Consider the following 52,457-nt stretch of genomic DNA (forward strand, 5'->3'; position numbering starts at 1 on the left):
ACTACGGGGACGGCCTCCACCGCGCTTGACGTCGAGCCAAAACACTGAGATCAGAAAATGCACCTGACGGCACCATCACACTGGTCGCGATCGATCGGAATGGGTGGTCACAATCCGTCGTAGCGGGTGGTCGCGATCGTCGGAATACGCACTTCCCATATCTGCCGGGCCGCTACTATGAGGCGCACGCCCTCTACTTCTGGCCAAGTGTTGCCCTTTTAGCCCTTGCACTATTTTTCATTTTTCATGGATTGCAGCGACTAACTCGGAAGGTGGAATAGCGCGGCGTATTCCGCATTGCGCCACGCCCCTCTTAGAGGAGAGCGAGCGCAGACGAAGTGGTAGGCAAGAAACCAACCATAATGCAGAGAAGTCGTGGAATTCGCAGTGAGTAGTCCGGATGAGCGAAGCGACATCCGGGACTACTCTCACATCTCCCCGGATTTCGCTGCGCTCATCCGGGCTACGCTCGCTGCACCCCCGGTTCTAGGAGGAACATCGAGGTTCTTATTTGATTTCCCACGTCGTGTTGTGCGGGATGTCCATCGCGAAATAGCCGCCCGGGCCGGCTGGCGCAGGCATGGTTATGCAGGCAAATGGTTCACTCCCGGTGATCCCCTTATACTTCCCGGTACCGCCGGTGATGATGTGGGTGCCACAATCCATTTTCGGCTGCGACTTATCGAGGTCGCGCGTATCGAAAGTAGAGAAAACCTTGTCACCGTCGCTGTCGGCCAGCACGCAGGCGCCGTCGATGTATTTCTTGTCGCCGGACGCCACATTCAACGCTACGCAATGGGCCGACATCTTGTCCAGCATCTTCTCTCCCTTCATGTTTTGGGTAGTCCCGACCGCCTCCAGCGTGGTGGCCGTACCGAGTCCTGAGATGTCAATGCTCAGCAACGGCTTGAAAATGAAGTGCGTCACGTAAGGCGTAGTCCCCTTCTTTTCAATCGGCTCTCCCAGGGCAACTGCGGTAGCAATGGCTACCAGTGCCCCGGCGAGGAGCGTTGCTTTCGCAAGTGCCATCGCGGCGGCGGGTATCGCGTATTTGCTCGGGTTGATGGGCCTCATTGGTTCCTCCCGGGATCAAGCGGCGGCTCACGCCTATGCCGCGAACTGCCGCGGAGTTAGAGACGACGTGCTTGCACGTAAGACGCATATCGTTGTCCTTGCTGATGTCGAACTTCGCGCAGGCGCTGAACGCCGACGCGATCATGCTCTAACGACGCTTCGCCGCAGACGGACGAAGTATGTGGGAGATTGTGGCTCCGATCGCCGGTTCATGACGTTCTCTCGTAGAACCGGACTCAGACAGGGCCGATGAACGGTTTACACACCTGCAAGAAGGCATAACCCGCACGATCCGAGCGTGCGGCATGGTAGCATCAAGTGCGCCCGACGTCAGCCATCATGGTCTGGAAAGCACGGCACGTATCGTCAACTGGCCTGACCTATCCCGCCATGCGGGATCTGACCATGTTACCGATCCTGAATTAGGTCCGTGCAGCAAGGAGCCCGGATGAGCGCAGCGACATCCGGGACCACTCTAACATCGCCCCCGGATATCGCTGCGCTCATCCGGGCTACGCTTGCTATTCGCTGTTCACCACTCACCATTCACTCACTTCGCCAGCCCGAGCGACTTCAGCGCCTTGCCGTTGTCCTCGTTGTCCGCCTTCATGAACTCCGCGAAGCCAGCCGAATCCAGATAGAAGATCGTCAGCGCAACACGTTTCGTTATTGTGCCCTACTTGTCCCCAAAAGACGCATGTCAAGAAAAAGCAAGAGCTTCCCACGCCTCCGCCGCTGGCGGCGCGGTGCACGGTGGGCGCGACGGAAGCTCGCGAGAGCACCGCGGGCGGCCCGGATCGTTGGCCTCGTGGCGATCCTGCTTGTGCTCGTCGCGCTGACGAACCTTGTCTATCACGTGATCCGCAAGCCGACTGAGCTGTTTGCCTTCGTTGGCGATGCGCTCGACAAGGAGCCGGCCGAGACGTGGCGGCAATACGGGCCGCTCTTCCGCGCCTATTCCACCAGTACGATCACGCCCGAATTGCTGGCCGCGCTGGCGCAGGTCGAGAGTTCAGGCAACCCGGTGGCGCGCACCTACTGGCGCTGGCGATTAAGCCTGAATCCTTTCGCGATTTACCAGCCCGCCTCCAGCGCCGTCGGCCTCTTCCAGATGACCGATGCGGCCTACACCGAGGCCGCGCGGTCCTGTGTCCGAGAGAATGCGGTCACAAGCACCGGCTGCGGGTTCACCAGCCTCACTATCCGCGCGATCCCGAGCCATGCCATTGAGCTCGCGTCCGTGTATCTGGCTCGCAATGTCGCGGCGGTTCTCGCCCGCGTCCCCGATGTGCCGGCAAGCCTGCAGCAGAAGCAGGATCTCGCCGCGTTTATCCATCTTTGCGGCGGCGGTCCCGCCACAGCCTTCGCGCGCCGCAACTTTCAAATGATGCCCGGCGAGCGGTGCGGCGATCATCTCGTCACAGCCTATATCGTCAGGGTCAATGCGATGAAGCGGCAGTTCAAGCGCCTGGCGGCCGATGGCGGGTTCCAGAATTAACCTGCAGAGCGCACATCAAGCTTAACGCGCGAGTTTGGTTGCTACACGACGCAAGCCGAATAGATTCCGATTGCCGGACGATTTCCCCAAGTCATCCGGGTCCACGCCAGCGAAGCCGCCAGGCGAATTGCCCTCTGCCTGGCGGCTTAGTTTGCGGCTCTCGGCGGGTGTAGCTCAATGATGGAGCGTTGGCTTCCAAGCCAAAGAGGCCGGTTCGATTTCGCGCTTCCCGCACCTCATCCCCGAATGCGTTCAATGCGATTTATTCAGTGGGAGATGCCTATGCCTATGTCGCGCAAGCCCATTAGCGAAGTCGTTCTAGAGATCACTGACATCACCTCTCGACCGGTCATGGCAGAGAAACAACAAGCCGACAGCTACGCCCTCAAAGTAAAGGCAGCGATGACACGACTGAGCGAGAGCAAACGCTAGCCCGCAAGGACGATTAGCCGAAGGCATAATCCGCCGTTCTGCGCGAACCGAGTCAGCGGGTTACGCTTGGCTAACCCGCCCTGCTCGCTATCCACTCACCTCATTCACTTACTTCGCCAGCCAAGCGACTTCAGCGCCTTGCCGTTATCCTCGTTGTCCGCCTTCATGAACTCCGAAAACTTCGCCGAATCCAGATAGATCATGTCGAAGCCGCGCCTGTTCATGAACTCCTTGAACTCCGCGCTGTCCCAGACCTTCTTGATCGCGGTTTCGTACTGCGAGGCAATTTCCTTCGCCATTACGGGAACAGTGCGCTTAACTCCTAAGCAAAGCTGAATGCACTCGTAATGCTCGTCGCCGCGACCAGCCTATGTGCGACGAATGACGTGAGCGCGTTTCAGCTTGAGGTTTTCAATGATGTCTCGTTTGACAAGCGCAAACCAGTTCTTCGGGAGAGCGCCTATGATGCAACTGTCTCGCGCGCTTGGAAGCTTCGACAGCCATTCGGCTGGTCTGAGGTCGGGGCCGGCCCAGGTGAACTCGTTCAACTGATCGGTGTAAATCCAGGACGGGTCCTCGTCCAAGCCGAGGTGTCGCTTCAACTTCCTGGGAACCTCGATCGCCTTTTCGGAAGCGTCAGGCGGTTTGTGCGACATGCCGACGGCATATGCGAGCGTCACCGACGCAATGATCTTCTTCGCGAAGATCAGCGCTACCGGATAGGCTTTTGCGCCATCTTCGCGCGTGTTTTCCTGGGAAAGCCAGAGATACTCATAGGCGACGAGGTTGCCGATCGGCGGTTCGTCCGGGATATGCATGCCTCGGCCTGACGGACCTAGCGCGACGGCGAAGGAGCGTCTTCGATGTCCGGAAGGTCCTCAAGGTCGTAGGGGGCATCGGTCTGGACCTCAGCTTGTTCGATCAACGCGACGTCGCCATCGCTCAGCGCCTCGATGGGGATGGCTCGCCGGTAGGATGACATCATGTCCTTGAATAGCCTCTCCGACACCAGGTAGGACGAGCTGCGACCAGCATGGGTGACCTCAACCGGCTCCTGGATTGCCTTTTCCTCATACTCGCTGAAATTCCTTTGAACTTCAGACGCTGGCACCGAAATCATGACTGCGTCTCCACGCTAACGATGTCTCTAACATAGGCTACGAAGCCGCCAACCGGAACCCTCGGCCACACACCCCTGCGCCACTTTGTGACCTGTCGCCGCCTCGGTGGTCGGCACATCCGGGAAGTTCGGCGCGCTGTTGGGTGAGAAGAACGGATACGCCCCGCCTTGATCAGCAGTATCGACGACAACGAAGGTTCTCCCCGGATAGCGACAGCGCCTATCGAAAATTCTTATTGAACATTGTTCATTTTTGGGTTACTCAACTTGAGCGACGCTCAATAATTCGAGAAGCCGACAATGCAACCCGCCCCCGGTATGGAAGTCTCGATCGGCCGGGGCCACCCCATGGCCCCATGGATCAAGCACGCTCCGACGATCATCACCGTCGGCATGATCGTGATCCTGGCGCTGCACGGACGCATTGCGCAGCCGGCGCATTACAACGAATTCGCCGACCAGTCGGCCGCCTTCGGCATCCCCCACGCAGCCGATGTGTTTTCCAACGCGGGGTTCGCTCTGGTTGCGATCTGGGGCTGGCTGACATTGCGGCCCCGGCGCGCCAGCGAGCATTTGCGCGCCGGATGGCCCGGCTACAGGCTGTTCCTGATCGGACTGTTCCTGACCGCTTTCGGGTCCGCGTTCTATCATCTCGCCCCCGACAATATCCGCCTGATCTGGGACAGGCTGCCGATCGCGCTGGTTTGCGCCGGCCTGCTCGCCGGCGTCCGCGGAGACATTTTTGGCGGATCCAGGACCGGGTTCGACGCAATCGTTCTCGGCCTCTACGCCGTCGCCAGCGTCGCATGGTGGGCTATCACCGACAGGAACGGCGCGGATGACCTGCGACCGTATCTCCTGTTGCAAGGGCTTGCTCTCATCCTCATCCCGCTATGGCAAGCGATCCATCGCGCCCCGCGCACCGATCGCATCGCCTTCGCCACGGCGATGGTGCTGTACATCCTGGCCAAGTTGGCCGAGGTGCTCGACCACGAGATCGCGAACGCTTTCGGTTTCGTCAGCGGACACACCTTGAAACATCTGATCGCGACGGCAGCCACGGCCGCCGTTGTCTGGGGATTGAACCGACGATTTTCGCATGACGGTCACGCTGCGCATCGGGCGGATCCATCGAATCTGCTATAAGCGGCGAATGCATCCCGATGCAGCCAGCCCCCTCCTGCCACTCGTCACCTTGGCCGCGGGCGTGTTTCTGCTGATCGCGCCCCGCATCGTCAGCGTTGCGGTGGCGCTCTATCTGATCGTCACCGGCCTTCTCGGCCTGAACGCGATCTACCACTTCTTCAGATAGGTCCGGAAAGCGCGGGACCGCTGCCCCGCGCTTCGCGCTGCTGTCGTTAGCCGTGCGGGGATGGCGTGGTCGCCGGAGCACTCAGGACTGCGCCTCCGACCGAAACGGGTCCGACAAAGTTCGGCTGCCGGGCCATCTTGTTGCGCATGACCCGGGACAGCCGGTGGCGCGCGCGCTTTGTTGGAATGGACGAAGTGACATCCGAGGTCATTGCATTTTTCAACGAGTCGACCTTCGCGATCAGCGTGGAGAGCTGAGCCGACATCTTCTTCACGTCTTCATGTTCATCCGTGATCTGCGCGGATATTTTCTTCACGACGACCTGCTCGTCTGCGACGCTCTGTCTTAGCGAAGCAAGCGCAATCGAATCCTGCTGAAGACGGGCTGCGTTTTGCTGCAACAGCGAGCTATTCTCCTGCAGGGCGGCAGCGTGTTGCTGCTGGGCCGACGGAACATCCTTTGATGCCGGGCCGGCCAAATCGGCCATCAGATCGGAAATTTTCTGGTGCGGAATCAGCTCCGCCAACATGCTGACATTCGGCAGGGCAAAATCGGCAGGCGTCATGGTGTAGACGGCCGCCGCACTGTTTATTCCAAGCGCGATCACCGACAGCGCCAGGATCGATTTCCGGCTCGATGGCTTGGTCGGCGCCGGGGCTGCCGCCGTGGATGCGGGTTGCTTGCTTTGGCTCTGCTCTTCCGATGTCTTGGTCACGTGCAATAACCTCAAAAAGAAGCCGTCGCCGGATCGTCCTCGCGACGGCTCCTTTTACGCGGCACTCAACTAGAACTGCCTCGGACTTTAGACTGATCAGATTAATTCGGCGTTAGCGCTCAGTCGCGCAGGCGCTTGATGACGTCGATCCGTGCTTGCCGCACGTCGAGATCGCACGAAGCGACAGCAAGTAGCCCGGATGAGCGGAGCGACGTCCAGGACAACTCTAGTACCGCCCCGGATTTCGCTGCGCTCCATCCGGGCTACGCTCGCTCGCTACTTTGCATGGGGTTGTTTTCGCGATTTTTTGTCTGAGCCCTGCGGTTCATCACTTTGCCAGCCCGAGCGACTTCAGCGCCTTGCCGTTGTCCTCGTTGTCCGCCTTCATGAACTCCGCGAAGCCAGCCGAATCCAGATAGATCATGTCGAAGCCGCGCCGGTTCATGAACTCCTTGAACTCCGCGCTGTCCCAGATCTTCTTGATCGCGGTCTCGTACTGCGTGGCAATCTCCTTCGGCAGGCCCTTGGGCGCCGCAAAGCCGCGCCACACACCTTTGTGCCACTTGTGACCCGTCGCCTCCTCGGTGGTCGGCACATCAGGGAAGTTCGGCGCGCGGTTGGGTGAGAAGAACACGAGGCTGCGGATGCGCCCCGCCTTGATCAGCGCCTCGGCCTCCGGCATCGAGCACGCGGCGAAGTCGATGCCGCCGGCCGCGAGATCGGTCAGCGCGGTCGCAGCGCCCGTAGACGGCACCCAACGGATCGAGCCGGGCGAAACGCCGTCGGCCTGCATCAGGCCGGCGAGCGCGACATGCCAGCTTCCGCCCTGCCCCGTGCCTGAGGCCACCACCTTGTTCGGGTTCGCCTTGATATGCGCGAACAGCTCCTTGACGGACTTGTAGGGCGAGTCCGCCTTGACGTGGATCGCGGCGGGGTCCTGGTTGACCAGCGCGATCGGCGTATACTTCTCCCAGGTGAGATCGGTGAGCCCCACCCAGTGCATCAGGTTGATCTCGAGCGTGATGAGACCGAACGTGTATCCGTCCGGCGCGGCGGTGGCGATCGCCTGGTGGCCGACCACGCCCGACCCGCCCGTGCGGTTGACGACGTTCACCGGCTGCTTGAGATCGCGTTCCAGCATGTGGGCGATCTGGCGCGCGACCGCGTCGGTGCCGCCGCCGGCGGCCCACGGCACGATCAGCGTGATCGGCCGCTCCGGGAAGGCCCCTTGCGCGTTTCCGGCGCCGAGCAGGCTTGCGGCCGCAAACGCTGCAAGCGCAAAGTTTCTGACATGGCGAAACATTCGCAAATCCTCCCCTTTTGTTTTTGATGCGCCAGGTGAGACACCGCGACGCCGCGCTTATGCGCTGTCAGCCATTCGGGCGGCGGAGCGCTGACATGTCAAGGGGAAGCGCCGACGCGTTGGCGCAACGGAAATTACGGTGACACTCAATTCCGGAAAGCCGGTAGCAAAGCCGCATGGTGCCCAACAGTCCCCTTTTCGCTTGATTTGCCCGGGCATGACCCTACGGTGCGGTCCGCCAAGAGGGGAACGAGATCGATTATGGACGATGCAATGAAATGCCCGGCATGCAATTCCGAGCATGCCTATCAGGATCGCGGCCTGTGGGTTTGCCCGGAATGCGCGCATGAATGGAGCGCCGAGGCGGCGGCAGCCGTGGAAGCCTCGCCCGAGCCGGGCGTCCGCGATATCAACGGCAACCTGCTGGTCGATGGCGACAGCGTCATCGTCATCAAGGATCTCAAGGTCAAGGGATCGTCATCGGTCGTCAAAGGCGGAACCAAGGTCAGGAACATCCGCCTGACCGAGGCGACCGATGGCCACAACATCGCCTGCAAGATCGACGGCATCGGCGCGATGAATCTGAAATCGGAGTTCGTGAAGAAGGCGTAGCTCGGATGAGCCAACGGGGCGCGCATTCGCGCGACCCGTTGGCTCATCCGGGTTACGCTCGCTGTTCTTGCAGGATCGGCGAACCGAGTTCATCGAAACGGAAGAGCTGAAAGATCCGCTGGCCGTTGAAGTCGAGGATCCTCAAATCATCAGTCTCGTGCAGATTGCTTTCGACGGCTTGAAAATGCCCGCCGTAGCGCTGCTTGGCGAGCGACAACGGAACCTCAAACGCGACGAACTTGCCGATGCCTTTTTGCTTGAGCACCTCAAGAAGCTTCTGATCGGTCAAGGACTCGTGCGATGTGAGAATGAGCAACGGACCGCTCGCCGTCAGCAGCAAAAGCGATTTCATCGAATTACTCCTTCGCGGTTGGACTGAACTCACCCGTCATACCAGTTTAGCGCGTAGGGCGGATTGGCGAGGTAGCCGTCAAGCCGCCAGCAGCTCGTCGAGAAAAAAAGCCCGGCTCAAGGCCGGGCTTTTCGTTCATTGGCGCTTGTCCTGACCGTGGCCTCCGCCACCACCGCCCGGGCCGCCGCCACCGCGCGGTGCGGCCTGCGGTGCGCCGCCGCCCTGCGGCGTCGCGGGCGCTGCTGCGCGCGGAGCCGCCGGGGCCGGCGTCTGCTGCGCGCGTACGTTCGGCTGGCCACCGCCGCCGCGCGCCGCATCGGGCTGCGTCATGCGGGGCGCGGCACGCTCGCTCCGGGGCGCCGCCGCACGCGGCTCGTCATGACCGCGGGCCATGACTGGCGGCGTCTGCGTGCGGGTACGGGCCGTCGGCTGCTCGCGCACGGCGCCTCTCTCGCGCACGGTCGCTCTTGCATCCTCACGCGTTGTCCGCGCGCTCTCGCGCGCCCTCCGCGCGTCTTCGCGCGTCATGCGGTCCTGCACCACCGCGCGTTCGCGCCCTTCGCGTGCGCCACGCGTCGCGATGTCCCGCTCCCGCGTCACGCGTTCCGTCACACCGGCGCGGCCCCGCTCCGTCACGCCGGCACGCGTCCGTTCCTCGGTACCAGCCCGCGTCCGCTCGTCGACACGGGCACGCGACCTCTCCTCGACGCCGACACGCGTTCTCGCCTCGGGCAGCGCAGCGTCGCGCGCTGCCGCCGCGCGGCCGATCCGGGCCGCCGAGCGGTCGATCGTGAGCCGCGTCGCGACATGCTCATGCGATTGCCAATAGCCGCTCCAGTGGGCGCGGCGGTGATACCAGGGACGTCCCGCATAATGGCTCGACCAGTACGTGGTCAGCGCGAACGGCACGATGGGAACGTCGATCTCGTCGACATAGTCGGGCAGATAGACGTAGCGGTTGCGGTAGAGATATTGGAGATATTTCGACGACACCCAGCCGCGATCATCCGACCAGCTTACATCGCACCAGGCCTTGCCTCTGAAGCATCCGTGGATGTTGACACGGGTGCCGCCGGGAATGCGGTCGACCGTCGGAAAGCCTTCACCGGGCCCTGCCTTGAGGCTGACCGTAGTAGTAACGATGCCCGGCGCCGCCAGTGCGGCGGTCGGCATCAGCAGCATGGCTGCTGCGATAAACAATCCTCTCAGTTTCATGGCGCGTTCCTCCTCTTAAGTGGGAACGCTGTAGCGAAAAAGGCGTTCCCTAAAGGAGTGGTCGCGTTATCAGAAGAATGCAGACGTCTCGCAGGCGCGAGACGCGGCGCTCTTGTTTGTCATTTGCGGGATGCGGCCCATGCGCTGACGCCGCCAGGACGGCATTCTCTATCGGCGTACGCCCAGCGGTTTAACTGCCCCCTTCTTCCACAGTCGAAATCCGCCCTCGAACGCGTTGGTGTTGGCGCCGAGGCGGACCTTGCGCGGCAGCTTGTCGATCTTGTCGGCGTTTCCGCCGCCCAGCATGACGTAATCCGGCTCCAGTGCAGCGAGCAGACGCTTCAGGACGTCATCGACGTCGCGTTGCCATTTCTTCCTACCAACGCGCCTGAGGGCTGCGGCGCCGACGCATTGCTCGAACGTCTTGCCGTGGCGGTACGGCAGGTGAGCGAGCTCCATCGGTTCCAGAATGCCATCCACGATCATCGCGGAGCCAAGACCCGTTCCCAGGCCCAGGAACAGCATCCGGCCGCCCTGGTAGCTGCCGACCGCCTGCATCAGCGCATCGTTGACGACCTTTGTCGGGCAGCCGAAGGCCTTTTCGAAATTGAAACCGGCCCACCCGAGACCGAGATTGTGAGGCTCCGACAAGGGCCGGTTGTTGACCACAGGTCCCGGATACCCGACCGCGATGACGTCATATGACCAGTCTTTCGTCAGCGCCTTGACCTTCCTCACCATCACTTTCGCGGAAAGGTCGGGACCGGACGCAAACGCGCGCCTGGTTCGCTCCCTGTTGGTCATGACCTTCACGCGCGAACCACCGACGTCGATCACGAGGACCGTATGCCGCGATGCCCGCTTGCCCGTTTTCTTCGCCATGAATTCGCGCCCTGCGCTGTAGCAAGCGTAGCCCGGATGGAGCGCAGCGCAATCCGGGATCACTGACACCACCCCGGATTGCGCTGCGCTCCATCCGGGCTACGCTCGCCTTGATTGTGGAACGATCGAACATGTTTTTACAGTTGCGCTGCTACCAAGACGCTTTTTCGCTGCTTTGGCGCCAGGTGTGGCAGCCGGCACACACTCCCAGTCTTAAGCGCGTCGGCGCTCGCGAAAGAGCCGCACTGTTCACAGACTTGCCGCAAATGCGTGTGGAACTTTCATGGGGACATTAGCCGAGTATCAATCCATGCGTTTGTCAGCTCTATCGACCGCCGCCGCCGAGCGCGCCGGCGTGCTGTGTTGTGTCTTGTTCATGGTGATAAGCGCTCAAGCGCTCGCGCAGACGTCGGCCACGGACAATCCGGGCCCGACCGCAGCGCAGCCCTCGGCGCCCGCGCAGGAAAAGCCTGCGGCCGCTGCCGAAGAGAAACCGCCTGCCGCGGACGACAAGCCCGCCATCGCCGAGCAGAAGCCGGCCCCCGCGGAGGAGAAACCAGTAATCGCGCAGGACAAGCCCGCGGCGGTGGAGGAGAAGTCGGCCGCCACGGACGACAAGCCTGCCATCATCGAGCAGAAGCCGGTCCCCGCCGAGGCGAAACCAACGGTTGCGCAGGACAAGCCCGCGGCTGTCGAGGAGAAGTCGGCTGCCGCGGACGACACGCCTGCCATCATCGAGCAGAAGCCGGCGCCCGTGGAGGAGAAACCAGCTGTCGCGCAAGACAAGCCGGCGGCCGCGCCGGAGAAGCCGGCCGTCGCGGACGCGAAGCCTGCGGTCGTCGAGCAGAAGCCGGATCCTGCCGTGGAAAAACCAGCGGTTGCGCACCAGAAGCCCGCCTTGAAGCAGAAGTCTGCCGCCAGGCAATCAGCAAGCGCTGTCGGCAGCGCAGTGGCAGAGCACAGTAAATCAGTGCAACCGGCCAAGGCCGCCCGCAAGCCGCGCGAGCGGACCATGGTCATGCTCTGCACCCACTTCCGCACCTACAATCCATCGTCCGGGACTTACCGGGGCTACGACGGCCAGACGCATTCCTGCCGATAGCAAGCGTAGCCCGGATGAAGCGGAGCGAAATCCGGGGACACGGCGTCGATAGACCCCGGGTTTCGCTGCGCTTCACCCGGGCTACCAGCCAACAACTCATTCCATCATCGGCCGGCCGATCCAAAGTCTGTTGAGCCAGCGCACGGCGAGGTCCGGCTGCTTGTCGCCTTGCAGGCGCGCCAGCGCCTCCTGATAAGGGCCCACCGCGCGCAGGCGCATGGGAAGGCGGGGATAGATGCGACGGATCCACGTCAGCGCCCGGTCCATGCTGCGCGCTTCGCGTTCGCCGAACTCGAATCCGAATTCCTGGGCCAGCCGCTCCGGCAACAGATGGGCCGTCAGCGCGCGATACCATCTGGGCACGCGCAGTCCTGTGGCGGAGCCTGAAAAGATCTGCTCTGCGATGTCGCGGGCGGCGGGACTGACCGCAAGAATATCCGAGTGCGACATCGCCTCCGTGTAGGCGGCGAACGACGTCCAGTCCGCAGGCAAGTCGGCCGCTCGAATGCCGAACAACGCCGCGTACAGCTTTGCCTCGGCCCAGTATTGTTCGCGCTCGCTGTTGGTGAGTGCAGGCAGGACGAGATCATGCGTCTGCAAAGCGGTCTCCACCAGCGTGGCATGAACCCACCGCAGCGCCGAGACTTCATTGGCGTGGTACGCCGAACCGGCTTCGAAGCGGCCTGTCGCCTCTGGCAATGTTCCGGTTATCGCAGCGTGACGCCGATGCAGCCGGCGGCTTGCGGCCAGCGCCTGATCGAGCGTGCCGAATACCATCGTGAACGTGATGTTGAATGTCCGGTGAAACCGGCCGACCGGATCGGCAAAGGTTTTGGAATGCTCCGATATCGCGGCGGCGACCCAAGGGTGCGCCAACTGCAGCAACAGCGCCCGCCCCGCGCCAAGGAAAATCGCCGCCTCGCGGTCGACCCGCCACGTCAGGGAATCCGGGCCAAAGATTCCCTTGATGGGTCCGGCCGCCGCCTCGCGCACGGCGTCGAGGCTGTTTTCAAAATCATCCGCGGACAACAGCAACGGCATGTCCTCAAGCGGGCCCGCCTGCCCTCACCCACCCTCCGGCTTGATCCCGGCCGCCTTCATGATCGGCAGCAGCCGCGCTTCCTCGCTGTCGCGATAGGCTGATATCTCCTGCGGCGTGGTCGGCCAGGTGGTGGCGCCGAGGTCGGCGTAGCGCTGTTGCACCCAGGGGTCCTTCAAGGCCTTTGCGGTGAGTGCGTTGATCTGCGCGACGAGGTCGGGCGGCATGTTGGCGGGGCCGATGAGTGCGGTCCATGAGGTGATCTCGTAGCCGGGCAACAATTCGGCCATCGCGGGCACGTCGGGAAGCTCCGGCAGCCGCGTCTTGGCGGTGACCGCGACCGGCCTGATCGCGCCGGAACGCACGCTCGGCAGCGAGCCCGGCAGATTGTCGAACAGCAGATCGACATTGCCGCCGAGCAGGTCGTTCAGCGCCGGCGCGGCGCCGCGATAGGGCACGTGCCTGACCTGGACGCCCGCCATGCTGTTCATCATCTCGCCGGAGAGATGCAGCGTGGTGCCGAAGCCGGCGGACGCGTAGGTGTATTTGCCCGGCTCCTTCCTGAACGCCGCGAGCAATTCCTTGATATCAGCGGAAAACAGGCCCTTTTTCGCTGTCAGGATGTTCGGCAACTGCCACATGCCGGAGATGAAGGTGAAATCCTCGCGCGGATGATACGGCAGCTTGGCGTAGCTGCCGATCGCGAGCACGTTGGAGGCGATGCCGCCAAGCCCGACCGTGTAGCCGTCCGCCGCAGCTTTCGCGATCGCATCCGCGCCCAGCACGCCGCCGGCGCCGGCCTTGTTCTCGACCACGAAGGTTTGCCCGGACAATTCGCTCATCTTCTGGCAGAGCAGGCGCGACAGCGTGTCGGTAGCGCCGCCGGCCGGAAAGCCGTTGACGTAGCGCACCTGGCGGATCGGCCAATTCTCTCCGGCGCGGCCGACCCGCGGCGCCAGCCACGGCGCGGCAACGAAAGAGCCAAGGGTCGCAAGCACGTGACGGCGGTTCACAGACGACGGCATTGGTTCCTCCCTTACAAGGCGTGTGCGTTGCGTCGGCAGCTTGTCGCTGTTCTTTTCTGGCGTTCTGGGCGCCTGTTCGGTTGCCACCAGCTTACGGGCTGCGCGCGATGCTGGAAAGCCCGCTCATCGGGACAAAAGCCGGCGACGATGTCTTCGCCCACTCTTTCGCGAGCCTCCCCCGGATGACGCCACCCGCACCTGCTGCTCGTTTGGCTGCTGCAAGCAAGTAGCGGCCCGGAGTTCTGGTCATCCGATAGACACCACAACTTTGTTCTTCGTCCGACTCCATTTTGTTCTCAAAGAACGAATCGGAATCGCGCAAATCAGCGCGAGCCAATTCTTAACAACGCGTTCGCTCCGCGCTCACGCCCTGATGTCATTCGGCCAGGGATCATCAACCTGCTGCCTGCGGCAACGTTCCAACCGTAAAGCAACTGCGATAAGAGACCTCGTGACGCTTCATTCGACTATTGCCTTAAATCCAGCCTTGCCAACCGAGCCCGACGACATGCCCCCGCTAAAATCCCAGGCCACCTACGACGATTTCGCCCGTCTCGATATCCGGATCGGCAGGGTCGTGGACATCAAGCCGTTTCCCCGCGCCCGCCATCCGTCCTACAAGATCGGCGTCGACGTCGGCGCTGAGCGGATCATGTGGTCGAGCGCGCAGATCACGAATTATGAGCCGGCAGCCTTGCTCGGCTCGCTCGTCGTGTGCGTCTGCAATCTGGGCGTGAAGAACATCGCGGGCTTCACGTCCGAACTGCTGATCCTCGGCGCAAAGGACGCGGCAGGCAACGTGATCGTGCTCGGCCCGCGCAGCGAGGTTGCGATCGGCGAGCCGATCTTTTGATACTCCATTGACATCGTCATGGCCGGGCAGAAGCGCGAAACGCGTCTTCGCTCTTCTGCCCGGCCATGACGAAAAGCGAATCGCATTCAGCAAACAGCCCGGATGAGCGCAGCGATATCCTGGCTACGCTCGCTACAGTTTTGTTCTCCATCCGACTCCAATTTGTTCGCAAGGAACGAATCGGAATCGCACAAATCAGCGCGGGCCAATTCTTAACAACGCGTTTGCTCCGTGCTTCCGCGCGGATACAGCGGAGAAGCTACAACGAAGCCGCGCCGCGTTGTCCTTAGCGAATGGCGCGAGCGACGGTTTCGGTCTGGCGTTGTGCGGTCGTGATCCTGTTCCGCGGCGTCAGAACGGTTAGCTGAACGGCAGTGGCCGACGTCGTGACCGGCGCCGCTTCCTCGACGCTCTCAGCGCCCAGGACCTGAAGCTGCACGGCCGACACCGGCAAGCCCGCCTTTTGATGGGTCGGCAACTCGGCAGCAAAGCTGGCGGTAGCAGCCGTCATCGCGAGCAAAGCGGCGGCAACCGCTAGAGAAATCTTCTTCACATCAATTCTCCCGGGAATAGCTTTAATACCAGCTGGTAGTCGTTTGGCGCGTTGCAATGGTTCACTGCTGCAGCGAATAATCAGGCAATAGAGAACGCGGAATCGTGCGTTAGTCGCACGACCAGCCGCGAGGATTCGCTGGAATTTTCACATGCTCCGCGGATCGAGATCACCGCGATGCGGTCAGCCGCCCAGCACGTTGCCCCAACCGTCGAACACATACTCTCTCCACGCGATGGTCCCGTCATCACGGAACACGCTGGAGCGGCGGAAGTCGTCGGCTTCTTCGCCGGTCCAGCTAATGATCTGGTCGGCCGTGAGGTCGTGCAGGACTGCCGGCTCGGACGGGTCGAAGGTCGTCATGGAATGCATGGCTGGCGCTGTCATCATGCGCATGCAACGCTTTCGCGGCAGGAAAGGTTGCGTTCCGGCGCGCACAGCCAGCATCCGCTCGCAACCTCCTCGCCGCAGGTCGGAAATGTTGTCCCGAATATCGTTGTGCCATATTTTTGATGCCCCGCGTTACGCGCGGCCTTGTTCGAAGGGACGTCAGCGGGTTACGATTCCGCCTTCACGCTTCGGCGCACGAAGCTCCTACGCCTATCGCAGGGTAAGGATCGCCATGAACGGAAATCGATATTACGGGGTTCGGGTCGAGGGCGCGAAATACGGCGTGGGTTTTGGCTCAGCGCTCGCCATCGCGATCTCCTATACAAACAACCACTCGATCCTCTGGGCGATCATCCATGGCATCCTGGGCTGGCTCTACGTGATCTATTTCGCGCTGTTCAAGTAAGTGTAGGGACAACTCTCACATCGCCCCGGATATCGCGGAGCCTGTCATCACTGTGCGAGCGCAATTGCGCTCGTCGCGGGGCGCGCATTCGCGCGACCCGTTGGCTCATCCGGACTACGCTCGCTCCATTGGCATCGTCATGCCCGGGGGCAAGCGAAGACGCGCTTCTGCCCGGCCATGACGAAGAGCGAATCGCATTCAGGAAAGTGCCGATCGACTCAGGCCGCCTTGGCGGTCTTCTCCGGCGGCGCGGTTTCCATCGCCCGCATGTAGAGATCGAGCAGGCTTTCGCGCTCGTCGCGCTCGTCCTGGTCCTGCTTTCGCAGCTTGATGATCTCCCTTAGGATCTTTACATCGAACCCTTCGCCCTTGGCCTCTGAAAACACTTCCTTCTTCTGCTCGTTCAGCTCCTGCAATTCGCTGTCGATATTCTCGATCCGCTCGACGAAAGAACGAATCCGGCCGCCGGGAATGGTGACGTCAGACATGGTGCCTCCCTGTTTAATGAGGTTGTGAAAATGCCCGCAAACAAATAACCAATGTGTTAACCTCGGAGGGTTCCCGCGCTTGGCCAATCAGATAATCCCCAGACCAATGTCATGAACGTGATTTCGATTCAGTCGCAGGTTGCCTATGGCCATGTCGGCAACAGCGCCGCGGTCTTTCCGATGCAGATGCATGGGATCGACGTCATAGCCGTGCCGACCACGCTGTTGAGCAACCGGCCGGGCTATCCGACCATCCGCGGCCGGGTGCTCGATAGAGAGCTCGTTGCCGATCTCCTGCGCGGGATCGAGGAGCGCGGCGCGGTCGACACCGCCACGATGATCCTGTCGGGCTATCTCGGCTCGGCCGACAACGCCGCCGTGATCGCGGATTTTGTCGCGCGCGCCAAGGCCAAAAATCCCACGCTGCTCTATTGCTGCGACCCCGTGCTGGGGGATCGCGACCGCGGCCTGTTCGTCCACGCCGACATCCCGCCGCTCGTGCGTGACCTGCTGTGTCCGCTCGCCGATATCATCACGCCCAATCATTTCGAGTTCGAATGGCTGTGCGGAACGAAGGCGGCTTCGATCGATCAGGTGCTCAAGACGGCGCGCGCATTCATGGCGCGCGGAACGGTCGTCATCACCAGCGCCGAGCTTGCCGATACGCCTAAAGGCGAGATCGAGACCTTGGCTGTCGAGCGCGGAAAAGCCTTTCGCGTCCGCACGCCAAAACTGCCGATCAGCCCGAACGGCACCGGCGATCTGTTCGCCGCGCTGCTGGTCGCCGCGCGTCTGCGCGGCGCCGACACGCCGGATGCGCTGAGCCACGCCGCGTCTGCCATCTTCGCCGTGCTGGAATGCACCGCGGCCAGCGGCAGCGAGGAGATGCGCATTGTCGAGAGCGCAGAGTTGCTCGCCCGGCCGCAACGCAAATTCGAATGTATCGCCGCCGGCCAGGTAGCAAGTAGCCCGGATGAAGCGCGGCGCAATCCGGGATCACCCTAACGCCGCCCCGGATTTCGCGGAGCCTGTCATCGGGCGCGCATTCGCGCGACCCGTTGGCTCCATCCGGGCTACTATCTGGAGAGAAAAATGAGCCGTTTCTGGAGCCGCCTGACGCACGACCTGAAACCCTATGTACCGGGCGAACAGCCCCGCATGGCGGAACTGGTCAAGCTCAACACCAATGAGAGTCCGCTTGGTCCTTCCCCACGCGCGTTGGAAGCCATTCGCGGCGAGGCGGCGGATACGCTGCGTCTGTATCCGGACCCACAGGCGTCAGCGCTGCGCGCTGCCTTGGCCACCTACCATCAGGTACGACCAGAACAAGTGTTCGTCGGCAACGGCTCGGACGAGGTGCTGGCCCACGCCTTCGCCGCGCTGCTGAAGCATGATGCGCCGTTGCTCTTTCCTGATATCACCTACAGCTTCTACCCGGTCTATTGCCGTCTGTTCGGCATCGCCTACGAAACCGTCCCGCTCGATCAGGCCATGCAGATCCGCAATTCCGACTATCGCCGGCCGGCCGGCGCGCTCATCCTGCCCAATCCGAATGCGCCGACAGGAATTGCGCTGTCGCGGGCCGAGATTGCTGCCCTGCTGGAGCAACATCCTGATGCTCCCGTTGTGATCGACGAGGCCTATGTCGATTTCGGCGCCGAGACCGCGATACCGCTGGTCGCCTCCCACCCGAACCTTCTGGTCGTTCAAACCATGTCCAAGTCCCGGGCCCTCGCCGGCTTGCGGGTTGGCTATGCGATCGGCAACGCCGAACTGATCGAGGGGCTCACCCGGGTGAAGGACAGCTTCAACTCCTATCCCCTTGGCCGGCCCGCCCAGGCCGGCGCCATCGCCTCTTTGGAGGACGAAGCCTATTTTCAACAGAGCCGCACGCGCGTGATCGAAGGCCGCGAGCGGCTGAACCGCGGTCTGGTCGGGCTTGGCTTCGACGTGCTGCCGTCCTCCGCCAACTTCGTCTTCGCGCGTCATCCGGCGCACGAGGGCGCGGCGCTGGCCGCCGCGCTGCGCCAACGCGCGGTGATCGTCCGCCATTTTTCCGCGCCTCGCATCTCCGACCATTTGCGGATAAGTGTGGGCACCGACGGGCAAATCGACCGGCTGTTATCGGCCCTGTCGGACATCCTGGGCGGCCAGTAGCCGCTTTCGCTCAGGAAATCTCGTAGACCGATACCTTGTCGGCGATGCCGCTCAACGCCACGCGTCTCGGCGTTGGCTTCAGCCCGCTGGTCTCGAGCAGGGCGCGCGCATGCGCGACCACCGATTCCGTCACCACGATCGAGCGTGAGGCCGCAAGGCCCTGGACGCGCGAGGCGATATTCACCGTCTGGCCAAAATAATCCTGCTGGCCGTTGAGCGTGACCGCGAGGCACGAGCCTTCATGGATGCCCATCTTCAGCCGCAGGCTCTGGTGCTGGCGCTCGGCGCCAAGATCGCTCATCGCCTCGCGCATGCGGATCGCAGCGGCAATGGCGCGGTCGGGCGTCTCGAAGGTCGCCATCACGGCATCGCCGATGGTCTTCACGATCGCCCCCCTTTCGGACGCGATAATCTCCTGCAGCAGCCTGAAATGCTCGTTGACGAGATCGAAGGCTGTGAGATCACCGACGCGCTCATAGAGCTCGGTGGAGTCCTTGAGATCGCTGAACAGAAAAGTCAGGCTGAGGATCTTGAGGCGCTGGCCGATGGCGAGCGTGTCGGTCCGGTAGATATCGCGAAAAGTCTGATTGGTGAGGAGACGCGTTGCCGTGAGAACCGACTTGCGCCGCTTCAAAAGGTCATCCAGCGCCGGGTTCGCCACCCATACGGCCGGCAATGCACGGCCGTCGGTGCGGTTGTCCAGGGCGAGGCGCAGCGGCCCGGGGCGCAAGGTCACGGTATCGACCGGGACTTGGACCCTGTTGAAGATCACCGACAGGTTCTGGCGCTCGCTGGTCTCTTCGCCGCTGACCTCCAGGAACTGGGCCGCATGCGTCACGGGATCGAACATGATCAACGTGCCCTGCGGCACCTGCAAGGAAAGGATGGCCCTTTCGCCCGCCGGCAAGTCGACGATTTCGAGCGTGACCTCGTCCAGCAGCTTCTCCAGATCGTCCGGAAGATCGATCGCCGAACTCCAGAAGATCTGGCGATAATATTCGGCCGCGGACAGTTCGTCGGGATTATGGGCCGCGATCTTGCGCACGCGCGGGCTTACCGTGAAGGTCACCTCGACCAGATTGTCGAGCGTCGTCTCATAGCCCGCGGCGCAGAAAGCGCAATGATAATGCGCCCGATCCAGGGTCTTCAGGCTCTTGTTGGCGGAAAGCACCCCGGCGCAGCTCGGGCACATCACGTTCCAAGTCATCTCGAACATGCCGAGCCCCACCGCATTCAGGAGGGCGGCGATGACCCGATCTTCGTCGATGCCCGCCGTGCCTGCGAGATCAAGCGCGTTCATTTTGTTCAAGGCATGATCCGGGGCATCCCGCACCATACGCTCGAGCATGTCGACAACGGCTTCGTCGGACGACTGACGCAGCGCCGCAAACAACGTCCCGGTTTCGCTCATGCGACAATGCTATCTGAAAGAAGGCCGCGCGAACACCCGCTAAGCCGTCCCGTGCGTAGCCCCGATGAGCATCACGACAAAAAGCCCGCGACGAAATCGCGGGCTTTTTGCGCAAGTGGCGATGGAGATGCCGGTCAGCGAATGGCGCGACCGGTGGTCGGAGCTGGCGCGGCCGTCTCGGCCGTCCGTGTCGTCCGCGATGTCAGGACGCTCAGCTGGTGCGCGGTGGCTGTGGAGGTCAGCGCCGGCGACTGTTCCCTGACGTCAGCGGCTCCCAGCACGCGAACCTGGACCGCCGATATCGGCAAGCCTGTCGTTTCATAGGCCGGCAACTCCGCCGCAAAGCCGGCAGTGGCGCCCGCAATCGAGATCAGGGCGGCGGCTGCTATGGATAGGTAAGTCTTCTGCACTTCAATTCTCCGGGGTAGGATTCGAGGCAGCAGCGTACACCGCTTTTGCTGCGCTGCGATATAGCGATATTGCATTGCAACAATGCAGTTCCCCGCACTCAATTAATGGTGAGAGCCCAGCCAGTTAGCATCGGGCCCTGCCGAACAGGAGAAACGCATGCAAATCGCAGTTGTCGGTGCCGGAGCGGTCGGATGCTATTATGGGGGACTGCTGCTGCGGGCCGGGCATGACGTGACCTTCATCGGCCGGCAGCCGCATGTCGACGCCATCAACGCCCACGGCCTGCTGCTCGAGACCAAGACTTTCAACGGCCGCCTGCCCGCCAAAGCCGCGACCGATGCAACCGCGCTTGCTCCGCCTGACCTCGTGCTGGTTTGCGTGAAGTCGGCCGATACCGAGCAGGCTGGCCGCTCGCTCGCCGGACGCTTGCTGCCGGAAACATCCGTCCTCAGCCTGCAGAACGGCGTGGACAATGCGCCGCGTCTTGCCACCGTCACCGGCCACGCCGTCATTCCCGTCGTCGTCTATGTCGGCAGCGAGATGGCCGGGCCCGGCCACGTCCGGCATCACGGCGGCGGCGACCTCGCCATCGGCCCCTCCGCCGCGAGCCAGGCACTGGCGCAAACGCTTGAGGCCGCCGGCGTCCGCACCACGATCGCCGACGACATCGACAAAACGCTATGGAGCAAGCTGATCATCAACTGCGCCTTCAACGCGCTTTCCGCCGTCGCCGGCATTTCCTACGGCCCGATGCTGGAAGTCGAGGGCACAAGGAATGTCGTGACAAGCGCGGTGCAGGAAGCCGTGTCCGTCGCGCGCGCCAGTGGCGTATCGATCGGCGACGATCTCCTCGCGAATATCCTGAACATCCCGGCCATCATGCCGAACCAGATGTCGTCCACCGCGCAGGATCTGGCGCGCGGCAAGCCCAGCGAGATCGACTTTCTCAACGGCTATGTGGTGCGCAAGGGCGCCGAGCTCGGCATTGCCACGCCGACCAATCATGCGCTGCAGGTGATGGTGAAGCTGGCCGAACGCGGCAAGGCGATGTCCGCACGACGGGCGTAGCGCGAAAGATTGCTAATCCACCACGTCGAGTTTGACCTTGGCAACGCCCTTCCCGACCATCCCGAGCGCATCCGCCGCGGAATAGGAGACGTCGACAACGCGCCCCCGAACGTAGGGACCGCGGTCATTGACCCGCACCGTCACCGACTGGCCGCTGGCGACGTTTGTCACCCGCAACTTGGTGCCGAACGGCAACGTCGGATGGGCCGCGGTCATATCAAGCGTGTTGAACTTTTCGCCGCTCGCGGTTTTCGTGCCCTCGGTGTAGAAGCTGGCCACCCCATGCGCGGCCGTCGTGGTGCCGCGTGCATCCTTGCGCGCGGTGAACGTTTTATGCTTTCTCACGGCCGCCACGCGCCGGATCATTGGCGATGTCGTCCGATAGCTGACCGACGCCTGCCGGCTGGCGCGCAATTCGGATTTTTGGGTGACGACCGACGACTGTGCGCAGGCCGCAAGCGATGCCGCTCCGAGAGCGACAGCCAGCAGCCGCATGACCTTCCCTGCACGCGCGGCCAAAACCGGCGGCGCTTCAAGTCGAGTACGGCCAGCTCTTGCGTCGACGGACGAAGTACGGGTGCAGCCGATGGAACACATGTTGCAATCCCCAGCTCGCGCCCCAGCCCAAGCCGAAATCCAACATGCGGCGATGCCGCAGCCCAATCCGGGCGGAAGCGTGGCCGGATGCGATATGCACTGCTGTCTCAGCGCAATTCAGTTCGAGTGTGGTGATTGTGTCACAGCCTGCAGGACGCCTGCCGCAGAGCGCACGCTCGGGTCGCGCCGCATGTGCGCGACCCACTGGCTCATCCAGGCTACGGGCGCCAGTCGCCTACGCGATCACTCGCTTCTCGAGGATCTTCCGAAAATCCGTTGCCAGGCTGCCGTAGTAGCCGGCCAGCACCTCGTAAAAGGTCTGCTCGGCCTTATCGGTTGCTGCCCGCGCCTGCTGTTCGCAGCGCGAGGCTTTCGTCTCGTACTTCTCCACCTTGGTCTTGAGCTCTGCCACCACCATCGTCGTTACTCCCCGCCACGCTCACGCCCATGATGCTAGGCCGGCAAAGGTCGAAAAGATGACAACCTTGAGGAGATTTAGCAGCGCAGCCGTGAGCAAGTCGTGGCTGATCGCGCGAGGACTACCGCGCCGGCACCGGCGCGGGCGGGCGCAATGATGTCCGCGCCGTGCTCGCAGCCTGTGGCTTCTTCGCCGCGACGCGCTTTCCGCTGTCGATGGATTCCAGATAGGACGTCAGCGCCCAGGCCGAGCTGGAGCCGCTGGAATAGTGTTTTTGCAGAAACAGATAGAGCGTGAGGTGAAAGCGGCCCTTGGCGAGCCCGCGCGGGCTGCGATGGCAGGACGCGCAACTTTCGGCAAACAGTTTTGGCGCCGGCTTGCCCTGATCGAGATTCTGCGCGACGGCCACCGATCCGCCCGTCGCGTCGATCACGGCAAGAACAAGCAGACCGCAGCGCGCTTTGTTTGGCGACATCAGTTTTTCCGGTACATGGAGCGGATGAGCCGCCTCAGGCAGCTCGGGGAAGGCGGAAGATGGCAGGCGAAGCGCAATCTGCTGTCCAGGCGTGGCGAAAAGTGGGTGCGCTTCCGCCATCATTGCGGTTCAATCGGGGCGTCAAGCAGTAGCCCGGCGCCCTCTCAATACGGCGGCTTCTTCTTTTCCCGCTGCGCCCTTGCCGCCTCCATCCACCACACGAGATCATCGGCAAAGCGCGGAAACGCGTGTGACAGCGCCTTGCCGCCCTCGCCGGCCGGCTTGCCGTCTTCGGTCAACGTTTGCGCGATCGGGCCTACCGCGATCGAACTCGAAATCACCACCATGCCCATTTCCGAAAGCGTGCCGTGCCAGACAAGCGCGGCCCGCGCGCCGGAGAAGCGGCCGGCCGAATAGCTGGCGATCGCGGCGGGGCGCCAGAACCATTCCTCGAGAAAATGATCGGTGAGGTTTTTCAGCCCCGGCTGCATGCCCCAATTATATTCGCCGGTCACGAACACAAAGCCATCAGCGGTGCGGATCTGCCCGGCCAGTTTTTCGAGCGCGTCCGGCGCGCCGCCTTTCGGATATTCCTTGTACATCCGGTCCAGCATGGGCAGGCCGATCGCCTTGGCGTCGATCAGCTCGACATCGTCGCCGCGCGCGGCAAACCCCTCGACGACGAATTGCGCGAGCCGGATGCCCATGCGGTCGGAACGGTAGGAGCCGTAAAAGACCAGGATGCGGTTGCTCATGACACCTGCCCCTCAAGACATTGGATGATGCACTCGAACCACACGGGCTATTCCCATGCAAGGCCCAGCCTGCCGACGCGCGCTGAACACTGTAGCCCGGATGGAGCGCAAGCGACATCCGATGCGGTGCTGGAGGGGTCCCGGATATCGCTGCGCTCATCCGGGCTACGCACCGAGCGCCAACAAAAAAGCGGCCGCGAGGCCGCTTTGATGAGGTGACCATCCGGCTCACCAATAGCCGGGGTCGTCGCCGTAATAGGCATAGGAATCGGCGAACGGCGCGGCTGCGATAGCGCCCGCCGTTCCGATCACGCCCGCAGCCACACCGGCAGCCAGCCCGACCGGTCCGCCAACATAGCCGGGACCATAATAGCGGGGACCGTAATGCACGCGAGGTCCGTAGTACACGCGAGGTCCGTAATAGCTGTAGTCATAGCGGCTCGGCGTGCGCACGCCATATCCGCCGAGCAGATAGTTGGAGTTCGGGTAACTAAACCCGATCATCCCGGGCTCCTGGGTCGCTTCCTGCGACATCGCAGGCGTCGCAAGCGCCGTCGCAACGACCGCGGCCGCGGCAAGCAGTGTCAGTTTCGTCATCGCTCGCTCTCCATCTCTATATGAGAGCGAACGGGCGAGATCAGATGCTGGTTCCCGAGACCGGTTTCACGGCGCCGTGAGTTTCAGAGACGATCGCCTGTCTGTCGCCGGCAAGAGAAAGTCAGCAAGAGATAAAGGCCGGCGGGCATTACGCCGCCGGCCTTCTCTTGCAACTGCCGGCTCGGGAGGTCCGGTTCCGCTGCGATTCCATGCCTAAAACTTCACCACTACAGCATTAATAAAATCTTAATGACCGACTGTGAGTTGCATCACGGATGGGCAGAACCATCTGGCGCTAGCTTCGTACCAATAAGAGTAGCTTCGCTTACAGGAGGCCAACATGGCCCAGGTTTATTTCCACTGCTCGAACTCCCGGGAAGTGCGGATCGATCGATCCGGTGAAGCGGTGAGCGACCTCGCCGAGGCGCGCGACCGCGCAGCCGGCATCGTCCGCTCGCTGATCATGGGACGCGACGCGGAAGACTGGCGCGACTGGGTCGTGCATGTCAGCGACGATTTTGACGAAGAGATCTTCGTTCTGCCATTCGCCTTCGTCCTCGGCAAACCGCACTGAGAGGTTGCCATGCTTGCCGGCACGACCGCCTTTCATGCCGCTGCTCCGCCGCCTCGATGCGATCGTGGCACGCTGCCACCGCCTGATCGAGCGCGCCCGCGACCCCTATCGTCCCGAGCGCCACTACATGCGCGGCCCCGGCCCGAAATGGCACGCCGCCAGGCATCGCGCTGACGTCGCAGGAATTGCTCTCTAGGACGCAGCCAACCCCGCGCCCGGCGCGTTCTGCGCCAGATCCAAAAATCCCCCTATTCCGTCTGCGCTTTCCATGCCATGGGTGAGCACCATTCCAAGGTGATCTCCGGCCGTCGACAGGAAACGCAGGCCGTTGGTATCGGCGAACGCCTTGCGCCGCGCGTGCGCGGGATCGTCCTGTCCCTCCCAGATCATCACCGGGAAACCGGATTCCAGCACGGCTTTGCCGGCGCCATCGAGTTGGCCGAGCGCGTCAAAGCAGGCCCGCAGGCCGGACTCCGATTCCGTCGTGACCGATCGGGTCAAATGCGGCGCGGTCAGCCGCGCGAATTTCATGAAGGCGTCGAACTGCAGCGGCCCCTGCCTGGTCGGCGGCAGACCGTTCACCACATCCCAGCCGCCGAGCACCAGCGACGACAGCCGTTCGGGATAATATTTCGCGACGCCGACGCCGAGCCACGCCCCCATCGAATGTCCGACCAGATGGGCGCGGGCGCAGTGGAGATCATCGATCACGGCAACGATATCGCCGGCCCGCTGCTCCTGACGGTAGTGATCGGTGTCCGGCGGCTTGTCGCTCCCCCCGTGGCCGAGTGAGTCCACGCATGCCACGCGGTATCTGTCGGTCAGCGCATCGACGAATCCGCCCTGCTTCCACACGCTGGCGTCCATCAGCATGCCGTGCTGCAGCACGACCAGCGGCCCCTCGCCCTCCACCGTGTAATGAATCCTCTGTCCGCGATGAACGGCAAATGGCACGTAAAATCCCCCTCGTTGGTGATACGCAGATATGTGGTCTTTGTGGTCCGGTTCCAGCGGCCGGAACCCCCGGCCGCAACCTCTCCACAAGATCGCCTTGCTTTCGTCAAACCTCGCTGGCCGTGTGGCGGCTTGGGTAAGGGGCTTTCTGGGCAGAGGGTTTTCAACGCCGCAAAGCATGCTCGCCGCCCGATGCGGGTGACATTGGACTGAGCAAGGGACCGCCAATGCAATCCACGCCAACGCTGAAAGACACCGATCCGCACGACGTCTTTGCGATCGAATCGCTGCTGCACGCGCATGCCGAAAAGGCGCCGCCGCTGGCGCACGATCCGGCCGCCCCTTCGGTGGCGCCGCAAGTTCAAGTCGCGGCAAAGCCGCAGGCCCACGTTGCACCCCCGATTTCGGTCAGCGCGCCAATTCCCCAGGTTGAACCGACGTTTCCCACTCCAGATGTTCGCGATATCCGGGTCGAGAACGTCAGGCCGGGCGAGATCAAGGTGGATGGTCTCAAGCCTCCCGGCGAACGGCCGATGGGCAAATGGGCGAAGCGCCTGACCATGGCGCTGCTCGGCCTGTGCGGCGCCATCGCTGCCGCTGCGTGGCAGCACTATGGCGATCATGCCAAGGCGATGGCCGCCGAGTGGGCACCACCCTTCGTGCTGGCTGCATTGTCCTCCGACAAGGCTGCCGTCGCCGAGCAACCAAATGCGTCTGCAGTTCAGGCTGCCGCAGCCGATCCGGCTGCTGCGCAACCGGCAGCGACGACGCCGGCCCAGCCCGAACCTGCCGCAGCTCCCGTGGCCACAGCCTCGGCGGAATCGGCCCAGTTGCAATCGATGGCGCAGGATCTCGCCACGATGGGCCAGCAGGTCGAGGAGCTGAAAACCACCATCGCGCAGCTCAAGGCGAGCCAGGCCCAGATGGCGCGGGAGTTGGCCAAGGCTTCCGAGGCCAAGGCTTCAGATACCAAGGCTTCGGAGGCCAAAGCGGCCGAAACCAGGCCTGCCGAGCAGAACCTGCGGCCCAGGGTGTCGGCGCTGACGCCGCCCCCACCGCGGCCGGCCGCCCCGCCGCCGGTGCGCAAGCCGAAGCCGGCCTATTCCTATTCGCCCGCGCCGATTGCCGCTCCCGCAGCGCCGCTCCCGCCGGCCCAAGCCGCCGCACCGTTGCCGCCTGCACCGCCCGTGCAAACGATAGCCGATGACGGCCAGCCGGTGGTGCGCCCGCCGATGCCGCTGCGGTAGCTGCGTTCCCCGGATGCTGCGCGGCGCCGACAGCGCGTTCACGCGCGTCTTCGACGCGCTATGTTGGAGGCGAGATGCGCCGCTGATTTGAAGTTCATGCTGGAGATGGGTCGCGGCTCAGCGGAGCAGCGCTACCGGACGATGCTCCGCATCGCCTGGGCCGCACCGCATCCGGGACAAGTGACCGCGCCAATCCGCTAGCTCTGATGCGGTCCCCGCATCATCTTCATGGCGTCCTCGATATGACGCCACTCCCTGGCTTCCTCGACATCGCCCTTGGTCTCGCAATCCTGTGCATTGTGCGCGGCTTGCGCGATCGCGGTGAGGCCGTGCTTCTCCATCATCTGGCGCGCAATCGTGTGGATCTGCATTTCCGACATCATGTCGCTCTCCCAGGGTTCCACCAGTCCACGCCGCAGCGTTCCGATCGTCGCGGCCTGCTCGTGAAACGGCCGAACCGAAAGTCTCGTTCCTCCCGCTGCGATGGATAATTTTCGGACAAATTCAGGGATCGCGTGGTTCCACCTGCAGTCCCCGTAATATCCCGTCCGCAATCTCCCCGAATATCAAGCCGGCCTTCCGACTGGTATTTTCGAGCGCGAATCGCAATCGCGGGAGTCGGACATGGCAAGAGTCTATTTCCACTACTCCAATTCCGAAGGCGTATGCATCGACCAGCGCGGTACCGCCGTCGGAAACCTGGCCGAGGTGCGCGACCACGCCGCCCGCGTCGTGCAGTCGCTGATAACGGCAGAGGGTCCGGAAGACTGGCGCGACTGGACGCTGCACGTCAGCGACGATCTCAACGATGAAATCTTCGAGCTGCCGTTTTCGTCCATGCTCGGCAAGCTGCATTGAGAGGCCGTCATGCTGCTCATGCAACCGCTGCTTCAACGCCTGACAGAGATCGTGATCCATTGCTGCAGGCTGGTCGATCTTGCCCGCAACCCCTACCGCCCCGAACTGCACTACATGCGCGGCCCCGGCCCGAAATGGCACGCGAAGCATCCGGGCATTCAGTAGTCCTGTAGCCCGGATGGAGCGAAGCGAAATCCGGGGCGCCATCAGATGGGCTGATCCCGGTTGCGCCGCGCTCCACCCGGGCTACAGGAGATCCCCCAACTCCGGCGGTTCGAACCAGTTCGTCAGCGACAGGCCGCCGTCGACCACGATCGCGGCGCCCGTGACATAGGCCGATATCCGGTTCGACAGCACCGCCAGCGCCAGCGGTGCCAGGTCTTTGGCCTCGCCGAGCCGGCCGAGCGGAATGTGTCTTGCGAGCGCGGGATCGGCGACGAAGCCACCGGCCGCGATCGCGCCGGGCACCAGCGCGTTGACGCGAATGCCGAAGCGGCCGAACGTCTTGGCCAATTCCTTCACCAGCATCGAAAGCCCCGCCTTCGACGTCGAGTAGTGCGGCAGGTTGCGCGGGGTGCCGGCATGCAGCGAGGTCAAGAGCAGGAACGAGCCGGGTTGTTTGTCGGCAATCAGCTTTCGCGCCAGTTCGCGCGAGAGATGGAAGCCGGCCTCAAGATTCACCGCATGCATCTGCGCCCATGTCTCCGTGGTGACGCCAAGCGCATGATCGGCTTCGCGCCGCGGCGGCGAGGCGCTGTGCACGAAATGCGTCACGCGCCCGAGGGCGGCGGCAGCGTCCGCCAGCAGCGCATCGCGCGCCGCGACATCGGCGAGATCGCCGACCCAGGGCACGGCGAGCTCCGGCCGCGGCGAAGCGTTGACGGCCGCCGTCACGGTGTCCCGGTTCACATCGGCAAACACCGTGCGCAAACCCTCGCCGACCAGGGCTTGCGCGATCGCGCGGCCGATCCCGTTGCCTGCGCCGGTGACGAGCGCGGCATCGCGTGCAAGGTCGAATGGATGGTCGAGCAGGCTCATATCGGGTACCTCCTTCGAGGGATGTCGTCATGCCCAATCAAGAGCGCGAAGCCGCGTCCTCGCGCCAGATATCCCGGGCATCCATCTCTTATCTCATCTCAGCCGCGGATTCATTAGCACGCAGCCAAAGGCGGATTGATGCGAGCTTGCTACCTCGCCAATCGCTCAAAGCGAAAGTTGCGGATCCTGGAGGTGCTGAGCAACGCACCCGAAACATGCCCCTCGGCATTACGTGTAAATCGAATGCGATTCTGCCCGCTCACGAACAGGCGCAATCGCATCGGGTCTGGCCTCGCTAATCCCTTTGAGCTTGAGACAAAGTCTACACTACGCCTTACACCTTGCGCTGTATCAATTCGGGCACCACCTGCTTCGGGAGGTTGCTTTCACCTCGTCCAAAATCGTCCTAACCTTGCTCCGTAACCGGGGGGCGCCGCCATGCAGACCCGCGTTCGAAAAGTCGCCCATGTTCTGGAACGCCTTGGGCTTGCCATGGCCGGCGCAGCGAGCGGGTTGTTTGTGGCGGCGCTGGTGGGCACGAGCCATTCCGTGCTCACCAATCAGGCCTTCCTGCTATTGATGATGATCGGCGGCGCCGTCGGCTTTTATCTCGGTATCGATACGCCGCCCCTCACTGCCTCGAGCGGCGGGCCCGCCGATGGTACCTGGGTCGGCAAAATCGATACGCCGGAACTGCTCAGCGCGATCGGCACCTTCCTCGCGGCGTTCTCGGCGTTCGCCTGCGTCGGCGTGATCGTGCTGCGCCACGATCCGCATTTGGTATGGATATCGATGATCATGGCCGGATGGGTGGTCGGCGTCTCCATGCAGATCGTCGCCGGCACGATCGCCCGCCTGCGCCGCTAATTGGCAGTAAGTAGCCCCGCATTCGCCGTCAGCTATCGTCCTCCAGCGTCAGCACCAGACCGGTCAGCGCTGCGCCGATGCCGAACATCAACCCGTAGGTCGTGACCAGCATCAGCGTGGTCTGAACAGGTGCGCCGCTTTTGGCAACGAGGTCCCTGACATGAAAGGCATCGAACAGGCCGAGCAACAGCACCAGCGACAGCCCAAGCGTCACGCCCATCAGGAAATGGGTAAGCACCGCATTGAAGAGTGACTTTTCCGGACGCATGGACGCCCTGCCTTCGGCATGATGCCATACCAACGCACGGCCGAGGGAACTGGTTCCTCGACGCGGGAACAGAATTCGTCCAGTGCCGCGATGCGTCAGCCGGTCCCCGGGGCGTTTGCAGAACGTTAAGCAAGCGCTGGCATACCCCACGGGCATTCCCAAAAATTTCCGCAATCCTTTTTAGTAAAAAGACATCTTGGGAAAAAAAGACATCGGCTTTTCGAGAATGGAGAATTTCCCATGCGGTTAGGACAAGCGATCTTCTTCGGTTCGGCGGCCGCCCTCCTCACCCTGGCAGCGCCGACGCTCGCCAGAAATTCCAGCGCGCATTCGCATACGGCGAAAGCAACCGAGGCGCCTGCGGCCTCCTCCTGCCAGGCCTATCAGCAGGCGGCCGACGGTTCGTGGACGGGACGCCCCTGTCAGGAGACGGGCCCCAAGGCGCCAGCCCAGCCTCGCTCCGCCACAAAGGGCGTGACCGAAGAAACGCAGTGATGCGGCGTAGGGGGCCAAAGGCGCGTTAGCGACGTGCCCACCATTCATCACCGATCGCGCATCTTGATGGTGGGCACGCTATCGCTCTACCCACCCAACGGACTGCGAACTGATTTGCTTTGCGCGCAAGCGCAATCTCGGCGCGCAACCGCGACAAAACAACACGACGGGCAAATCAGTCAAAACCTGTCCAGCCATTCGCGTAAAAATATTCCGCTTCCGCCGCAGGCCAAATCAGCGGCATAACTCCGCCCGTCTCACCCAATTGAGGGGCGTTGGCCATCGTCACGAACGCGCGCTGAGATGCGATGGACGCGAGAGCTGCGACTGACCGGCTGTGGTCGATCAAGCAGCGGAGCAAGTAAGATCGGGACGCGGGAAAGCCTCCAGAAAAACGATAACCTCCGCGGGCGGATCAGGCTGTATGTCGAAGCGAACTTCCATAATGCTTAAAGAAGTGATCAAGCTTCACAGGTTCGCCGGTATCTCGCCAGAAAAGTCTCTTACCGAGGCTGGCCGCCTGCGAGAGGCGATGGTGGCCGCCGATCAAAGTATGGTCATCGGTTGCTTTGGCGATGATCTCGCCGGCCTCGTCGATGATGACTTTCATGCGCTGCCTCCAGTGCAACGCCCCCTCGGCGCAGCCGCGATGCTGCGCAATTGATCTAACTTCGCACCAGCCCCGGGCGTTCCAATGCACGAAGGTCGCGGATTTCATATTGCCATGCGCCACATCGCGCGGCCCGTGACCTGCACACAAATGAGTGCTCAAGCAAGGGTTCCTTCACCTTGATCTAGGGAACACCCGAATTGGCAATAGCCGAGGCTCGCTTCGCGTTGAAAATCAGACCGCTGCTGCTGGGGGCCAAACGGAGATGTCCGATGGGTGTGGCAGGCTGGCGCTTCGCGAATGTGAAGAGAACTCTCCGCGTCCGAGCGGTCCTTGTCGGCCTGCTGGAAGAGTTGCCGTTTGTCTGCCCGGTGGTAGTCGCAATCGGCTCGACAGTCATGATCGTGATCAAGCTCTGCAAGGATTTGCCGCAGTGAGGCGGTCCGAGCGCCAAGGCGCGCTCATGTGCCGCGCCTTTGTGTACCAAGTAGCATAAAAATTAGCCGAGATTGCGCGACTGCAAATATCCTCAAAGGGGGCGGTCGCGCGGTCCCCCCGGTTCCTCACGCCCTCGGAAGGACCCTGACGACCATCTTGCGAAGGGTCCGCCATCCTTCGAGGGTGCCCGCCGTCACCACGACGACTGCGAGAGCAAATCCGAAACCGGCACACCAACGCCGCACGCCATCGGCATCAGACACGCGAGCAGATCGAACACGTCAGCATCGACCAACGTCGCCAGCGTCATCAACACGACCGCGCCAGCGTCATCGCGGCCCAAACATTTCTATATTGAACGTGAGTACGTACAATTCGGATAGTTTGAGCATCCATAGAACATTCCGAACTTCCCGTTGCGTTTTACCAAACTTCCAACACAGCCTTCCGCTGGACATTTTTCAACAGTTTTCGGTTCTTTTGCAGATAGACGACGATCAATATATTTCTGACGCTTAAAGGTCCAAGGGTGAACATTATCCTCGTACGCCCAAATTCCCCGCTTGTTCCTCTGAGCAACTTCCAAAGCTTCAAAATATATCTCATCAGGCCCATATCTTTCGAGAACCCAAGCCCAACCATTCAGCAACATCTCAATCTCAATATTTCCTGTCAGATATAACGATCGATTGCTGACCATAGAAGCTGGATATCGATCACCCAAATATGGAACAGCGACAATCCGCCCATGCCTATCAAACGATTTGCCTGTATCCATCTTGGTCAGGATATCAATCCAAACTTTTCGCCCTCCGATCAAAGCAGTGAGAAACTCTCTCGCTTCACAACCACCTCTTTGCTCAAGCTCTGGAACATCGACAAAGCCAAATCGAATTGTGGCTTCGAACTCTGTGTGGTCGTTTGGATTATCCGTCAGTTGACGAAGGGCGATCTTGGTGAGGAACCCATCACCATCAAACACTTTCAATACAGGAACCTCAATCGCAGTCGGTGAAGCTGCTTCCTCGAAAAACGTAAATTGATCAGGATCATTCATGACCGGGCTTTTGCTTCGCGAGAGCCGCGCAAGGCGCGCTGGCGACTAATTTAGAATATCCCAATCACATCGTGATTGTCAGCGCGTGCCAAACCATTGCGATTGCAAGCCATCGTCAGGCGTTCAGGCACCGCCCGCGCATGGCAGGCGGGGCGTCCATCCGGTCAGGCGCGAGGCCGTAGCGCGCCGGGGCGGCAAGGCTTACAGGACACCGGGCCCGCCCTCGCCAGCGCACAGGCGGCCACGGGCCACCGGGGGCGCAACCCGACCGGATCAAAGCCTTGCCCGGCGCAGCCCCAACTCTCGCCCAAAGGGCAGGATGTGAAACTAGGGCCTAATAGGCCCGACGCGGTTTCGCCGGCCAGCCGGCGCGCCGCGCCAATTCATAGAAACCCTTAATTGGACGGGGTTTTTCGAGTTTTCCCCAAGCGCAGGAAATCGCTAGACATCAAGTCGTGTGGTCCTGACGCCGCGGTGCTGGCGTCAAGTTCTTGAGAAGCAAGCTTCTTGGGAGCGACGGTGGCAATAGAGCCGTTCACCGGGGAGAGCTCGCTGTAAGTCGTAAAGCCATTGCGCAGGGAAGGCCGGAGTGTTCTCGCTGCCCTGTATGCTCGTGTGCACTTTTGTTTGCGCAAATCGCACGCGAGACCGCGGGTGCAGCAGGCACCCGGTCTTCCCTGCGCCCTCTGATTTTCGAGGAGGGCAAACGAAGATGCAAACCTCGGGTACATCGTACCGCGAGAAGGCGAGGCCGTATTCAGTTCGTAGCCCGGATGAGCGAAGCGACATCCGGGATCACGCTAACACCGCCCCGGATATCGCTTCGCTCATCCGGGCTACAAGCTTCACCCGCAATGACGAATGGGAATCGCTGCTGCACCAAACCCTACGCCGCCCTGCCCAGCCAATCGTCGAAACGCGTCGGCATGATCCGCACGCCGGCGTCCGGCACCAGCGTGCGCAATGCGAGCGGCGCACCGAAATACGGCACGTCAGCGCTCGACACGATCTTGCTGGTGTCGCCCTGCTTGCGCAGCCAGCGGCCGACGAAGTCCGCAAGCGGCGCCGCTTCGGGGCCTGCGACCTCGCGTATGCCGTTGGCAGGTTCGCCGAGGGTCACATCGGCGAGCGCAACGGCGACCTCGTCGGAAAGCAACGGCTGCATCAACTGGCTGGAGACATGGACCGCACCATCCCTGCGCCCGGAATCCGCGATCGCGCCGACGAATTCGAAGAACTGGGTGGCGCGCAGGATCGTGTAGGCCAGACCGGAACTCGCGATCAGCCGCTCCTGCGCCAACTTGGCACGGAAATAGCCGCTGCTTTCGAGCCGGTCGGTGCCGACGATCGACAGCGCGATGCAGTGCCGCACGCCGGCCTGCTTCGCAGCCGCGATCAGGTTGCGCGTCCCCGTCTCGAAGAAGTGCAGCACCGCCTTGTCCTCGAACGAGGGCGAATTCGAGGCGTCAACGACGACATCCGCGCCTGCAAGCGCTCCTTGCAAGCCCTCCCCGGTCACGGCGTTGACGCCCCTGCTCGGCGACGCCTGCAGCACCTCATGGCCGCGCGACCGGAGCAGAGGTGCCATTTTCGAGCCGATAAGGCCCGTACCGCCGATGATAACGATCTTCATTTCCTCGCTCCTCTCACTGAAGCCGCGGCAACCCCGCGCTGCATCAAAGACGCACGGCAAGGCGCCGGCGTGACAAGCCCCACTGTAAACCCCGGATTAATTAGCACCACCTATACTGGTGGCCCGCATGCTCTGACCCGCGCAAATGGCTTAAATCCCATGAAAATCGGCACCCTCCTGACCGCTGCCATCGTCTCGCTTTCCGCCGTCGGCGGCGGGCTCGCCGTCTATGTGGCGGTTTCGAAATACCAGACCATGGATCAGGTCTCGGTCGCGCAGAGCCGGCTGGAGCTGGTGCGCGCGGTCGGCGACATCCCGCGCTACATGAATCCCGAGCGTGGCTTTGCCACCAACATCATGTTCGGACCTCCCGCCGTGGATCCGAAGCTGCTCACTGAGCTCGACAAATATCGCAAGAACACCGATGGGGCGCGCGACAAGATGAACCGGGTCAAAGCGACCCTGCCCGGCGCGATCGATGACAGTGCCGCCGTCGGCAGCAGCATCGATGCCCTGAATACCCAGTTCGCCGGGCTGCGCGCAGCCATCGACAAGGCCCTCACCGGCCCGGCGGAAGCCCGCCGCGATGCGGCCAGGAAAATCGTCTCCGACAACTCGGCCTTCAACAAGGCTATCACGACGCTGCTCGACGAGCAGGTGCGCAAGATCGCGATGCTCGACGGCACGGCCTACCGGCAAGCAAGCTACGCCAATATCGCCTGGACGCTACGCGACGTCGGTGGTCTCAACTCCAGCCTGCACAAGAATCTCATCGGCGCCAACCGGGTAGCTACCGAAGCCGAGAAGATGGATATCAGCCGCTCGCAGGGGCGAAACGATCAAATTCTGATGTCGCTGCAGGAATTGCGCGGCAATCCCGCTACGCCGGCCAATGTGGCCGCGGCGCTCGACAAGATGAACGCAGCCTATGTCGATCGTTTCGGCAAAGAGCTAAAGCTCGTCAAGGATGGCGCCATCAGCGGCAAATATGAACACGATATGGAGACCTACTACGCAGAGACCCAACTCGGTCTTGCGTCCATCATTACGGTCCGCGATGCCTTCTACGACAACGCCGAACAGGTGCTCGGCGAAGCCTATTCCTCCGCGCGTCTCAGCTTTCTGATCGCGCTCGCGGGTCTTATCGCAGTCGTCGCCGCCAGCGCCGTGCTGATCATGATGGTTCGCCGCCGCGTCTGCAAACCGATCGTCGATCTCACTGCGCGGATGTCGCGGCTGGCCAGCGGTGACCTTGCGAGCGAAATATCGGGCAGCGAACGCAATGATGAAATCGGCGCGATGGCTGCTGCCGTTGGCGTCTTCAAGGACAGCATGGTCGAGGCCGAACGGCTTGCCGCCGAGAAGGCCGCCGAGAACGACGGCAAGATGCGCCGCGCCCAGGTGCTCGACGAACTCACCCGTGTGTTCGAAGCCAAGGTCATCGAACTCGTCGGCGGGCTGTCGTCGGCGTCATCCATCATGGAAGATACCGCGCAGTCGATGTCATCGACAGCCACGCTCACCAACCGTCAGGCGGCCATCGTCGCCGCCGCTTCCGATCAGACTTCGGCAAACGTGCAGACTGTTGCGAGCGCCACCGAGGAGCTGGCCTCCTCGATTTCGGAAATCGGCCGCCAGGTCGCGCAATCGACCGAAATCGCCGCCCGCGCGGTCGACAATGCCCGGCGCACCGGCGACACCGCCCGCTCGCTCGCCGACGGCGCGCAGAAGATCGGCGACGTCGTGACGCTGATCCAGAGCATTGCCGCGCAGACCAACCTCTTGGCGCTGAACGCGACCATCGAAGCCGCGCGTGCCGGCGATGCCGGCCGCGGCTTTGCCGTCGTCGCCTCCGAAGTCAAATCGCTGGCCGGCCAGACCGCCAAGGCCACCACCGAAATCTCCGAACAGATCGCCGCTATACAGGCGGCGAGCGACCAGACCGTGACGGCGATCCAGAACGTCGCCAACGTGATCGCCGAGATCGACCAGATCGGCACCGCGATTGCGGCCGCGATCGAGGAACAGGGCTCCGCGACCAAGGAAATCTCCCGCAGCGTGCAGGAAGCCGCGCGCGGCACCCAGGAGGTCAATTCCAACATCACGGGCGTCCAGAAGGCCGCCGACGACACCGGCGCCGCCGCCAATCAGGTGCTTGGCGCAGCGGAGCAATTGTCCTCGCAGTCCAAGGATCTCGCCGGACAGGTCAACCGCTTCCTCTCGGAGGTGCGTGCGGCTTGATCTGAATATCCGATCGGCCGGAGAAGCCTAGCCGATCCGCTCGAGCATTTTAGCCGCGTAGCCCGAGCACGCGGCGCGCGATCGACTGGCGGTGGACCTCGCTCGGTCCCTCGTACATCCGCATCAGGCGTGCCTTCTGCCAGAGCGCGTTGAGCGGCAGTTCCAGCGTCATGCCGAGCGCACCGAGCGTCTGCATGGCATGATCACAGGCCTCATAGGCCATCTCGGTCGCGAACACCTTGATCATCGAGGCTTCGTGGCGGATGTCCTCGCCGCGGTCGGTCCTGTCAGCGGCATCGCGCACCATCAGCCGGCAGGCATGCATGCGCGTCGAGATGTCGGCGATCCACCACTGGATCGCCTGGCGATCGGCGAGCTTGACGCCGAACGTCTCGCGCTGCCTGGCGTGTTCGCACAGCATGTCGAGTGCCCGCCTGGCGATGCCGATGCAGGTCGACCCCATCTCAAGCCGCCGCGTGCGCAGCCGGAGCTGCATCGGCGCATAGCCCTTGCCGATTTCGCCGAGCACGGAGTCGGCCGGGATACGGCAATCCTCGAACACGATTTCATAGGTCGAGCCGCCGCCGAGCATCGGGATTTCACGCTCGATGACGAAGCCGGGCGTGCCCTTCTCGACAATGAAGGAGGTGATGCCGCCCTGCCGCGCATCGCTGCCGACGCGGGCCATGACGATGATGAAATCGGCGGCGCGCGCATTGCTGATCCAGATCTTGCGGCCGTTGAGCACCCACTGATCGCCGTCGAGCACTGCTCGTGTCTTCATTGCGGCCGGATCACCGCCGGCGCCCGGTTCGGAGATCGCGATCGCCGACGTCATGCGTCCCTCGATATAGGGCTGCATGTATTTCCGCTTCTGCGCCTCGGTGCCGGCCGCCTGCAACATGCGCAGGTTCGGCGAGTCCGGCGGCAACACGAAAGGCACGCAGGTACGGCCGAGCTCCTCGTGGACCGCGGCCATGGTGCGGGTCGGCAGATCGTGGCCGCCAAGATCTTCGGGGGCATCGAGACCCCACAAACCCAGCTCCTTCGAGACCGTCCGCAGCCGATGCTTCTGCTCGGCGGTCAGTTCCGGATGATCGGAGCCCGGCAGCTTGGACTTCAAGTAATGCGGCTCGAGGGGAATCAACTCGCGGTCGACGAATTTCGCGACCGTCTCGCGGATCAGGGCGGTCTCCTCATCGGTACTCATCGTCAAAACCTCTCAGTCCGCGAAGCCAACATAACGCACGAAATCGCCGTTTGCCTCGCGATCCGACCGCACCGCATTGGCGGGAAAGCTGTCATCGGGATAGCCCATGGCGACGCAGGTCATGATGACCTCGTCCTCGGGGATATTGGCGACCTCGCGCACGATATCCGAGCGCATGATGCCCTGCCCGTTGATGACGCTGCCGAGCCCGCGGTCCCAGGCAGCAAGCACGATGCCGTAGCAGAGCGCGCCAAGGTCGAAGTGGCACACCGCGCCGGGATCGAGAACCTTGTCATAGGTCAGGACCAGCGAGACCGGCGCGTCGAACTGCCGGAAGCCGCGCAGCACCTGCCGCATCGGCTTGTCGTCGCGCGCGATCCCCATCACGGCGAACAGCTTTTTCGCGATATCGACTTGCCGGCCGCGGTGAACGCCCTGATATTCGCCGTGACTGATAATGTCGCGCTTGGGGCTGGCACCCGCGATCATCTCCTCCATGTTGCGACGGCGCACCTCCTCCAGCGGCTCGCCGGTCAGGACGTGGATATGCCAGGGCTGGGTGTTCATCGACGACGGCGCGCGCTTGGCGACCTCGATGATGTCCTCGATAACCGTGCGGGCAACCGGCTCCCTGGTGAACCCGCGGACGCTCTTGCGGGTCTGAACCAGCGTCTCGAAATCCATCCGTTGCATTCCGTCGGTCCGTTGCATTCCCATTGGTCAATCCCTTTTGAAACGATAATCGAAGCGGTCGCCATCCGCCGTAATCAGCCCGGCGGTGGGCGCGGGGAAATGGACGGGCAAGATCAGCGTGTCGGTACCGGCGACGGACGCAAAGAATTTCCGCCGCGAGATCGCGGACTGCCTCGGGTCCCAATCCGGCTTTGCCGACCATTCCGGCTCGCGGCACTGGATGACGTGATGCATGAGGTCGCCGGCCACCACCGCGCGCTTGCCCTTCGAGAGGATGTTGACGCAGCAGTGACAGGGCGAATGCCCAGGCGTCGGCGTCAGTGTAACGGTATCGTCGAGCGCGTAATCGTCGTCAACCAGGACCGCCTGCCCGGCCTCGACGATCGGCAGGCAATTGTCGCGAAAGACCGTGCCGGGCGACTTGGCTCCCTTGGCGTTCTCCGCCTCCCACGCGGCATATTCCCGCTTGTGGAATATGTACTTCGCATTGGGAAACGTCGGTACCCAGCGCCCGTCGCGCAGCGTGGTATTCCAGCCGCCGGTATGATCGATGTGCAGATGGGTGCAGAACACGTAGTCGACCTGCTCGTAGGATATGCCGAGCGCAAACAGCTCGTTGCGCCAGCGCTCCTTGCCGGGAAAATCGAACGGCGGCGGATGGCCCTTGTCCTCGCCGGTGCAGGTGTCGACCAGAATGATGTGGCGCGGCGTGCGGACCACAAACGTCTGGTAGGTGATCACCATCAGCCCCAGGCCTGCGTCGAACACCTCGGGCTCCATGCCGGCGAGGTGATGCTTGAAGACGGCATCGTCATAAGCCGGAAAGAAATCCTGCGGCCGACGCCACGGCCCCTCGCGCTCAATGACAGCGTCGATGGTGATATCGCCGATGCTGAGCTGTTTCATCCCGTCTCGCTCCCCGTTATGCGGCAGCGTAACGGGCGAGTTCCACACCGACAAGCCGCGCGCAAGTTGTAGCGCCATGCGTTTCGGCTTTCCCTGTCCTCCGCCGCAAATCGAACAGAAATGCTGCCTAGCGAATGCGTCCTCTACGCGGGGGCAAGCTTGAACAAGAAACTCAAATATTCCGCGGCGGCGATCGTTGTCTTCGCCGCAGCCATCTACATCAACAACACCAATCACCTCGCCGCCCATCGGGAGGGCAAACCCGTCCTGCTCGCGCATCGCGGCATTGCCCAGCGCTTTGACGAACGCGAGCTGAAGAACGACACTTGCACCGCGGCGCGCATGCTGCCGTCTCGTCACGAGTATCTGGAGAATACGATAAGTTCGATGCGAGCCGGCTTTGCGGCTGGCGCCGATGTCGTCGAGCTCGACGTTCATCCGACCACCGACGGCGAGTTCGCAGTGTTTCACGACTGGACGCTGGATTGCCGCACCGACGGAAGCGGCGTCACCCGCGAACACTCCATGGCCTATTTGAAGAAGCTAGACATTGGCCATGGCTATACCGCCGATGGCGGCAAGACCTTTCCGTTTCGCGGCAAGGGCATCGGCCTGATGCCGACGCTCGACGAGGTGCTGGCGACGTTCCCGCAAGCGCGGCTATTGATCAATGTAAAGAGCCGCGACCCGTCCGAGGGAGAGAAGCTCGCAGCCGTGCTGAACAAGCTGCCCGCCGAACGCCGGGCGCAGATCATGGTCTATGGCGGTGACGAGCCGGTCGAGATTGTGCGCCAGCGCACGAGCGATATCAGGACGATCTCGCGTGGCGCGATCAAGCGCTGCCTGCTCGGCTACATCGGCTACGGCTGGAGCGGCATCGTGCCGGGAGCCTGCCACAACGCGATGCTACTGGTTCCGGTCAATGCGGCGCCTTGGCTATGGGGCTGGCCCGACCGTTTCCTCAACCGCATGAAATTCGTCAACAGCGAGGTCTTCGTGCTCGGCCCCTACCGCGGCGGCGAGTTCTCGACCGGAATAGATTCGCCTGAACAGTTTGCGCGGCTGCCGCAAAACTATTCCGGCGGCATCTGGACCAACGAGATCGAGGCGATCGCGCCGCTCACGCGCAAATAGTTCGTAGTTCGTAGCCCGGATGGAGCGAAGCGCAATCCGGGAACAGTTCAGCCTATGGAGAGAACCCCGGATTGCGCTTCGCTCCATCCGGGCTACGGCTTCAGCTCCGCAATCCCGGCGCTTCCTGTCCGGTGCGTGCGACATATTCGGTGTAGCCGCCGCCAAACTGATGAATGCCCTCCGGCGTCAGCTCCAGCAAGCGATTGGAGAGCGCGGCCAGGAAATGCCGGTCGTGGGAGACGAACAGCATGGTGCCCTCGAACTCCGAGAGCGCGTTGATCAGCATTTCCTTGGTCGCGAGGTCCAGATGGTTGGTCGGCTCGTCCAGCACCAGGAAATTCGGCGGGTCATAGAGCATTTTTGCCATCACCAGCCGCGCCTTCTCGCCGCCTGAAAGCACGCGGCACCTCTTCTCGACATCGTCGCCGGAAAAGCCGAAGCAGCCTGCAAGCGCGCGGAGCGAGCCCTGGCCCGCCTGCGGGAAGGAATCTTCCAGCGACTGAAACACCGTACGCTCGCCGTCGAGCAGATCCATGGCATGCTGGGCGAAGTAGCCCATCTTGACGCTGCCACCGACCGCCACCGTGCCGTCGTCGGGCTCGGTCGAGCCTGCCACCAGCTTCAACAGCGTCGATTTGCCCGCGCCGTTGACGCCCATCACACACCACCGCTCCTTGCGGCGGATCATGAAATCGAGCCCCTGATAGATGGTGCGGCTGCCATAGCCCTTGTGGACGTTCTTCAGGCTGACGACATCCTCGCCCGAGCGCGGCGCCGGCAGGAATTCGAACGCCACCGTCTGGCGGCGCTTCGGCGGCTCGACGCGCTCGATCTTGTCGAGCTTTTTCACCCGGCTCTGCACCTGCGCCGCATGCGAGGCGCGCGCCTTGAAGCGTTCGATGAACTTGATCTCCTTGGCCAGCATCGCCTGCTGGCGCTCGAACTGGGCTTGCTGCTGCTTTTCGTTCAGCGCACGCTGCTGCTCGTAGAATTCGTAATTGCCGGAATAGGTCGAAAGCGTGCCGCCGTCGATCTCGACCACCTTGTTGATGATGCGGTTGATGAACTCGCGGTCATGCGAGGTCATCAATAGTGCACCCTCGTATCCCTTCAAAAACTGTTCCAGCCAGATCAGGCTTTCCAGGTCGAGATGGTTGCTCGGCTCGTCCAGCAGCATCACGTCGGGGCGCATCAGCAGAATACGCGCCAGCGCCACCCGCATCTTCCAGCCGCCCGACAGCGCGCCGACGTCGCCTTCCATCATCTCCTGGCTGAAGCCGAGACCCGACAGCGCCTCACGCGCCCGGCCATCGAGGGCATAGCCGTCGAGCTCCTCGAAGCGGTGCTGCACCTCGCCATAACGCGCGATGATCTCGTCCATCTCATCCGCGCGATCAGGATCGGCCATCGCAGCCTCGAGCTCCCTCAACTCGCCCGCCACGACGCTCACGGGCCCCGCCCCGTCCATGACCTCGGCCACGGCGCTACGGCCCGACATCTCACCGACGTCCTGGCTGAAATAGCCGATGGTAATGCCGCGATCGAGGGAGACCTGGCCCTCGTCGGGTAGCTCCTGGCCGGAAATCATCCGGAAAAGCGTGGTCTTGCCCGCTCCGTTCGGACCGACCAGGCCGATCTTTTCGCCCTTCTGGAGGGCCGCGGAGGCTTCGATGAAGAGGATCTGGTGGCCGACTTGCTTGCTGACGTTATCGAGACGGATCATTGGGGCCTGAAAGGGAAGGAAATCGTTTCGGCCGCTGCTTAGGACATCTGGAGGGCTGGTGGAAGCGGTTGCGAGCCACCCTCCTGAAAGTAATCACGCAACCCTTAGGCGTTGATCAGGATGCCGGCAACCACCTTCCCCCTGCACGCACGGCCGCAATGCTATCTGTGCACTTGTTGATCGAAGTCATACGGCCGCGGCAAAACCTGCAAGCGTTGCGAACCGATCCGTGCAAGCCTCGTTATTCCGTCATGTCCAATTGAACGACGGATCAGTTCCATGAGTGCAACAGGCCTCGAAGTGTTCGACAGAACCCTGCAGATCACCAACACCTGGTTGGACGAAATGATGGCAGCGTTACCGCGCGATCGGAAGCTGGCATGGCATGTACTGGGCGCAGTGCTGCGAACCATTCGCGACCGGGTTCCGGTCAATCTCGCCGCACATCTTGGCGCGCAGCTCCCGCTGTTGGTGCGCGGCACCTACTATGACCAATGGCGGCCGAGTGAAACGCCGAAAGCATGGCGATCGGCAGACGAATTTCTCTCCATCGTTTCGGCTGAACTGAGTTCCGTGAAACCCGTTGGCGCCGACGATGCGGTGCGCGCCGTGTTTCGGGTTCTGAATCATCATGTCGATCCTCATCAGGTCGAGAAGGTCCGACACGCACTTCCCGAAGAGGTCCAGAAGTTGTGGCCCGCCGATAATCAGGTTTCCTCGGCTGCCTGATGCGGCATGTGATCGCGGTTCCGCAAATCGAGAAGAACCCTCGCGTTCACCGCGCGTTGTTTCCCAAAAGCAACAACGGAGACAGCCATGACCAAGCCTCCGCCCGTGCCGCCGGACAATCAAAGCCACAAGGGTACCGGTGATCCCAAAACCGGCACTGCGCATCAGGTCAAGAAAAGCCGCGGCCACATCGAAAATCCCCGAGAGCAGGGACAGCCCGGTAATACCGCGCAGAACACCACGCATCAGGGCTATCAGCAGGATCGCTAGTCAGGGAGCGAGGCCATGTCGACTTCAACAAAGACGCCGGCGAGCATTCGCCAGGGCGGCCCGGGCGCTTCCCATGAGAACGCCAGGGAGCCACTTCACATCAACAAACCGCCGGCCGATGATCCACAGCGCCGGCACAGCAAAGTGTCCGGCGGCGGCGGTGAACACGACACTCATCATACCCATCATCCGGATCGAAAAGGCGGTCAACGCCGGCACGGCGGTGGCAGCCATCCAGCTTCGAAGAGCGCGTCATGAGCACCAAGCATGTGAAACTGAACAGGCCGACCAACGTAGACCTCGCTCGCAACCCGCTGATCGGCGGGTCGAAGGGCGTGACGATGGCGGGAGTCTCGCCGGACGAGTTGGAGGAGTTCGAAGGCGCCAATACCTTCGAGGGCGATATCGAGAACGATACCAATCCACAGGGCGGCATCAATAAGGCAGAAGTTCGCGACCGACGCCGCGGACCGCCGCAAAACGATCGGGACAGCGGCCCGCGGAAAATGGCGCTGCAGGGAAGGAAGACGCACGAGCAACAACTGCGCATCCTTGAAAGCAAGCCTGATGTTCCCGATGCGAGACAGATCGAGGAGGAGACTATACGCACGCAGCACGACGGTCCCGCAAAAATCGCCAAACGCGGTGGACGCCAATCGGAATTTCCGGTGAGCCGCGCCGGCCTCAATCAGGAAAGCCAGCACAACAAGCACAATCATCCGGGGCAGTCGGGCCACAAGCCCCAAAAACCACAGGGATAAAAAACATGACACGTGGAGCACACGGAGACGGCAAGCATCTCGGGCCTGGAGCGAAGGGTAAAGGCGCAGGTACCGGCGCCATGACCGACGCACAGGATAAGCTGATCGGCGAAAACATGGTGCTCTCAAACCGCGACAAGACCGAGCATTCGCGTGATCGGGGCCAGGACAGCAAGTGGACCCAAACCGAACAGTTGAAGGATCACGCTGCCAACAAGGGCCGCGGATAGGGCGAGATGCGGTTGGCGGGCGCGGCGTTACAAGTTGATCACTCCGATTCGCGCCGCGTGCGCCACGGCGTCGGTTCGGCCGGTGGCGTCGAGCTTGTCGAGCAGTGATCCGACGTGGAATTTGGCGGTGTGAACGGATATTCCAAGTTGTCTCGCAATAGCCTTGTTCGATGCGCCTTCGGCCATCAGCACCAGCACGTCGCGTTCGCGCGGCGTAAGTTCGATGTCAGCCGGCTCACGCGCGGTGTGCGCCTCGCGTGACACGAGCGCGACCGCGGCTGCCTCCCCCGGCGTCGCAAGGCGAATACCGGCAACGCCGCCGAGCAGCGACGCAAGCTGGTCCGCCAGCGCGGGATCGGAAATCTCGATGGCGACCACGACAACTTGTGAAGCCTCCTCGCTCACGCGTCCGCCCTTTCGCCGATCGTGAGCTTGACCCGCACCGGTTCGCCGCCGCGCCGAATCTCGACGTCAACGACCGAGCCGACGCTGTCCGGCCCGAGCGCTCTTAACAACGAACGCACACCGGAGAGCATCTCGCCGTTCCAGCCGACGATAATATCGCCTTGCCGGATGCCGGCGGTTGCCGAAGGGCCCGACTTGTCGACACTCATCACCATCGCGCCGATGCCATCGTCGAGCTTGAGGGGCTGCAGTCCAACCCCGAGATAGCCCCGCGCGATCCGGCCATGGGTTTCAAGCCTTCCGGCGATCCGGCCGATCGTCGCGCTCGGAATGACAAGAACACGTCGCACCCCCTGGACAGTCATGCCAATCGCTTCGCCGGAGGCAGTGAGCGCGAGGCCCCCTTCGTGGCTGGGGCGCAGCCGCACGTCGAGCTCAATCCTGGCGTCGATCTCGCCACCGCGAAGGCTGCGCCAGCTTCTGCCGACCAGCGATACCGTGCCCAGCGCCGCTGTGGGAGCACCTTGCTCGGCGGCGACAACGACCGACAGCGCGCCGAGGTCCGGAACGACGGGTGAAAGCGCGACCGGGGCAGCATTCCCGGTATCGAACCGCAGCAGCGCGATGTCGGTGGTGTGATCGCGCCCCGCGATGCTGGCCGGCCCCACCGTTCCGTCGGCAAGCTTGACCGAGACTTCGCCTTCGTCGGCCAACGCCTCGTCGGCCGTCACGATCAAACCGGGTTTCCAGATGAAGCCGGAGGCTCGCGAGCGGTGCGAGTGCACCGAGACGATCGCGGATTTTGTCCGGGCAACGATATCGGCAAGGGCGGCCGATAATGCGGGAAGGATGGCTGCGGTCGGGTCGGGCATGGCATGAACTCCTGGATCGGTTGAATCCAATCTGGGAGTTCTGATCGCGTTCGGGAACTAGCCTGATGGGGAGGCGGGAACCGATTATTGCCTATTGCCGTGTGGCCTCTGGGGGCCGTGCGTCAAAACGGCGTCGGCCAAATAAAGACCCCGCCGGTCAATCGCAATTACCGACGGGGCACTTTGAGCTGACGCCTTTGGTTGGTGTTCCTTCCTCAGCTATCAACTCAAATTATCAATGCCCGAGCAGAACGCTCGTTCCAAAATCCCGCAGCATTTTTTAAAACGAATTTTGCCCGCCATGGAGGAACCGACATTTCCGCATCAAAGGGACCAAGTTCACAAGCACCGCGCGTCGATACCGTAGAGAACAATCCATCGTACGCATTCCTGGAAACTTTCTAAGAGTGACTCTAAGAACCTTTCCATTAGAGGAATCAACTTCCCTCGCGTTATGCGTCGCACTGGGGTTGCGCTGCCAAGTTTTGCTGAAAGCGCGACAAGTGCTCGCAGGTTTGGGGTGACGCTTTGAAGTCTCGTGATTTTTTGGGGGTCGCCGCGTCGGCGACCGCGTCCGTATTGGTGTTGTGGCCGCAGGCGACATTCGCGCAGTCGAGTTCGGGCACCGCGTCGCAATCTCTCCCGTCAGTCGTTGTCACCTCGCCTGAGAAGCGCACCGCGGCCACGACGACGCAGCGCAGCCGGCGCCCGGCGGCGCAAAGCGCGGCCGCTTCCCGAAGGCCCCAACCGAAACGCGAGGCACCGGCGGCCACCGTCGTCGAGAACCCGCGTGGCGCGGTCCAGGGTTACGTCGCCGGCCGCTCGATGGCGGGCACCAAGACCAATACGCCGATCATGGAGACGCCCCAAGCGATCTCGGTCATCGGCAGCGAACAGATTCGCGACCAGAAACCCGGCAAGTTCGACGAGATCCTGCGCTACTCGCCGGGCGTCGTTGCCGGAACGTTCGGCGCCGACACGCGCAACGACTGGTTCCTGATCCGCGGCTTCAAGTCCGACGACATTGGTCTGTTCCTCGACGGGCTGCAGCTGTTCTACACCTCCTATGCGAGCTGGAAACTGCAGCCGTTCAATATGGAGCGCGTCGAGGTTTTGCGCGGCCCCTCCGCCGTGCTGTATGGCGGCTCCAGCCCAAGCGGCATCGTCAACGCGGTGAGCAAGATGCCTCCGGCGGAGCCGATCCGCTATCTGGAGACCGGCGTCAACAATTTCGGCAATGCCTATCTATCGTTTGATTTTGGCGGTCCGGTCGCGACCTCGCCCGAGAACGGAAAGCTGTTCTACCGCGTGGTCGGACAAGTTCAGAATGGCGGCACCCAGGTCGATTTCACGCCCGACAACAACTACTTCATCGCGCCATCAGTAACCTACAAGCCGGATGCTGATACGACGTTTACTGTACTGGCGTCGGCGTCGAAGCAGGACACCCGCGGCATCAATTTCCTGCCGTATGTGGGCACGGTGGTCGATGCACCGTTTGGCCGCATCCCGACAAAATTGTTCGTCGGCGACCCCGGCGTCGATACGTTCAAGCGCGAACAGGAGATGATCGGCTATCAGTTCGAGCGTAACGTCTCCGACAGCGTCACATTCCGGCAGAATGCCCGCTACGCCCACGTCGACCTCACCTATCGCGGCTATATCGGCAACGGCTATACCAACCTCGCCGCCGGTGACATCGACCGCTACAATTGGTACGCGAAAAACACCGCCAACCAGGGCAATCTGGACAACCAGTTGGAATATCGTTTCGATACCGGCCCGGTGCAGCACACGATGCTGTTCGGCCTCGACTTGAAAAGTTATCGAATCGACGACTATCAAATCTTTCAATTCGGCACCGTGCCATCGATCAACGCTCTAAATCCCGTTTACGGTGTGGGCGACATTCCGTTCTCGGTGGCACCGTTCCGCAACTTCCTCCTGACCCAGAATCAGCTTGGTGCCTATATTCAGGACCAGATCAAGTTCGGCGGCTTCACGCTGGTGTTGAGCGGCCGCAACGATTGGGTGTCGACGAGCCAGGCCGAACGGCCAACCGGCGCCACGCTGTTCAACCGCGAGGACAGCAAGTTCAGTGGGCGTGCAGGCCTGATCTACAATTTTGCCAACGGCCTCGCGCCCTATGTCGCTTATGCCACCAGCTATAACCCGATCATCGGCCTCAACGCTTCCAACCAGTTGTTCCTCCCGGAAACCGGCGAGCAGGCCGAGATCGGATTGAAGTTTCAGCCTAGCGGCTTCAACGGCCATTTCGGCATTGCCGTGTTTGACCTGAAGCGGCAAAACGTGCCGACAACAGTCCCGAGCGCCACGCTGGTTCTGCAGAACCAGACCGGCGAGGTTACCTCGCGCGGTCTCGAGATGGAGGCCGTGGCCAATGTCGCGCCTGGCCTGAAGATGGTTGGTGCGTTCACTACCTACGATCTGTTTACCAGCAAGGATGCGAATCCCGCGCTGATTGGCCTGACGCCGACCAATACGCCGCAGCAGGTGGGCTCCGTCTGGGCGGACTACACCTTCCAGGAGGGGCCGTTGAGGGGCTTTGGCGTTGGGGGCGGCGTGCGCTATGTCGGAAAGTCCTTTGCCGATATCGCGAACACGCTGATCGTTCCTTCGGTTGTGCTCGGTGACGCGACGATCCATTACGAATGGCAAAACTGGCGTGCCGCATTGAACGTCATCAATATCGCTGACAAGACTTACGTCGCCAGTTGCGCGTCCACTACGTCCTGCTTCTATGGTGATCGCCGCAGGGTGACGGCGAGCCTCGCCTACAAATGGTAGCGCCGGCGTAATCAACAGGAGGCAACACTGAAAGCCAGAACCGTTCGCATCTGGTCGGTGGTCCATACCTGGAGCAGCCTGATATCGACGCTGTTCCTGCTGCTGTTGTGCGTCACCGGGCTGCCGCTGATTTTCCATCACGAGATCGATGAACTGCTCGGCTACGATCCGAAGCCCGAGATCGCCCAGCCGGGCGCCGTGAAACGAAGCATCGACGAGATCGCCCGCACGGCGCTTGCGAACGATCCCGGCCGCGTCCTGCAGTATATCCTGTGGGACAAGGACGAACCGAACACGGTGATCGCCTTCACCAACAACAAGGTCGACGGCGATCCGGATGCGGCGACGCTGCGGGCGTACGACGCCCACACCGCCAAGCCGCTCGGCTCGGTCGGCGGCGGCCCGATGCTGATATTCCTGAAGCTTCACGTCGATATGTTTGCGGGCCAACCCGGCAAGCTGTTCCTCGGCGCGATGGGATTCCTGTTCCTGGTCGCGATCATCTCCGGCGTCGTGCTGTACTGGCCGTTCACGCGCCGCCTGAGCTTTGGCACGCTAAGGGACAAGTCGCGCCGTATTGCCTGGTTCGACTGGCACAATCTCTTGGGCGCCATAACCATCGCCTGGGCGCTGGTGGTCGGCGCCACCGGCGTCATCAATACGCTCGCCGAGGTGATGCTGAGCCAGTGGAAAGCCAACGAACTCGCTGACATGGTCAAGCCCTATGCTGGCAAGCCGCCGCCGGTACGTCTCGCTTCGCTTGATGCAACGCTCGAGAAAGCACGCAAAGCCGCGCCTGACATGAATGTCTCGTTCGTCGCCTTTCCAGGCACGCCGTTCACGAGCTCGCATCATTTCGCGGTCTTCATGCGCGGCGACACACCGCTGACGTCGCGGCTGCTCAAGCCGGTGCTGCTGGATGGCGAAACCGGAGAAGTGTCCGATGCGCGCGATCTTCCCGTCTATCTCAAGGCGCTATTGGTGTCGCAACCGCTGCACTTTGGGGACTATGGCGGCATGCCGCTGAAGATCATCTGGGCACTGCTCGATATCATGACGATCGTCGTGATCGGCAGCGGGCTCTATTTGTGGATCGTCAAACGCCGCAAGCACCGCAGCCACGCCATCGCGGGGCAGCCTTTGTTGCAGCCGTCCGAATGACTGCTGCACGCAAATCACGATCCAGCGGCAATTGGTGGACCGTGTATGGTGGCCCGCTCCTGCTCGGCGTGCTCTCGATTGCGGGGCTATTGACGGCGCTGCTCTCCGAAGGCGCCGGCCGGTATTTTTCCTGGATCGCCGTTGGCGCGCCCGTCGCCATTGCCGCGTGGTTTTTCGCGCGGCGCAAGCGCGCCTGAAATCTGCGCGCACGGCGTCAGCTTCCATCCCTTTTTCATCGGGAACATATCCGGGCGTGCAACCGTTAGCCGCAACAAGCCCTGAGGGAGTTCCCAATGAACTGGAAAGGCAAGTGGCGCAATCAATACGGTTCAACCGTCGATATTACCGATGATGCCAACCACCGGATTGCCGGCACGTTCAAGACGGCGCTCAGGGACAGCGGCTTCTACGGGCAGGAAATCCCGGTCGTCGGCATTCACCAGGGCGATTGCATCAGCTTCGTCGCGGGCGGCAAGACGCCTGCGGGCGATGCCGCAGTCTCCTATACCGGACTCGTGCGAGACGGAAAAATGGAGACAATGTGGTTCGTGGTCGCGGATGCCGCGATCAAGGCGGCGGAGGAAGGCGCGCCCGGCAGAATCGAAAAGCTGAACTGGTGGCGCTCGATCATCACCAGTGCCGACACGTTCGAGCGTGTGGTACGATGACTTTTTCGTATCGTGATCCGCGCCGCTTCTCTCGCAGCCATCCCTGGGCCTGGAAGATGCGCTACGCCGGCCGCATCAGTTTCAGCGTGGCGGCCAGCCGCAGGCTGCGCTTGCCTGCGAGTGCAATGGCTTCGAGTTCGGCACCCGCCTCATCGCAGGTGCCGGTAAAGCCGATGCCGACCTCATGACCACCGAACACGGGGTTTTCGCCTTTCGCCGGCGTGTGCTCCTGGTTGAGGATCTCGCCCTTCCAGCGGCCGTCGGCCGAGGAATAGGCGCCAAGGTAATAGAAGAAGGCGTCGCCGCCGAGGATGCGGCCGTTCAGCAGCAACATGACGCCCGACAAGCCGGCTTTGACTCCGTCGAGCGCGCGAAACCGGATGGAATAGAGCCCGTTGATAATGCCGCCCTGCCCGACGGCGCCGACCGGTGGCAGCGCCTCGTCGTCGAGCCGCGTCAGCTCGGCCCAGAACAAGGCGCCGGGCCGCGGCGCGGCGCTGCCTTCAAAACGAATCTTGTTGCCTTGCAGTCTGCCCCGCACGCTGATGGCGGCGACGTCGGTGTCCATCAGCGGCTTGTAGTAGGGATCGTCATTGTGGCGCTGGGTGATGACTTCGCCGACAATCTCCCCGCCGCTCTCCTGATAGGTGCCGAGATGGGCAAAGGCCGAATTGCCGCCCAGCAGCTTGCCATTGTGCATGCACATGATGCTGCGGCCGAACGCATCGTTCACGCCATACTCGACCTTGTAGAGCCCGTTCAGCAACGAAGATGTCCCGCACTATGGAATTGTCTCGCGGGGCGGCATAGCACCGCCGGAAGCCCGGAACCAGCCGCGTTTTCACACAGACTCAATGCCGCTTGAAATACTGCACGGCGCGCTCGTGCTTTTCCGCCGCCGCGCGGGATTTGAAGGTTCCAAGGTTACGGCGCCTGCCCGTTTTCGGGTTTATTTTGCGGGAATAGAGCCGGTATTCGCCCGATTGCAGTTTTCGGATCATGGAAAGCACCGCTTGTTGCGAGCCCCCGTCCGCAATAATTGCGCCGCGGGGCCTCTTGTTCCGGTCCGGCTATTCGCGTTGTCTTTGGGCCTTGCAATGCCGGATCGCTCTACCCGGCGCGGAATGAATGGGGGCCTCGGTGCAACATTTCTTCCTTTATCTCCTCGCGCTCGGCGCCGGCGTCAGCGTCGCCACCCAGCAGGTGCTAAATGGCAGCCTGCGCACGGTGCTGGGGTCGCCGGCCTGGGCGGGACTGGTCAGCTATGCCGTCGGCTTCATCACCATGATCGTCGCGGTGATCGCGCTCGGCGAGCGGGTGCCGTCCTGGAAAACAATGACCGATGTGCCCTGGTATGCGTGGTCCGGCGGCGTGTTCGGCGGCGCCTTCATCCTGCTGGCAATCCTGCTGCTACCCTCGCTCGGCGCGGCGACGCTGTTTGCGCTTGTCATCGCCGGCCAGGTGCTCGCCGCGGTTACGCTGGATCATTTCGGCGCATTCGGGTTGACGCCGCATCCCGTCAGCGCGGCGCGTTTCGCAGGCGCAGTGCTGCTGATTGCCGGCGTCGTCCTGATCAGGGAGTGATCGTCGGGGCGTCTCAGAAGCACAAATTCGTCACCACGTTGCCGCGCTTGTCCTTGATCGTATAGGGACAGCGGAGCCGCTCGAGCGCTTTCTTCGCGTCCTCATCGCCAAGCGCGGCGGCGCGCTGATAGTAGGCTTTGGCGGCGTCGGAATCCTTCGGTCCGCCGCGGCCTTCCTGCGCGAACGCGCCCATCTGCGCCAGCGCGCCGGGATGATTTTGCGACGCCGCCTTCTCGAACAGCGCGCGGGCCGCCGTGTCGTCTCTCGCCCCGCCATTGCCTTCGGCCAGCATCATGCCGAGTTGATACTGCGCCTCGGCATTGGTCTCGGCGGCCTTCGACAGCAGTTCGCGCGAACGCGCCGGATCGGAGGATGCTCCGCCGCCGAGGGCGGCGAGGTTGCTGATGCCGCGCGGATTGCCGGCCTGGGCTGCGCGCTCGAACAGTTTGCGCGCCTGCGCCTCGTCGCGAGCGACACCCGCGCCGGTACCGTAGAGCACGCCGAGTTCGACCATGGCCGAGGTCGAGCCCTTGTCGGCCGCCTTGCGCCAGGCGGCAAGCGCTTCCGCCGCCTGCCGGTTGGCGGCGTAGGCCCGCCCGAGCTGGTACATCGCCCGGCGCGATGAACTCGCGGCGCTTTTGCAGAACTTGATGGCGGTGGCGATGTCGGAGGCCGCGATATCCGTCACACCCTTCGCGTCGACCGGTTTGTCGGGGTCGGCGGGATCGGCCGCAACACGGTCGCACAGCACGAGATCGGCCGA

Annotated in this window: 69 protein-coding genes (1 of these 69 running past the window's edge); 31 read left to right on the forward strand and 38 right to left on the reverse strand. The window is 62.4% G+C overall.

From position 1 onward, the window contains the following. Nucleotides 1-507: 507 nt before the first annotated feature. Nucleotides 508-1,074, reverse strand: a complete 567-nt coding sequence (locus C7G61_RS24160; RefSeq protein WP_108519185.1) for a hypothetical protein — start codon at nt 1,072-1,074, stop codon at nt 508-510. A gap of 697 nt (nt 1,075-1,771) precedes the next feature. Here C7G61_RS24160 and C7G61_RS24165 point away from each other — a divergent pair. Together C7G61_RS24165 and C7G61_RS44795 are read left to right on the forward strand one after the other, a co-directional pair. Beyond that, entirely contained in the window at nt 1,772-2,572 is an 801-nt protein-coding gene (locus tag C7G61_RS24165) for a transglycosylase SLT domain-containing protein (protein WP_108519186.1), read from the forward strand. 282 nt (nt 2,573-2,854) lie between these two features. Next, nucleotides 2,855-3,004, forward strand: coding sequence for a hypothetical protein (locus C7G61_RS44795; protein ID WP_190241950.1), 150 nt, complete (start codon nt 2,855-2,857; stop codon nt 3,002-3,004). A 104-nt stretch (nt 3,005-3,108) separates the two neighbouring features. Here the strand turns inward: C7G61_RS44795 and C7G61_RS24175 are convergent, their stop codons facing one another. From C7G61_RS24175 to C7G61_RS24185, 3 genes are all read right to left on the reverse strand, one after another. Then, nucleotides 3,109-3,303, reverse strand: coding sequence for a hypothetical protein (locus tag C7G61_RS24175; RefSeq protein WP_108519187.1), 195 nt, complete (start codon nt 3,301-3,303; stop codon nt 3,109-3,111). A 69-nt stretch (nt 3,304-3,372) separates the two neighbouring features. Further along, nucleotides 3,373-3,822 carry a hypothetical protein gene (locus tag C7G61_RS24180; protein ID WP_108519188.1) on the reverse strand — a complete coding sequence of 150 codons (450 nt, stop codon included), beginning with the start codon at nt 3,820-3,822 and terminating at the stop codon, nt 3,373-3,375. Between the two features lie 17 nt (nt 3,823-3,839). Continuing rightward, nucleotides 3,840-4,124 (reverse strand): type II toxin-antitoxin system Phd/YefM family antitoxin, encoded by a 285-nt coding sequence (locus C7G61_RS24185; RefSeq protein WP_108519189.1) that lies wholly within the window; start codon nt 4,122-4,124, stop codon nt 3,840-3,842. Between the two features lie 300 nt (nt 4,125-4,424). Between C7G61_RS24185 and C7G61_RS24190 the strand changes: the two genes are divergently transcribed. Both C7G61_RS24190 and C7G61_RS24195 read left to right on the forward strand, forming a co-directional pair. Further along, complete coding sequence (locus tag C7G61_RS24190) at nt 4,425-5,270, forward strand: hypothetical protein (RefSeq protein WP_145963681.1); 846 nt, start codon at nt 4,425-4,427, stop codon at nt 5,268-5,270. A gap of 7 nt (nt 5,271-5,277) precedes the next feature. Further along, entirely contained in the window at nt 5,278-5,436 is a 159-nt protein-coding gene (locus tag C7G61_RS24195; protein WP_108519191.1) for a DUF3096 domain-containing protein, read from the forward strand. A gap of 46 nt (nt 5,437-5,482) precedes the next feature. Here C7G61_RS24195 and C7G61_RS24200 read toward each other — a convergent pair whose 3' ends face one another. Both C7G61_RS24200 and C7G61_RS24205 read right to left on the reverse strand, forming a co-directional pair. Next, nucleotides 5,483-6,043, reverse strand: coding sequence for a hypothetical protein (locus C7G61_RS24200; RefSeq protein ID WP_244608451.1), 561 nt, complete (start codon nt 6,041-6,043; stop codon nt 5,483-5,485). A gap of 436 nt (nt 6,044-6,479) precedes the next feature. Then, nucleotides 6,480-7,454: a tripartite tricarboxylate transporter substrate binding protein gene (locus C7G61_RS24205; protein ID WP_108519193.1), complete on the reverse strand. Its 975-nt coding sequence runs from the start codon at nt 7,452-7,454 to the stop codon at nt 6,480-6,482. Between the two features lie 261 nt (nt 7,455-7,715). Here C7G61_RS24205 and C7G61_RS24210 point away from each other — a divergent pair, with 261 nt between their 5' ends. Beyond that, the gene (locus tag C7G61_RS24210; protein WP_108519194.1) at nt 7,716-8,066 is read left to right on the forward strand and encodes a zinc ribbon domain-containing protein YjdM; all 351 of its coding nucleotides are present in this window, start codon (nt 7,716-7,718) and stop codon (nt 8,064-8,066) included. Nucleotides 8,067-8,118: 52 nt separating this feature from the next. Here C7G61_RS24210 and C7G61_RS24215 read toward each other — a convergent pair whose 3' ends face one another. The 3 genes from C7G61_RS24215 to C7G61_RS24225 form a co-directional block, all read right to left on the reverse strand. After that, nucleotides 8,119-8,406 carry a cytosolic protein gene (locus C7G61_RS24215; protein WP_244608452.1) on the reverse strand — a complete coding sequence of 96 codons (288 nt, stop codon included), beginning with the start codon at nt 8,404-8,406 and terminating at the stop codon, nt 8,119-8,121. A 147-nt stretch (nt 8,407-8,553) separates the two neighbouring features. Continuing rightward, entirely contained in the window at nt 8,554-9,633 is a 1,080-nt protein-coding gene (locus C7G61_RS24220; protein WP_108519196.1) for an SH3 domain-containing protein, read from the reverse strand. 168 nt (nt 9,634-9,801) lie between these two features. Further along, nucleotides 9,802-10,515, reverse strand: coding sequence for an ROK family protein (locus C7G61_RS24225; RefSeq protein ID WP_108519353.1), 714 nt, complete (start codon nt 10,513-10,515; stop codon nt 9,802-9,804). Between the two features lie 310 nt (nt 10,516-10,825). On the opposite strand from C7G61_RS24225, the gene C7G61_RS24230 reads away from it, so the two are divergent. Further along, nucleotides 10,826-11,617, forward strand: a complete 792-nt coding sequence (locus C7G61_RS24230; RefSeq protein ID WP_108519197.1) for a BA14K family protein — start codon at nt 10,826-10,828, stop codon at nt 11,615-11,617. Nucleotides 11,618-11,713: 96 nt separating this feature from the next. Here C7G61_RS24230 and C7G61_RS24235 read toward each other — a convergent pair whose 3' ends face one another. Beyond that, a complete protein-coding gene (locus tag C7G61_RS24235; protein WP_190241965.1) occupies nt 11,714-12,649 on the reverse strand; it encodes an oxygenase MpaB family protein in 936 nt (311 codons plus the stop codon). A 33-nt stretch (nt 12,650-12,682) separates the two neighbouring features. Beyond that, nucleotides 12,683-13,681: a Bug family tripartite tricarboxylate transporter substrate binding protein gene (locus C7G61_RS24240; protein WP_108519199.1), complete on the reverse strand. Its 999-nt coding sequence runs from the start codon at nt 13,679-13,681 to the stop codon at nt 12,683-12,685. 508 nt (nt 13,682-14,189) lie between these two features. On the opposite strand from C7G61_RS24240, the gene C7G61_RS24245 reads away from it, so the two are divergent. Beyond that, nucleotides 14,190-14,534: a tRNA-binding protein gene (locus tag C7G61_RS24245; RefSeq protein WP_108519200.1), complete on the forward strand. Its 345-nt coding sequence runs from the start codon at nt 14,190-14,192 to the stop codon at nt 14,532-14,534. A 286-nt stretch (nt 14,535-14,820) separates the two neighbouring features. Here C7G61_RS24245 and C7G61_RS24250 read toward each other — a convergent pair whose 3' ends face one another. Together C7G61_RS24250 and C7G61_RS24255 are read right to left on the reverse strand one after the other, a co-directional pair. After that, nucleotides 14,821-15,087, reverse strand: a complete 267-nt coding sequence (locus tag C7G61_RS24250) for a hypothetical protein (protein ID WP_108519201.1) — start codon at nt 15,085-15,087, stop codon at nt 14,821-14,823. Nucleotides 15,088-15,270: 183 nt separating this feature from the next. Then, a complete protein-coding gene (locus C7G61_RS24255; protein WP_244608453.1) occupies nt 15,271-15,483 on the reverse strand; it encodes a hypothetical protein in 213 nt (70 codons plus the stop codon). Nucleotides 15,484-15,709: 226 nt separating this feature from the next. On the opposite strand from C7G61_RS24255, the gene C7G61_RS44800 reads away from it, so the two are divergent. After that, a complete protein-coding gene (locus C7G61_RS44800) occupies nt 15,710-15,883 on the forward strand; it encodes a hypothetical protein (RefSeq protein WP_187399379.1) in 174 nt (57 codons plus the stop codon). A gap of 218 nt (nt 15,884-16,101) precedes the next feature. On the opposite strand, the gene C7G61_RS24260 is transcribed toward C7G61_RS44800, so the two are convergent. Next, on the reverse strand, nt 16,102-16,371 hold the full coding sequence (locus tag C7G61_RS24260) for a DUF2312 domain-containing protein (protein ID WP_108519202.1): 270 nt from the start codon (nt 16,369-16,371) through the stop codon (nt 16,102-16,104). A 111-nt stretch (nt 16,372-16,482) separates the two neighbouring features. Between C7G61_RS24260 and pdxY the strand changes: the two genes are divergently transcribed. After that, complete coding sequence (gene pdxY, locus C7G61_RS24265) at nt 16,483-17,376, forward strand: pyridoxal kinase PdxY (RefSeq protein WP_108519203.1); 894 nt, start codon at nt 16,483-16,485, stop codon at nt 17,374-17,376. A gap of 87 nt (nt 17,377-17,463) precedes the next feature. Further along, a complete protein-coding gene (hisC, locus tag C7G61_RS24270; protein WP_108519204.1) occupies nt 17,464-18,528 on the forward strand; it encodes a histidinol-phosphate transaminase in 1,065 nt (354 codons plus the stop codon). 10 nt (nt 18,529-18,538) lie between these two features. Here hisC and C7G61_RS24275 read toward each other — a convergent pair whose 3' ends face one another. Together C7G61_RS24275 and C7G61_RS24280 are read right to left on the reverse strand one after the other, a co-directional pair. Beyond that, the gene (locus tag C7G61_RS24275; protein ID WP_108519205.1) at nt 18,539-19,939 is read right to left on the reverse strand and encodes an adenylate/guanylate cyclase domain-containing protein; all 1,401 of its coding nucleotides are present in this window, start codon (nt 19,937-19,939) and stop codon (nt 18,539-18,541) included. A gap of 134 nt (nt 19,940-20,073) precedes the next feature. Then, nucleotides 20,074-20,349 carry a hypothetical protein gene (locus tag C7G61_RS24280; RefSeq protein ID WP_108519206.1) on the reverse strand — a complete coding sequence of 92 codons (276 nt, stop codon included), beginning with the start codon at nt 20,347-20,349 and terminating at the stop codon, nt 20,074-20,076. A 157-nt stretch (nt 20,350-20,506) separates the two neighbouring features. Between C7G61_RS24280 and C7G61_RS24285 the strand changes: the two genes are divergently transcribed. Further along, nucleotides 20,507-21,418 (forward strand): ketopantoate reductase family protein, encoded by a 912-nt coding sequence (locus C7G61_RS24285; RefSeq protein WP_108519207.1) that lies wholly within the window; start codon nt 20,507-20,509, stop codon nt 21,416-21,418. Nucleotides 21,419-21,430: 12 nt separating this feature from the next. Here C7G61_RS24285 and C7G61_RS24290 read toward each other — a convergent pair whose 3' ends face one another. The 5 genes from C7G61_RS24290 to C7G61_RS24310 form a co-directional block, all read right to left on the reverse strand. Continuing rightward, on the reverse strand, nt 21,431-21,913 hold the full coding sequence (locus tag C7G61_RS24290; protein WP_108519208.1) for a septal ring lytic transglycosylase RlpA family protein: 483 nt from the start codon (nt 21,911-21,913) through the stop codon (nt 21,431-21,433). 337 nt (nt 21,914-22,250) lie between these two features. Further along, a complete protein-coding gene (locus tag C7G61_RS24295) occupies nt 22,251-22,433 on the reverse strand; it encodes a hypothetical protein (protein WP_108519209.1) in 183 nt (60 codons plus the stop codon). A 121-nt stretch (nt 22,434-22,554) separates the two neighbouring features. Then, nucleotides 22,555-22,908, reverse strand: a complete 354-nt coding sequence (locus C7G61_RS24300) for a hypothetical protein (RefSeq protein WP_244608454.1) — start codon at nt 22,906-22,908, stop codon at nt 22,555-22,557. 164 nt (nt 22,909-23,072) lie between these two features. Continuing rightward, nucleotides 23,073-23,663: an NADPH-dependent FMN reductase gene (locus C7G61_RS24305; protein ID WP_108519210.1), complete on the reverse strand. Its 591-nt coding sequence runs from the start codon at nt 23,661-23,663 to the stop codon at nt 23,073-23,075. A 228-nt stretch (nt 23,664-23,891) separates the two neighbouring features. Then, nucleotides 23,892-24,260, reverse strand: a complete 369-nt coding sequence (locus C7G61_RS24310) for a hypothetical protein (RefSeq protein ID WP_108519211.1) — start codon at nt 24,258-24,260, stop codon at nt 23,892-23,894. A gap of 340 nt (nt 24,261-24,600) precedes the next feature. Here C7G61_RS24310 and C7G61_RS24315 point away from each other — a divergent pair, with 340 nt between their 5' ends. Together C7G61_RS24315 and C7G61_RS44805 are read left to right on the forward strand one after the other, a co-directional pair. Then, complete coding sequence (locus tag C7G61_RS24315) at nt 24,601-24,834, forward strand: DUF6894 family protein (protein WP_108519212.1); 234 nt, start codon at nt 24,601-24,603, stop codon at nt 24,832-24,834. A 34-nt stretch (nt 24,835-24,868) separates the two neighbouring features. Then, nucleotides 24,869-25,030, forward strand: coding sequence for a hypothetical protein (locus tag C7G61_RS44805; RefSeq protein WP_190241951.1), 162 nt, complete (start codon nt 24,869-24,871; stop codon nt 25,028-25,030). On the opposite strand, the gene C7G61_RS24320 is transcribed toward C7G61_RS44805, so the two are convergent. Beyond that, the gene (locus C7G61_RS24320) at nt 25,027-25,788 is read right to left on the reverse strand and encodes an alpha/beta fold hydrolase (protein ID WP_108519213.1); all 762 of its coding nucleotides are present in this window, start codon (nt 25,786-25,788) and stop codon (nt 25,027-25,029) included. The genes C7G61_RS44805 and C7G61_RS24320 overlap by 4 nt on opposite strands. Before the next feature lie 227 nt (nt 25,789-26,015). Here C7G61_RS24320 and C7G61_RS24325 point away from each other — a divergent pair, with 227 nt between their 5' ends. After that, nucleotides 26,016-27,035 carry a hypothetical protein gene (locus tag C7G61_RS24325; RefSeq protein WP_108519214.1) on the forward strand — a complete coding sequence of 340 codons (1,020 nt, stop codon included), beginning with the start codon at nt 26,016-26,018 and terminating at the stop codon, nt 27,033-27,035. A gap of 197 nt (nt 27,036-27,232) precedes the next feature. Here C7G61_RS24325 and C7G61_RS24330 read toward each other — a convergent pair whose 3' ends face one another. After that, nucleotides 27,233-27,418: a hypothetical protein gene (locus C7G61_RS24330; RefSeq protein WP_190241952.1), complete on the reverse strand. Its 186-nt coding sequence runs from the start codon at nt 27,416-27,418 to the stop codon at nt 27,233-27,235. 241 nt (nt 27,419-27,659) lie between these two features. Here C7G61_RS24330 and C7G61_RS24335 point away from each other — a divergent pair, with 241 nt between their 5' ends. Further along, the gene (locus tag C7G61_RS24335) at nt 27,660-27,893 is read left to right on the forward strand and encodes a DUF6894 family protein (protein ID WP_108519215.1); all 234 of its coding nucleotides are present in this window, start codon (nt 27,660-27,662) and stop codon (nt 27,891-27,893) included. A gap of 9 nt (nt 27,894-27,902) precedes the next feature. Continuing rightward, nucleotides 27,903-28,058, forward strand: a complete 156-nt coding sequence (locus tag C7G61_RS44810) for a hypothetical protein (protein ID WP_190241967.1) — start codon at nt 27,903-27,905, stop codon at nt 28,056-28,058. 81 nt (nt 28,059-28,139) lie between these two features. Here C7G61_RS44810 and C7G61_RS24340 read toward each other — a convergent pair whose 3' ends face one another. Continuing rightward, a complete protein-coding gene (locus C7G61_RS24340; protein WP_108519216.1) occupies nt 28,140-28,931 on the reverse strand; it encodes an SDR family NAD(P)-dependent oxidoreductase in 792 nt (263 codons plus the stop codon). Nucleotides 28,932-29,369: 438 nt separating this feature from the next. Here C7G61_RS24340 and C7G61_RS24345 point away from each other — a divergent pair, with 438 nt between their 5' ends. Next, nucleotides 29,370-29,798 carry a hypothetical protein gene (locus C7G61_RS24345; RefSeq protein WP_108519217.1) on the forward strand — a complete coding sequence of 143 codons (429 nt, stop codon included), beginning with the start codon at nt 29,370-29,372 and terminating at the stop codon, nt 29,796-29,798. Nucleotides 29,799-29,826: 28 nt separating this feature from the next. On the opposite strand, the gene C7G61_RS24350 is transcribed toward C7G61_RS24345, so the two are convergent. Further along, on the reverse strand, nt 29,827-30,066 hold the full coding sequence (locus C7G61_RS24350; RefSeq protein WP_108519218.1) for a hypothetical protein: 240 nt from the start codon (nt 30,064-30,066) through the stop codon (nt 29,827-29,829). A gap of 240 nt (nt 30,067-30,306) precedes the next feature. On the opposite strand from C7G61_RS24350, the gene C7G61_RS24355 reads away from it, so the two are divergent. Then, the gene (locus C7G61_RS24355; protein ID WP_108519219.1) at nt 30,307-30,561 is read left to right on the forward strand and encodes a hypothetical protein; all 255 of its coding nucleotides are present in this window, start codon (nt 30,307-30,309) and stop codon (nt 30,559-30,561) included. A gap of 415 nt (nt 30,562-30,976) precedes the next feature. Here C7G61_RS24355 and C7G61_RS24360 read toward each other — a convergent pair whose 3' ends face one another. Then, entirely contained in the window at nt 30,977-31,171 is a 195-nt protein-coding gene (locus C7G61_RS24360) for a hypothetical protein (RefSeq protein ID WP_108519220.1), read from the reverse strand. 200 nt (nt 31,172-31,371) lie between these two features. Here C7G61_RS24360 and C7G61_RS44030 point away from each other — a divergent pair, with 200 nt between their 5' ends. Continuing rightward, entirely contained in the window at nt 31,372-31,608 is a 237-nt protein-coding gene (locus C7G61_RS44030) for a hypothetical protein (RefSeq protein ID WP_145963682.1), read from the forward strand. Between the two features lie 194 nt (nt 31,609-31,802). On the opposite strand, the gene C7G61_RS47060 is transcribed toward C7G61_RS44030, so the two are convergent. The 3 genes from C7G61_RS47060 to C7G61_RS24375 form a co-directional block, all read right to left on the reverse strand. Further along, complete coding sequence (locus tag C7G61_RS47060; RefSeq protein ID WP_274542288.1) at nt 31,803-31,925, reverse strand: hypothetical protein; 123 nt, start codon at nt 31,923-31,925, stop codon at nt 31,803-31,805. A 33-nt stretch (nt 31,926-31,958) separates the two neighbouring features. After that, nucleotides 31,959-32,666 (reverse strand): topoisomerase DNA-binding C4 zinc finger domain-containing protein, encoded by a 708-nt coding sequence (locus C7G61_RS24365; protein ID WP_108519221.1) that lies wholly within the window; start codon nt 32,664-32,666, stop codon nt 31,959-31,961. A gap of 886 nt (nt 32,667-33,552) precedes the next feature. Continuing rightward, complete coding sequence (locus C7G61_RS24375; RefSeq protein ID WP_108519222.1) at nt 33,553-34,299, reverse strand: SDR family oxidoreductase; 747 nt, start codon at nt 34,297-34,299, stop codon at nt 33,553-33,555. Nucleotides 34,300-34,458: 159 nt separating this feature from the next. Here C7G61_RS24375 and C7G61_RS24380 point away from each other — a divergent pair, with 159 nt between their 5' ends. Next, nucleotides 34,459-36,540 (forward strand): methyl-accepting chemotaxis protein, encoded by a 2,082-nt coding sequence (locus C7G61_RS24380; RefSeq protein WP_108519223.1) that lies wholly within the window; start codon nt 34,459-34,461, stop codon nt 36,538-36,540. Between the two features lie 49 nt (nt 36,541-36,589). Here C7G61_RS24380 and C7G61_RS24385 read toward each other — a convergent pair whose 3' ends face one another. The 3 genes from C7G61_RS24385 to C7G61_RS24395 are packed head-to-tail and all read right to left on the reverse strand — an operon-like array spanning nt 36,590 to nt 39,349. Further along, on the reverse strand, nt 36,590-37,750 hold the full coding sequence (locus C7G61_RS24385; protein ID WP_108519224.1) for an acyl-CoA dehydrogenase family protein: 1,161 nt from the start codon (nt 37,748-37,750) through the stop codon (nt 36,590-36,592). 12 nt (nt 37,751-37,762) lie between these two features. After that, nucleotides 37,763-38,434 carry a nitroreductase gene (locus C7G61_RS24390; RefSeq protein WP_108519225.1) on the reverse strand — a complete coding sequence of 224 codons (672 nt, stop codon included), beginning with the start codon at nt 38,432-38,434 and terminating at the stop codon, nt 37,763-37,765. Nucleotides 38,435-38,470: 36 nt separating this feature from the next. Further along, a complete protein-coding gene (locus C7G61_RS24395; protein ID WP_108519226.1) occupies nt 38,471-39,349 on the reverse strand; it encodes an MBL fold metallo-hydrolase in 879 nt (292 codons plus the stop codon). A gap of 159 nt (nt 39,350-39,508) precedes the next feature. Between C7G61_RS24395 and C7G61_RS24400 the strand changes: the two genes are divergently transcribed. Further along, complete coding sequence (locus tag C7G61_RS24400) at nt 39,509-40,483, forward strand: glycerophosphodiester phosphodiesterase family protein (protein WP_190241953.1); 975 nt, start codon at nt 39,509-39,511, stop codon at nt 40,481-40,483. A gap of 100 nt (nt 40,484-40,583) precedes the next feature. Here C7G61_RS24400 and C7G61_RS24405 read toward each other — a convergent pair whose 3' ends face one another. Then, nucleotides 40,584-42,206 carry an ABC-F family ATP-binding cassette domain-containing protein gene (locus C7G61_RS24405; protein WP_108519228.1) on the reverse strand — a complete coding sequence of 541 codons (1,623 nt, stop codon included), beginning with the start codon at nt 42,204-42,206 and terminating at the stop codon, nt 40,584-40,586. 279 nt (nt 42,207-42,485) lie between these two features. Here C7G61_RS24405 and C7G61_RS24410 point away from each other — a divergent pair, with 279 nt between their 5' ends. From C7G61_RS24410 to C7G61_RS24430, 5 genes are all read left to right on the forward strand, one after another. Then, nucleotides 42,486-42,935: a DUF2267 domain-containing protein gene (locus tag C7G61_RS24410; protein ID WP_108519229.1), complete on the forward strand. Its 450-nt coding sequence runs from the start codon at nt 42,486-42,488 to the stop codon at nt 42,933-42,935. A gap of 87 nt (nt 42,936-43,022) precedes the next feature. Next, nucleotides 43,023-43,205 carry a hypothetical protein gene (locus tag C7G61_RS24415; protein WP_108519230.1) on the forward strand — a complete coding sequence of 61 codons (183 nt, stop codon included), beginning with the start codon at nt 43,023-43,025 and terminating at the stop codon, nt 43,203-43,205. Between the two features lie 15 nt (nt 43,206-43,220). Then, nucleotides 43,221-43,463: a hypothetical protein gene (locus C7G61_RS46145; RefSeq protein WP_108519231.1), complete on the forward strand. Its 243-nt coding sequence runs from the start codon at nt 43,221-43,223 to the stop codon at nt 43,461-43,463. Further along, entirely contained in the window at nt 43,460-43,966 is a 507-nt protein-coding gene (locus C7G61_RS46150; RefSeq protein ID WP_244608455.1) for a hypothetical protein, read from the forward strand. The genes C7G61_RS46145 and C7G61_RS46150 overlap by 4 nt, the downstream gene beginning before the upstream one ends. A gap of 5 nt (nt 43,967-43,971) precedes the next feature. After that, entirely contained in the window at nt 43,972-44,196 is a 225-nt protein-coding gene (locus tag C7G61_RS24430; RefSeq protein ID WP_108519232.1) for a hypothetical protein, read from the forward strand. A gap of 27 nt (nt 44,197-44,223) precedes the next feature. On the opposite strand, the gene C7G61_RS24435 is transcribed toward C7G61_RS24430, so the two are convergent. Both C7G61_RS24435 and C7G61_RS24440 read right to left on the reverse strand, forming a co-directional pair. After that, complete coding sequence (locus C7G61_RS24435) at nt 44,224-44,601, reverse strand: response regulator transcription factor (RefSeq protein ID WP_108519233.1); 378 nt, start codon at nt 44,599-44,601, stop codon at nt 44,224-44,226. After that, nucleotides 44,598-45,473 carry a S1C family serine protease gene (locus C7G61_RS24440; protein ID WP_108519234.1) on the reverse strand — a complete coding sequence of 292 codons (876 nt, stop codon included), beginning with the start codon at nt 45,471-45,473 and terminating at the stop codon, nt 44,598-44,600. Before C7G61_RS24440 ends, C7G61_RS24435 begins: the two co-directional genes overlap by 4 nt. A 528-nt stretch (nt 45,474-46,001) precedes the next feature. Between C7G61_RS24440 and C7G61_RS24445 the strand changes: the two genes are divergently transcribed. The 4 genes from C7G61_RS24445 (at nt 46,002) to C7G61_RS24455 (ending at nt 50,110) form a co-directional block, all read left to right on the forward strand. Then, entirely contained in the window at nt 46,002-48,281 is a 2,280-nt protein-coding gene (locus tag C7G61_RS24445; RefSeq protein WP_244608456.1) for a TonB-dependent siderophore receptor, read from the forward strand. A 57-nt stretch (nt 48,282-48,338) separates the two neighbouring features. Next, a complete protein-coding gene (locus C7G61_RS24450) occupies nt 48,339-49,442 on the forward strand; it encodes a PepSY-associated TM helix domain-containing protein (protein ID WP_244608457.1) in 1,104 nt (367 codons plus the stop codon). Beyond that, a complete protein-coding gene (locus C7G61_RS44035) occupies nt 49,439-49,639 on the forward strand; it encodes a hypothetical protein (protein ID WP_145963683.1) in 201 nt (66 codons plus the stop codon). The genes C7G61_RS24450 and C7G61_RS44035 overlap by 4 nt, the downstream gene beginning before the upstream one ends. Before the next feature lie 96 nt (nt 49,640-49,735). Next, nucleotides 49,736-50,110: an avidin/streptavidin family protein gene (locus C7G61_RS24455; protein ID WP_108519237.1), complete on the forward strand. Its 375-nt coding sequence runs from the start codon at nt 49,736-49,738 to the stop codon at nt 50,108-50,110. Nucleotides 50,111-50,171: 61 nt separating this feature from the next. Here the strand turns inward: C7G61_RS24455 and C7G61_RS24460 are convergent, their stop codons facing one another. Together C7G61_RS24460 and C7G61_RS24465 are read right to left on the reverse strand one after the other, a co-directional pair. Further along, nucleotides 50,172-50,876 carry a GrlR family regulatory protein gene (locus tag C7G61_RS24460; RefSeq protein ID WP_190241955.1) on the reverse strand — a complete coding sequence of 235 codons (705 nt, stop codon included), beginning with the start codon at nt 50,874-50,876 and terminating at the stop codon, nt 50,172-50,174. A gap of 85 nt (nt 50,877-50,961) precedes the next feature. After that, nucleotides 50,962-51,111 (reverse strand): hypothetical protein, encoded by a 150-nt coding sequence (locus tag C7G61_RS24465; RefSeq protein WP_108519238.1) that lies wholly within the window; start codon nt 51,109-51,111, stop codon nt 50,962-50,964. A gap of 139 nt (nt 51,112-51,250) precedes the next feature. Between C7G61_RS24465 and C7G61_RS24470 the strand changes: the two genes are divergently transcribed. Further along, nucleotides 51,251-51,694 carry a DMT family transporter gene (locus C7G61_RS24470; protein WP_420836791.1) on the forward strand — a complete coding sequence of 148 codons (444 nt, stop codon included), beginning with the start codon at nt 51,251-51,253 and terminating at the stop codon, nt 51,692-51,694. Nucleotides 51,695-51,707: 13 nt separating this feature from the next. Here the strand turns inward: C7G61_RS24470 and C7G61_RS24475 are convergent, their stop codons facing one another. Further along, a protein-coding gene (locus C7G61_RS24475) for a tetratricopeptide repeat protein (RefSeq protein ID WP_108519240.1) crosses the window boundary here: on the reverse strand, nt 51,708-52,457 show its 3' portion. The gene runs 75 nt beyond the window's last position; only the last 750 of its 825 coding nucleotides appear in the window; its start codon lies off the right edge, out of view — the gene reads right to left on this strand; its stop codon occupies nt 51,708-51,710.

Origin of the sequence: Bradyrhizobium algeriense, assembly GCF_003062295.1 — a bacterium.
Taxonomy (GTDB): Bacteria; Pseudomonadota; Alphaproteobacteria; order Rhizobiales; family Xanthobacteraceae; genus Bradyrhizobium; species Bradyrhizobium algeriense.

Bases quoted from the DNA above. Each gene is read 5' to 3' on its own strand.
- C7G61_RS24210 (WP_108519194.1), top strand. From the start codon at position 7,716: ATGGACGATGCAATGAAATGCCCGGCATGCAATTCCGAGCATGCCTAT.
- C7G61_RS44035 (WP_145963683.1), top strand. From the start codon at position 49,439: ATGACTGCTGCACGCAAATCACGATCCAGCGGCAATTGGTGGACCGTG.
- C7G61_RS24165 (WP_108519186.1), top strand. From the start codon at position 1,772: ATGTCAAGAAAAAGCAAGAGCTTCCCACGCCTCCGCCGCTGGCGGCGC.
- C7G61_RS46150 (WP_244608455.1), top strand. From the start codon at position 43,460: ATGAGCACCAAGCATGTGAAACTGAACAGGCCGACCAACGTAGACCTC.
- C7G61_RS24260 (WP_108519202.1), bottom strand. From the start codon at position 16,371: ATGTCTGACGTCACCATTCCCGGCGGCCGGATTCGTTCTTTCGTCGAG.
- C7G61_RS24415 (WP_108519230.1), top strand. From the start codon at position 43,023: ATGACCAAGCCTCCGCCCGTGCCGCCGGACAATCAAAGCCACAAGGGT.
- C7G61_RS24275 (WP_108519205.1), bottom strand. From the start codon at position 19,939: ATGAGCGAAACCGGGACGTTGTTTGCGGCGCTGCGTCAGTCGTCCGAC.
- C7G61_RS46145 (WP_108519231.1), top strand. From the start codon at position 43,221: ATGTCGACTTCAACAAAGACGCCGGCGAGCATTCGCCAGGGCGGCCCG.
- C7G61_RS24190 (WP_145963681.1), top strand. From the start codon at position 4,425: ATGCAACCCGCCCCCGGTATGGAAGTCTCGATCGGCCGGGGCCACCCC.
- C7G61_RS24160 (WP_108519185.1), bottom strand. From the start codon at position 1,074: ATGAGGCCCATCAACCCGAGCAAATACGCGATACCCGCCGCCGCGATG.
- C7G61_RS24315 (WP_108519212.1), top strand. From the start codon at position 24,601: ATGGCCCAGGTTTATTTCCACTGCTCGAACTCCCGGGAAGTGCGGATC.
- C7G61_RS24440 (WP_108519234.1), bottom strand. From the start codon at position 45,473: ATGCCCGACCCGACCGCAGCCATCCTTCCCGCATTATCGGCCGCCCTT.
- C7G61_RS24390 (WP_108519225.1), bottom strand. From the start codon at position 38,434: ATGGATTTCGAGACGCTGGTTCAGACCCGCAAGAGCGTCCGCGGGTTC.
- C7G61_RS24405 (WP_108519228.1), bottom strand. From the start codon at position 42,206: ATGATCCGTCTCGATAACGTCAGCAAGCAAGTCGGCCACCAGATCCTC.
- C7G61_RS24180 (WP_108519188.1), bottom strand. From the start codon at position 3,822: ATGCATATCCCGGACGAACCGCCGATCGGCAACCTCGTCGCCTATGAG.
- C7G61_RS24465 (WP_108519238.1), bottom strand. From the start codon at position 51,111: ATGATCCGAAAACTGCAATCGGGCGAATACCGGCTCTATTCCCGCAAA.
- C7G61_RS24395 (WP_108519226.1), bottom strand. From the start codon at position 39,349: ATGAAACAGCTCAGCATCGGCGATATCACCATCGACGCTGTCATTGAG.
- C7G61_RS24375 (WP_108519222.1), bottom strand. From the start codon at position 34,299: ATGAAGATCGTTATCATCGGCGGTACGGGCCTTATCGGCTCGAAAATG.
- C7G61_RS24245 (WP_108519200.1), top strand. From the start codon at position 14,190: ATGCCCCCGCTAAAATCCCAGGCCACCTACGACGATTTCGCCCGTCTC.
- C7G61_RS24365 (WP_108519221.1), bottom strand. From the start codon at position 32,666: ATGAATGATCCTGATCAATTTACGTTTTTCGAGGAAGCAGCTTCACCG.
- C7G61_RS24240 (WP_108519199.1), bottom strand. From the start codon at position 13,681: ATGCCGTCGTCTGTGAACCGCCGTCACGTGCTTGCGACCCTTGGCTCT.
- C7G61_RS24195 (WP_108519191.1), top strand. From the start codon at position 5,278: ATGCATCCCGATGCAGCCAGCCCCCTCCTGCCACTCGTCACCTTGGCC.
- hisC (WP_108519204.1), top strand. From the start codon at position 17,464: ATGAGCCGTTTCTGGAGCCGCCTGACGCACGACCTGAAACCCTATGTA.
- C7G61_RS24360 (WP_108519220.1), bottom strand. From the start codon at position 31,171: ATGAAAGTCATCATCGACGAGGCCGGCGAGATCATCGCCAAAGCAACC.
- C7G61_RS24340 (WP_108519216.1), bottom strand. From the start codon at position 28,931: ATGAGCCTGCTCGACCATCCATTCGACCTTGCACGCGATGCCGCGCTC.
- C7G61_RS44795 (WP_190241950.1), top strand. From the start codon at position 2,855: ATGCCTATGTCGCGCAAGCCCATTAGCGAAGTCGTTCTAGAGATCACT.
- C7G61_RS24305 (WP_108519210.1), bottom strand. From the start codon at position 23,663: ATGAGCAACCGCATCCTGGTCTTTTACGGCTCCTACCGTTCCGACCGC.
- C7G61_RS24385 (WP_108519224.1), bottom strand. From the start codon at position 37,750: ATGAGTACCGATGAGGAGACCGCCCTGATCCGCGAGACGGTCGCGAAA.
- C7G61_RS24330 (WP_190241952.1), bottom strand. From the start codon at position 27,418: ATGATGTCGGAAATGCAGATCCACACGATTGCGCGCCAGATGATGGAG.
- C7G61_RS24285 (WP_108519207.1), top strand. From the start codon at position 20,507: ATGCAAATCGCAGTTGTCGGTGCCGGAGCGGTCGGATGCTATTATGGG.
- C7G61_RS24185 (WP_108519189.1), bottom strand. From the start codon at position 4,124: ATGATTTCGGTGCCAGCGTCTGAAGTTCAAAGGAATTTCAGCGAGTAT.
- C7G61_RS24225 (WP_108519353.1), bottom strand. From the start codon at position 10,515: ATGGCGAAGAAAACGGGCAAGCGGGCATCGCGGCATACGGTCCTCGTG.
- C7G61_RS24430 (WP_108519232.1), top strand. From the start codon at position 43,972: ATGACACGTGGAGCACACGGAGACGGCAAGCATCTCGGGCCTGGAGCG.
- C7G61_RS44800 (WP_187399379.1), top strand. From the start codon at position 15,710: ATGAACGGAAATCGATATTACGGGGTTCGGGTCGAGGGCGCGAAATAC.
- C7G61_RS24255 (WP_244608453.1), bottom strand. From the start codon at position 15,483: ATGCGCATGATGACAGCGCCAGCCATGCATTCCATGACGACCTTCGAC.
- pdxY (WP_108519203.1), top strand. From the start codon at position 16,483: ATGAACGTGATTTCGATTCAGTCGCAGGTTGCCTATGGCCATGTCGGC.
- C7G61_RS24310 (WP_108519211.1), bottom strand. From the start codon at position 24,260: ATGACGAAACTGACACTGCTTGCCGCGGCCGCGGTCGTTGCGACGGCG.
- C7G61_RS24175 (WP_108519187.1), bottom strand. From the start codon at position 3,303: ATGGCGAAGGAAATTGCCTCGCAGTACGAAACCGCGATCAAGAAGGTC.
- C7G61_RS24455 (WP_108519237.1), top strand. From the start codon at position 49,736: ATGAACTGGAAAGGCAAGTGGCGCAATCAATACGGTTCAACCGTCGAT.
- C7G61_RS24295 (WP_108519209.1), bottom strand. From the start codon at position 22,433: ATGGTGGTGGCAGAGCTCAAGACCAAGGTGGAGAAGTACGAGACGAAA.
- C7G61_RS24410 (WP_108519229.1), top strand. From the start codon at position 42,486: ATGAGTGCAACAGGCCTCGAAGTGTTCGACAGAACCCTGCAGATCACC.
- C7G61_RS24220 (WP_108519196.1), bottom strand. From the start codon at position 9,633: ATGAAACTGAGAGGATTGTTTATCGCAGCAGCCATGCTGCTGATGCCG.
- C7G61_RS24345 (WP_108519217.1), top strand. From the start codon at position 29,370: ATGCAGACCCGCGTTCGAAAAGTCGCCCATGTTCTGGAACGCCTTGGG.
- C7G61_RS24380 (WP_108519223.1), top strand. From the start codon at position 34,459: ATGAAAATCGGCACCCTCCTGACCGCTGCCATCGTCTCGCTTTCCGCC.
- C7G61_RS24205 (WP_108519193.1), bottom strand. From the start codon at position 7,454: ATGTTTCGCCATGTCAGAAACTTTGCGCTTGCAGCGTTTGCGGCCGCA.
- C7G61_RS24230 (WP_108519197.1), top strand. From the start codon at position 10,826: ATGCGTTTGTCAGCTCTATCGACCGCCGCCGCCGAGCGCGCCGGCGTG.
- C7G61_RS24325 (WP_108519214.1), top strand. From the start codon at position 26,016: ATGCAATCCACGCCAACGCTGAAAGACACCGATCCGCACGACGTCTTT.
- C7G61_RS44805 (WP_190241951.1), top strand. From the start codon at position 24,869: ATGCCGCTGCTCCGCCGCCTCGATGCGATCGTGGCACGCTGCCACCGC.
- C7G61_RS24290 (WP_108519208.1), bottom strand. From the start codon at position 21,913: ATGCGGCTGCTGGCTGTCGCTCTCGGAGCGGCATCGCTTGCGGCCTGC.
- C7G61_RS24350 (WP_108519218.1), bottom strand. From the start codon at position 30,066: ATGCGTCCGGAAAAGTCACTCTTCAATGCGGTGCTTACCCATTTCCTG.
- C7G61_RS24355 (WP_108519219.1), top strand. From the start codon at position 30,307: ATGCGGTTAGGACAAGCGATCTTCTTCGGTTCGGCGGCCGCCCTCCTC.
- C7G61_RS24335 (WP_108519215.1), top strand. From the start codon at position 27,660: ATGGCAAGAGTCTATTTCCACTACTCCAATTCCGAAGGCGTATGCATC.
- C7G61_RS24300 (WP_244608454.1), bottom strand. From the start codon at position 22,908: ATGTCGCCAAACAAAGCGCGCTGCGGTCTGCTTGTTCTTGCCGTGATC.
- C7G61_RS44810 (WP_190241967.1), top strand. From the start codon at position 27,903: ATGCTGCTCATGCAACCGCTGCTTCAACGCCTGACAGAGATCGTGATC.